Genomic DNA, 56,420 nt, shown 5'->3' on the forward strand with positions numbered 1-56,420 from the left:
GGTTTGTACCCTCATGCTGAGTCCGGCCTGGGCGCTGGCCAGTGAGGTCGCGGCCGCGGCGCCGGTGCCGGCCGCAGGGGACGGGGACTGGTGGAAATGGCCGATTATCCTGGTTGTCGTCACCTTTGTGATGGGCATCATCGCCGTTTTAGGCGGCGTCGGCGGCGGGGTGCTCTTCGTGCCCATCATCAGCGGCTTTTTCCCGTTTCATCTGGACTTTGTCCGCGGCACCGGCCTGCTGGTCGCCCTGTGCGGCGCCCTGGCCGCCGGCCCCGGCCTGCTGAAGGCGAACCTGGCCAGCCTGCGTCTGGCCCTGCCCGTGGCGCTGATCGCCTCGACCATGGCCATAGTCGGCGCCATGGTGGGCCTGGCGCTGCCCACCCATATCGTGCAGCTCGCCCTGGGCGGCACCATCCTCGGCATCGTGGCCATCATGCTGACCGCCAAAAAGGCGGACGTGCCCGATGTGCCGCAGGCAGATGCCCTCTCTTCGGCCCTGCGCATCACCGGCGTTTATTTCGAGCCGACCTCCAAGCAGGAGATCAACTGGAAGATCCACCGCACCATCCCCGGCCTGCTCACCTTCATCATCATCGGCTTCATGGCCGGCATGTTCGGGCTCGGCGCCGGTTGGGCCAACGTGCCCGTGCTGAACCTGATGATGGGCGCCCCGCTCAAGATCAGCGTCGCCACCTCCAAGTTCCTGCTCTCCATCACCGATACCTCCGCGGCCTGGATCTATGTGAACAAGGGCTGTGTTATCCCCATGATGGTTGTGCCTTCGCTCATCGGCATCATGCTGGGCTCCTTCGTCGGCGTCCGCCTGCTCAAGGTCGCCAAGCCGACCTTCATCCGCTGGATGGTCATCGGCATTCTGCTCTTCGCCGGACTGAAAGCGGTGACCAAGGGTCTGAGTTCCATGGGCGTCAATCTTTTCTAGTCATCACGCAAGGAGAATAACACCATGTCAAATAAAAATACCCAAGCAACCGAGGAGCAGATCCTCTACGCCAATATCCTGGAAAAGGGGATGTATCTGGGCCTCTTCATGATGGTCGTAACCTTTGCCCTCTATGTGCTGCGGATTTTGCCGCCGGTGGTGCCGCGCGCCGCTGTTTCCACATACTGGGCCATGCCGGTGCATGACTACCTGGTGGCGATCAATACCAACTTCCTGCAATGGGAACACCTGCCCACCGGCTGGTCCTGGCTGAAGCTCATCGGCTACGGCGATTTTCTCAACTTCGTGCCGGTGGCCATTCTCTCCGGAGTTACCATCGTCTGCTATCTGGCCATTGTCCCCGGGCTTTTTGCCCGGAACGACAAGGCCATGGGTCTCATGACCCTGGCCACCGCCATCATTCTGGCCCTGGCTGCCAGCGGGCTGCTCGCCGTCGGCCATTAGGATTTTCCATTATTTTTCGCTGTGAAAAGCCACCCCGCTTTTGTCGCGGGGTGGCTTTTCTTTTTCAGGCTTGCGGGGAAATGCTTTCGCGGTAGGCAATGTCTATTTTTTCGATGAGGGTTTCCAGGTCGATGGGTTTCAGGCAGTAGTCGGCGGCGCCGTGCTGCATGCTGTGCAGTCCCGCCTGCATGGAGGCGTGCCCGGTCAGAAGGATGACCGGGACGGCCGGCCAATTCTTCTTGATCTCCTTGAGGCACTCTATGCCGTCCCGATCCGGTAGCATGACATCGAGGACGACGACATCGGGCCAGCCGGTGTGTATGACCTTCAGGCCCTCTTCGCAGTTGAGCCCGAGCCGGCAGTCGTATCCCCGGCGGGCAAGCCTCTTGCTTGTCGTGGATACGAAATCGAACTCATCGTCGATGAGCAGAATCCTGATCCCGCTATCCATGCTCCCCCTCCTTTTCCGGCTTGCGAAGAAGACCGCTCAAGTCGGCCATGATTTTTTCCCGGTACCGGGCGACCATATCCTCGTCGCCCATCACCATGTCGATCTGGCGGGTATGGATGAGCAGGTAGCCGAGGATTTTCAGCCGTCCAACAAGATAGGGCGCGGGTTTTTTTTCCATGCGGGCGCTCATGGCGTCGACTTTTTGCTCGATCCTGAAGCCGAATGCACTCAGAATTTCGGTGAGCAGCCGGACCCGGCTGCGCCGCCGGGTTTCATCGGCTGCCCCGCCCTTGAACTGGAAGCTCACATAATTTTCCAGGAGATACTCCCCGAGGTTTGCCTCCACAAGGGCGAAATGATAGCCCAGCCGCACGTTCAGGTTGCAGAAGTTCTTTGAAACAAGAAAATAGTTGCGGGTGTTCATGGTGGAGCGGACGGCCGGATCGATGTCCGGATTCATGGTGGAGTGAAAAAGGATGGAGCCGAAACCCTTGAGGCTCAACGGCGGCGGCCCGGCCCAGGGAACCGCGGTCATTCCTTCCCAGATCGCCAGCATGGGTACGGAGACGATGTCATCGATGCTGATGAATTTCTCCCTTGGCGAAAAGGTCGGGCGGAAGCCGTCCTCAAGGTTGATGACCCACCAGGTGTAGGGAGTTTCGCCAATGAGCTGCTTGGCGCTTTTGTCGATCATCCCGTGCTTTTCGCCGAAACTGAACATCTCGACAACCGCCTTTTCGTGGCAGAAGCGGGTAAGGTCGTGCAGGCTCCGGCAGGATGAGGCCTTGAAGTATGGAGAAGCGGGGTTGGTGAGGTGCAGGGGGGTGACCAGCTGCATGACCTCCCGGAGCAGTTTGTATACCGGGCTGTCCAGCATGAGGTTCGGTCGCGTCGTCGCGGCCTGCTGCAGGATTTCTTCGCGGCGTCCCTCGTGGACGCGGCAGGCGGTGGCGTCCACGGTGATCATCTGGCCGTCCCGCAGGGAGGCGGTGGCTCCGCGCAGTCCGAAAATAGCCGGAATCCCGAATTCGCGGGCCACCGTGGCCAGATGGGCGGCAGCCTGGCCGGTGTCGCTGACCACGGCGGCGGCCCGAGGCAGAACCGTGGCCCATTCCGGGAGGGGATGCGGCGTCACCAATACAGCGCCAGGCGGAAAACGGAGCAGGTCGACGCTGGAGCGGACAAGATGGACCGGACCGGCGGCGGCCCCCCGGCTCGCCGTTGTGCCGCCGGAGATCATCTCCCCTTCCCGGCGCCTGCCGCCGGCAGGCGCCGGACTCTTTTCTTCGGCCTGCCGGGCCAGCGGTCTGCTCTGCAAAATCACGATCCGGCCATTCCGATCGATGGACCATTCAATATCCTGCGGGGTGCCGAAGTGTGTTTCGAGGCGAACGGCAACCCTTGCCAGTTCGGCGCATTGCCCATCGGAGAGCACCTCGGCCCGCTCGTGGGCGGCAGCCGTTTCGAGAAATTCCTCCTCGTGCGCCAGAACGGCGTGTGGCTCCTGCCTCTCCACCCGGTAATAAACGGTCGGCGCGGTGCCGTTCACCACCTGGCTGGCAAGACCCGCTGCGGCATTGATTTCGAGCCAGGAGCTGCGGCAGTCGGCCGGCGAGCGGCTATAGGTGACGCCGCTGACAACGGCATCCACCATGGCAAGGCAGCCGACGCACATGACCACGTCCTGGTGCCGGAATCCTCTCTGCATGCGATAGACAATGGCCTGGCTCCTGAACTTGCTTGCGACGATTTCTTTATAGGTTTGCGCCAGGAATTCTTCGCTCACATTGAGCTGGGTGCGGTACTGGCCGGCAAAGGAGACATTGCCGTGATCCTCACCGATGGCGCTGGAGCGCATGGCGACAAGTGCCCCGGCCAGGGTCTTGTAATGGGCAGTGATTTGCCCGGCGATCTCTTCGGGCAGCGGCGAGTTGATGATGAGCTGCTGGATGGCGGCACTGGTCTTGTAGAGTTCTTCGAGATCTTCGGGCGGCAGGGTTTTCAGGCGGCGGTTGATTTCATCCCGCAGGTTGCTTGCCGCCATGAAATGATGGGTGGCGGCCGCGGTGATGACAAAGCCCGCCGGGACAGGCAGGCCGACCTTATTCCGGATCTCGCCGAGGTTAGCCATTTTTTCCCCGACCAGATCGGCGGAATGCTTGTCAACCCTGGCAAGGGGCAGGATGAAGTCGCCATGGGGCACCGCCGGTTGCCGGGCGAGAATTGCCTCTATGTTTTTAGTGATTGCCATAAAGGCGGGATGCAGGTTCCCGTACTTGCCGTCGGCAATCGCCTGCAGATTGGTGATCATCTTATAGACATTGACGGTCAGCGCCGTGCAATGGCCGCGGAGAAAAGCGACCCCGAAGGGCCGATCCGCAGCGGCCGTCTCCTCAAGTTCGGCCATAAGTTCCAGGGCGGTGTTGTTTGCCGTGAGCAAAGCGCGGAAGTCCCTAAGGCAATCGCTGAAAGATCGGGCCGGGGTCGCCGGTTTCCCGGCGGGGGAGAGAAAGAGGTCTGCGATCTTTGCAAAAAATGCGGTCATGGCGCTCATGGGGAACAAGGGCAAGCAAGGTGCCGTTTTTGATATCCTTTCCGTGGGTCAGCAGGTGACCCGGGATGCTTTTCCAGAGCATACCAGATATGGGCATGCCTCCGGAAAGAGAAAAATGATGACCGGAAGCGTCCGGCTGGGCCGACTTTTTGGGGACCGACCCGGCCGGACGGAGGGTTGAGGAGACAACAACCACGGCCGCCGGGGAGAGAGGCGGGCCGCCATCCTTGTCAGTGCTCGAGTTTGAGTCCCCAGCCCTCGAAGAGGAAGAGGATGGAGAAACCGAACCACATGGTGTAGAGCACATAGCCGGCCAGGGAGAGCACCACGATGACCAGTTTGTCCTTGATGGATTGCGCTTCGATGCCGAAGTAGTTGTAGGCGGTTTCCACGGCCTTGGTCTTGGCCTGGTACATGGTTTTGGCCTCGCTGAACTTCTTCTGCTTGGTGAAACCTTTCTCCATCGCGGAGAGAGTGTTCCACCAGTCGAACATCACCTGTCTGGCCGGGGCGCCATGCCTGCTTTGCACGGTATCGCCGTCGTTGTTGTAGGCCAGTTCGGTGTCCTGCATGGCGGCGGCAAGCACCATGCCCAGATCGCCGCTCAGCCTGAGCTCATCGCCTTTTTCCTCCACCTTGGCGCCGGCCGACTTGAGCAGGGCAGCGACCCTCGGGGCGGAATCCTTGTCCTCCGCCTTGATGTTCAGGGCAAAGGGGGTTCCCTTCAGTTCCTCGGCCTTGCTCACCATGGTGGGGATGTAGTAGGCCGAGTTTTTGGAGATTGAATTGTAGAGGCCGTCCATGTAGTCGAGCAGGTTCTTGCCCCCGAAGATCGGGGAAAGCAGGATGGCGAAAACCACCCAGAAGCCGGTCATGAGGATAAGTCCACCGCCGAATTTCTTTTTGTTGGCGATCATGCGGTCACCTCCTCGGCCTGCATGGCCGTCTCGTGCTCTTCGCCCTTCAGGGTGCGGATGTTGCTGAAGAAGATATAAAAGACCCAGATCGCGAATGCGCCCAGCACCGCGAAAAAGATGACGTTGCCCATCAGGTCCAGGATCTTGCCGGTTTCCTTGGCCATGGAGATGTAGCCCATCTTCGCCAGTTTGGGGGGCAGGGCGAAGGCCCGGTTGATGAACCCGGCGGAAGTGGCGATGGCGTAAAGGGCGCAGATGGTCTGGCCGCTTACAACTTTGGTCACCAGCGAGCCGACCTGGATGCCGATGAGGGAGCCCAGCAGCATGCCCATGGCCAGGGTGTAGAAGATGAAGCCGTAGATGGCGTACTGGCCCAAGCCTGCGTAGCCTGCCGTGAAAATGATCTGGAAGATGTCGGTGCCCACGGTGGTGGCTGAGGAGACGCCCAGCACATAGACAAAGATCGGGAAGGTGAGAAAACCGCCGCCCACGCCCATGATGGCTGCGGCGAGGCCGACCAGGGCGCCGCTCAGCGCCAGGAAGAGCCAGGAGATCTTGCGGCCGCCCGGGATGACGCCCTCGTCGAAGGTGATCATCGGTGGCAGATTGATGGCTTGCAGCCTTTGGGCCAGGCCGGTCATGGTGCCGGCTTTCCGGGCCTTGCCAGAGGTTTTCGCAATCTGCGCGGCCTTGCGGGAGCGGAAAAAATCATACAGGGCATAGGAGCAGAGAAAGCCGAGCATGATCACGTAGATGGTGGTGATGAAAGCGTCGGAGAGAACCGGATTCGCCTCGTACAGCGTGCGGTTGATGTAGCCGCCCAGGGTGGCGCCGCCAATGGAGCCGACCAGAAACATGACGGCCAGGGAAACCGAGACATTGCCCAGTTTGCGGTGCAGAACGCTGCCCATGATCGCCTTGGCAAAGATGTGGAACAGATCGGTGCCCACGGCGAGGATGCCCTTGACGCCAACGCTCATCAGGGCCGGGGCGATGATGAAGCCGCCTCCCGCGCCGATGCAGCCGGTGATGAGGCCGGCGACCAGGCCGACGGCGATGGAGGCGAAAAAGATGGTGCTGGTATAGAATGCCGGGGTGTAGGCGGTCTTGCCGCCAAGCATGCCTGGCAAGGCGCCGGCGACCTCATCGGCGAAGGCGACGCCGCCGATGAGGATGGGAATGAGAAGCAGGCCGAGCAGGGCCAGCCTCTTGCGATCCCGCAGTATCGTGTGCGAAGTGTCCAGCTCCCACTTCGCATGAGCGCGGGCGCCCATCATCATGAATTGGCCAAACTGCCTGAAAAAATTCATTTCTTCCTCCTTCTGGTTAAAACGGTTGTTAAGTGGTTGTTACAGCGGTGGTGTTTTTATCCTTTGCCGACAGGGCGAAGGGGGTATTTGCTATTGCCGCGGAAAGTTTTTCGAGCAGGGTCTCAAACTCGGCTGGCTTGATCAGGTAGTCGAAGGCCCCCTGGCGCAGGCCTTCCTCGCCGTCCCGGATCGAGGCGTGGCCGGTGAGGATGATCACCTGGGTTTGGGGCCACTGTTTTTTTATCTCCCGAAGCACCGCGCAGCCATCAAGGTCGGGCAGCCGCATGTCGAGCAGGACCACGGCGAAGGTGCGCTGGCCCAGGGCGGTAAGGGCGGCAGTGCCGTCCAGTGTGCCCGTGCAGTCGAGCCCCCTTTTCCGCAGTCTCCTGACCAGGGTCGAGACAAATTCAGGCTCATCATCGACAACAAGAATGGAAAATCCGTGCATGGCAGTCATCTCCTTCACCGGGGCCGGATTGGCAGGTTGACGCTGAAGACGCAGCCGCCCGCCCTGCCGTTGCGGGCTTCGATGGTGCCGGCCAGCCGCTCCACGATGCTGTAGGAAATGGAGAGACCTATGCCTGTGCCGCTGCCGGCCTGCTTGGTGGTAAAGAACGGCTCGAAGACCTTTTCCAGGGCCTCGGACGGCAGGCCCGGGCCGCTGTCGGCGATTTCCACCCGGATCTGCTCCGCGGTGTGGCTGGTGCTGATGGTGACCGCGCCGTCCTTGCCGATGGCGTCAAAGGCATTGTTCAGGATATTGAGGAAAACCTGTTGCAGCTGGGTGCTGTCCGTGACGATGGCGGGCAGGGCGGGGTCAAGGTTTCTGCGGATGGTGATCCGGTGCTTGCGCGCCTCATTTTCAAGAAAGGAAACCGTGTCCTCGAGAAGGGCGTTGATGCCGGTCGCGGTTTTCAGCCCTTCGGTGCTGCGGGAAAAGCCGAGCAACCGGTGGGTTATGGTGCTGGCCCGTTTGACCTGGCTGCGGATCTTCTGCAGGGAGGCCAGGTATTCTTCCTTATTCTTGAGTTCGGTCTGATTTTCCTCGGCGAGGAGTTCGTCGAGCCAGCCCGCCTGGTCGCCGATAATCTGGAGGGGATTGTTGATTTCATGGGCAACGCTGGCCGCCATCCTGCCGATGAGCGCCATCTTCTCCGAATGCCGGATGCGGTCATAGAGCTGCATCCGCTGCCGGTCGGCTCCTTCGACCCTGTTCAGCAGCGAGCGGGCCAGGGTGGTTGCCACGGCCAGGATGAGGATGGCGGCGGCACCGATAATGAGGTTGTCGCGGTTTCTGGCCCGGTAAAAATCGGCAAGCGAGGAATTGATGTCTGTTTTCAGCACCAGCAGCCAGTCGTTGTTCTGCATGCCGGCAACTGCGTAAAGATAGCCGGGGGCGTGATGGATGGTCGGGCCGCCTCCTGCCGAGAGGAGCGGTTTTTCTTCGGCGGGCAGGTGGGTTATGCCCAGGCGGCTCGGGGTTTGCAACTCCCCTTTTCGGTTGAGGATGAAGGCGTCGCCGCCGGGGCCTACTTCGGCGCTCGCCAGCAGGGCATTGAAGAGTTCCGAGTTGATGGTCGCCCGCAGGATCCAGGAACGGCTGGGGTCGGTTACGGCGACGATGAAATGCGGCACCCCGCGATAGCCGCTGAACACGTCACTCACATACCTGCCGCTCTGCATCACTTCGGCAAACCAGGGGGCCTCGGCATAGTTTTTGTTCTTCAGGTCTGCTGCATAGGGGCCCGTGTAGTTGAGGTGGGTTCCGTCTTTGCCGATGAGGCCCAGATCGATGATGACGCTGTTATGGTTCATGGCCTTGAAAATTTTTCCCAGATTATCCGGGGAGCTGAGCCAGGCCAGGTCGTAGAGCTCCACAAGGCCGGCAAGGAGATTTTCCTGGCTGGCGAGAAAAAGATCGACGATTTCCCTTCGGCTGGCGGCCAGGCTCTTCAGCTCGGCGCTGGTTTTGTCCTGCCAGGAGTTCTGATAAAAACGGGAGGCGGTCCAGCTGATGAAAACAAGGGGAATGATGGCCACCAGAATGACGGCCACGGCAAAAAGCTGTTTCTGCCCGGCATAATATGCCTCCCGGGAACGCACCTTCAGGGCGGCGCCGGGTATGGTGGCGGAGTAGATCTTCATGGGATGAGCGTCGTTGTTCGAGAGGGCATGTCCTGTGCGGGCTGGCTATCCGGGATGGTTGCGGCGAATTTCTTGAGTTTTCGCCACAGTGAAACCCGGTTGATGCCGAGCATTTCCGCGGCTTTGGCTCGGTTGCCGTCCACGTGGGCCAGGACCTTCTGCACGTATGTGCGTTCCAGTTCGAGCAGGGTGGGAAAAGCGTGCCGGTGGTCAGGGAAGTCCTCGGGCATGATCTTGTCGGCCAGGGGTTGGATCCGGATTTTTTCGCCGCTGACGATGAAGTAGCCGTTGGCGAGCACCGTCTGCGCTTCCCGACAGCCTGCATTCTTTGCGAAGATGGTTTTCTTTTTCATTTCCGGATCAGATCTCGTGCGGTTTCATATTCGCCGGCCTCGGCGAATGCGGCGGCGGTCGCCGTTGCCGCCAGGCCGGTTTTTTTCGCCTGGTGGGCCGCTTTGATGGTTGCCACGAGAACCTCTATCTCCACCGGTTTTTTCAGGTAGTCAAAGATGCCGAGCCTTCTCGCCTCGGCCTCGTCGAGGTCGTTGCCGTGCCCGGTCTGAATAATGACCTGGATGTTGGGATACATTTGCCGCACCAGGCGCAGAACCTCCATGCCGTCAATACCCGGCATCTTCAGGTCGAGAACCATGACATCCGGCTCCTTTTCGCCGACATAACCCAGGGCCTGCTCGCCATTGAGGGCGGTTTTGCTGCTCAGGTCACGCAGGTCAAGTCGTTCAGAGAGCGTCCGGACAAAATCTTCCTCGTCGTCTACCAGCAGTATTCTGATGTTATCCATGATCTGTTTCCTCGTTGGCATTTTTTCCTGCGGCGGCTGGGCCACGTGCTTCTTCCGGCTCCTCCAGGAGGGCAACCGCGGTGGCAAACTCGCCGGCCTGGGCAAAAGTTGCGGCGGCCATGGCGTCTCCGAAGCGTTGCAGGAGGGAGCGTTTCTTTTTCCGCCGCCTGTCCAGGGCGGCAAGGATCGTGCATTTCAGGGTTTCCGTGTCAAAGGGGGCGATGATCTCATCCGCGGCCCCGGCTTTCATGCCGGCAATGGCTGGCTGAATATTGTCGGGTCGGTTGATGAGAATCGCCTCGACTCCGGGCCATCTGCCCTTGACCGCATACAGAAAGGTCAAGGGTTTGCCTGTCTGTCCGCGGATATCGAGGAGAACGACCGCCATGCCTTCGCCGGCCTGGACCGTTGGGTTCTGGCAGTGGGCGGCGTGCATGCCCCATCGCTGCAGGATTGTTTTCATTGTTTCCGCAAAGGAGGCATCGTCTGAAACAATGAGGGCGCGGGCAGGCATGGCGGCTTGTTTCGCCATGGGTTTTTCGCTCCGTACCGATGGTTAGCGGGCCGATTCCACGGCGAAAACGCCATAGGTCATGCGCACTCTGGACAGCCCCAGGGCGGCCAGATAATCGTTGGCGCTTGCCGAGGCGGCGTTCACTCCATGCACCAGATTTGCCGCGAAGTCGTGCTGGCCGGCCTCGGCAAAGACGGCTGCCATGAAGAGGTTTTCCACCGGGCTGATTTCCCGGTTGCAGAGAATGGCCGGGATCATCTCGAGGGCGGTGTCGGCCTGGTTTGCCTCGGCGTAGGCTGCCGCCATGAAGGTCTTGCTGATCCAGCCTGTCTCCATGTTGGCGGGTTCATTGGGCGCCATTCTTTTTGCCGTCTCCCATTCTCCCGCCTCGGCGAAGGTGATGGCTGTCATCCATTTCTGAAAGGTGCTGGCTGATTTGTTCATGGCAACCTCCGACGTCTCGTGATGATTCCGTGTTGTTGAAACAGTTGGTCTTTGGGTAATCAATTTTCGTGCCAGATAAAAAAATACAATAATAACAATATGATGATGTTTTTCTCCGGCTTGGGTGGTCGGGGTGACGGCGATGTTTGGAACATGATGAAACATAATGAATCATTATGGCCGCCGCGGGCGGGCAGCCATGCGCGGGAATCCATTGGGTGGTTGCCGTGTCGTTCCCCAGTCAGGTCATTTTCCCCATGTTTCCGGCCGGAAATAAAAGAGATTGACTTTTGTTCCCGAGATCCGGTACATGAAACATATCGGGACATGATGGAACATTGGGCCCCCGGATACAGGACGGCTCCGCAGGGAAAAGGTGGATATGGCCTCTCAGGGAAATTTTCTGGGCATATTGAATGCGGTGCCGCATGGTATGGCCCTGCTCGACAGCGGCCTGCGCATTGTCGAAATCAACCGCTTTCTCGAGGCCCTGGCCGGCTGCGCAGGCGAGGAGGTGCGCGGCATACACTGGGATTATGTCGTCCGCAGCAATTTCGGGAAAAACAGCGCGGTATTGAAAAACGTTTTGGCCAGCGGCATTCCCTGCTGCGTCGAGGGGGACATTCTGGGCTTGAACCGCAGGAAGACCCCTGTGCGCTTCACTGCCACGCCGCTTGCTGGCAAGGAGGGGACCGGGGCGGCCCTGGTTCTTGTTCTGGAGGACATGACCGCCTTCCGGGCTATTGAGCGAAAAAAAGAGCTGGGTCCGGCCAGAGGGATTCTCGGCCACAGCCCGAAGATGCAGGAGATTTTGGCGCTGTTTCCCGTGCTGGCTCACACGGATTCCTCCCTGCTGATCACCGGCGAAACCGGGACCGGAAAGGATGTGCTGGCCGAGGCCATCCATCACGCCTCAAAGCGCGGCAATTGTCCGTTTATCAAGGTGAACTGCGGCGCGCTTCCCGAGAGCCTGCTGGAATCGGAATTGTTCGGCCATGTGCGCGGGGCCTTCACCGGGGCGCATGCCGACAAACATGGCATGTTCCAGCTTGCCCAGGGCGGTACCATCTTTCTTACCGAAATCGGCGATCTCCCCCTGCCGCTGCAGGTGAAGCTGCTCACCGTGCTGGATGACCGGGAATTCTTTCCGCTGGGCAGCCAGAAAAAGGTCAAAGTCGATGTGCGGCTCATCACCGGCACCCATCGCGATCTGGGCCAACTTGTCCAGGAGGGTAAATTCCGGGAAGACCTTTTTTTTAGGCTGAATGTCCTGCGGGTGCATATGCCGCCCCTGCGTGAACGGGACGGCGACGTGCGACTTTTGCTCGACCATTTTCTGCAGTTGATTTCTTCGTCAATCAACAAGGGGCCGGGCAAGATCTCCGCCAAGGCCTTGCAGATCCTCTGTCGTTACCATTATCCCGGCAATATCCGCGAACTGAGGAATATCATCGAATACGCGGTCAATATCAGCCGCGGCGGGGTTATTGGCCCGGAACATTTGCCTCCCCAGGTGGTGGTTGCGGGAAAAAGCATTGCGCCATCCGTGGGGGCGGAAAGAAAGGAGAGCGGGGAGCAAGGGGCATATCCGCATTTCCGTTCCCAGGTGCCCGGGAATGCTACGAGCTGGCGCGAGATCGAAAAGCAGAAGATTCTTTCCGCTCTATTGCAGGCAGGAGGCAGTCGCGGCGGGGCGGCAAAGGCGTTGGGCTGGGGCCGGACAACTTTGTGGAGAAAGATAAAGGAATACGGGCTTGAGTAATAACAGCGGCAGAGCCTGAGGTGTTTCCCTGGCCAAATCAGGGGGGGCGACCCGGGAGAGCGGACATGAAAATACTTGTGACCTTGCGGAACAGCGACGTTGCCCCGCGGTTTGATCTGAGCACGGAAGTCCTCATCGCCACGGCCAGTCACGGCGAGCTTGCGGGCGAACCACGGACCGTGCTGCTGCCTGGGCCCTCCAGTGACGAACTGTGCAGCCTGATCATCAAGGAGAACATTTCCCTGGTGATATGCGGCGGCATCGAGGAGGCGCATTTTCAATACCTTGGCTGGAAGAAGATCGAGGTGATTGATCGGGTCATAGGGCCTGCGGACAAAGCCTTGTTGCATGCCGTGACCGGCAAGTTGAGGCCGGGGGCCGTTATCCGTCCGGAAACCGGGGGGAGGGAAAAGGGATGAAGAGAAAGTATTCCCTGCCGGCGGGATTTCCGGTTTTTTGCGCGCACAAGGATAAAAACATCTCCAGCGAGATCCGCTACCGGTGCATGCGGCGCAGCCTGCTCATCATCATGATGGCAATTACCCTCACCCCCCTGGCCATAGCCTCCGGTCTCAATTTCGTGCAGTATCAGCAGCTGCTGCGGGAGGATTCCTATGCCAACGCCCGCTGGAGCGCGGAAAGCGCCCGGGCGACCATTGATGCCTTTCTTGAAAAGCTTGAGGCCGCGATCATTGTCGTGATCGACACATACAGCTTTGAGGAGCTGAGCGATTACCGGAAGCTCGATCAGGTTTTCAAGCAGCTTAAAAAGGAGCATCAGGGTCTGGTTGACCTCAGCGTCATCGGCTCGGACGGGATACAGCGGGCATATGTCGGGCCGTATCGGCTGACGGGCAAGGATTACAGCGACAGCGACTGGTTTCACACGGCGTTGACCAGGAAAATTTATGTCAGCGAGGTGTTCATGGGGTTCCGCAATGTGCCCCACTTCGTGGTCGCCGCCAGCAAGAAAGCCCCCAGCTCAAACGAGTTCTGGATCTTCCGGGCCAGCATCGACACCGAAACCCTTGACCGTTTCCTTGCCACGGTGAACACCGAAATGGTGGAAGATGTTTTTCTGGTTAATGAAAAAGGGCTGCTGCAGAGCGCTTCCCGCTATCAGGGCGGGGTGCTCTCCCGGTACCAACTCACCGACAAACCGAAGCAGAGCGGTATTCTGCTCAGCGAGGAGTTGCGCGGAGACGGCGTATTTTACCGGGCGGTCAGCCGGATCAAAAACACGCCCTGGCTGCTGGTTCTGGACCAGCAAAGCTACGCAAAGCGCAAGATTTGGCATTTTTTCAAGGGGCGTCTGCTCTTTACCCTGGGTCTCTGTTCCGTGCTCGCAGGCTGCGTCGTGATCTGGCTTTCCGGTTTTCTGGCCGGAAAGCTCAAGGAGGCGGATGAGGCGCGGGATGTGATCCTTTCGGAAACGGAGCACACCAACAAGCTGGCCTCCATCGGGAGACTGGCCGCCGGTGTTGCCCATGAGATCAACAACCCCCTGGCCATTATCGGGGAAAAAGCTGGTCTGATGGAAGACCTGCTCGGCCTTGACGAGAGCTTCAGGCACCGGGAAAAATTTCTCGCCCAGCTGCAATCCCTGCAGGGTGCGGTGGGGCGGGCCAGGGCCATAACCCACCGGCTTCTTGGTTTTGCCCGCCGGATGGAGGCCTCGCTGACCCTGGTCCCTCTGAACGAGGTGATTCACGAGGTCTTGAGTTTTCTCGAAAAAGAGGCATCCTATCGCAATATCCACATCATTCTGCAACTGGCTGAGAACCTGCCGGCCATCCGCGGAGACCACGGGCAGCTGCAGCAGGTTTTTCTCAACATCATCAACAACGCCATTGATGCAATCGGCAACCACGGAGAAATTCATATCACCTCGGGCCTCAATGACAGAAAAAAAGTTATGGTGGCGGTTTCCGACACCGGTCCCGGGATGGCGCCGGAAATAGAGAAGAAGATATTCGAGCCTTTTTTTACGACCAAGATGAACCAGGAACAAAAAGGGACAGGTCTTGGCTTATCGATCACCTATGGGATTGTGAAAAAAATGGGCGGCGAGATCGAGGTGAGCAGCGAGGTCGGAGTGGGGACCACCTTTATTCTGACCTTTCCGGTTTATGTTGAAGGCGGTGAGGTGGAAGCAAATGGCCAAGGGTAACATTCTGGTGATCGACGACGAGGTGGAGTTCGGCGCAACCCTGGCGGAGCGCCTTGAGCTGCGTGGATTTGCGGCAAGGGCGGTGCGCGGGGCGGAGGAGGCCATGGCGCTGCTTGCCTCCGGTTGGCTGCCGGAAGTGGTATTGCTCGATCTGATGATGCCGGGGATCGACGGCCTGGGCACCCTGGCCTTGATCAAAAAGCATAATCCGAAGATACAGGTGATCATCCTGACCGGGCACGGCTCAACGGAAAGCGCCATCCTCGGCATGCAACGCGGGTTGTTCGATTATCTCATGAAGCCGGTTGATATCGGTGAGCTGATCGAGAAGATCAGCCAGGCCAGCGAAGGGGAAGGCTCGGTGCGCGCGGGTTAGGCCGCAGTTTTCCGGACAATTCCATTTGACGGAAAGGGGTTTCGTAATATACATTTAGAAAAATTTGTAAAAATGTTGCCTCCTTGTCCCCCAAAAGGATTCTGAGAAAAATAGATGTTTACCTTCGCAACCTTTGTCGTCCTTGCCGGGGCCTGGCTCCTGCTCTCGGGAAAATTCGACGCCTTTCATCTTGCCCTGGGCGGCATCTCCTGCCTGCTCGTGGCCCTTATCTCCCAGGATCTTCTCTTTCAGGAACGCAAAAAGGGGTTTGTCGCGAGGTTCGGCGAGGCGCTGCGCTTTGTTCCTTACTGCTTCTGGCTTCTCTGGCAGATACTGATCGCCAATTTCCATGTCATTCTGCTGGCCATCTCCCCCCGTCTCTGCAAGCGGGAGCTTGATCCGCACATCTTCACCTTCCGGACCAGGCTGAAAACCGATTTCGGCAAATTCGTGCTGGCCAACTCCATCACCCTGACCCCTGGCACGGTGACCATCCGCATCGACGGCGATGAGTTCTACGTCCATGCCATCAGCCGGAAGGCGGCCGGCGACCTGCTGGCAAGCGAGACGATGAGTGAAATGGAGCGCCGGGTGGCCCGGGTTTTCGAGGGAGGACGATGATGCACGGAAACATTGCCGACAGCACCATGGAATTTTTCTTTATTCTCTCCGGGATCCTTTTGCTGCTATTCATGTTCATGCCGCTCTACCGCGCCATCTGGGGACCCACCGTCATCGACCGCCTGGTGGGGGTCAATGTGATCGGCACCAAGACGACCATCCTGATCATCATCATCGGCACCCTGTATAACCGGGTGGATATGTTTGTCGATATCGCCCTTACCTATGCTCTGCTCAACTTCATCGCCTCCCTGGCCGCGGCCCGTTTTTTCCAGCGGCACAGGGACGTGGGCCTGGAAGAGGACCGGGCCGGAGGGCAATCATGCTGAACGCGCTTATCATGGCCTCCATGCTCCTGGGCCTCTTTTTCTTCTTCGGCACCTCCGTGGGCCTCATCCGTTTTCCCGATTTTTACTCGCGCATGCATGCGGCCGGCAAGGGAGACACCCTCTCCTCCATCCTGCTCCTGGCCGGGCTCGCCCTCTACAACCTGCACCATCTTTCCGTGGATACCGTCCTGGTGAGCGTGAAGATTCTCTTCATCGTGGTTTTCATCTTCATCGCCAGCCCCACGGCCACCCATGCCATCATGGACGCGGGCTTCGAAGCCAAGGTCAAGCACTGGACCAAGCGCCGGGAGCAGCGTGGCCCCTGGCAGGGCGAAGAGCGCCGCAAACAGGAAAGACACCCCTAGGAGACCTGATGAGCTGGGATGCGAGCCTTCTCTGGCAGTTTGACGTGCTGATCATACCCATGGTGATTCTCTGCGCTTTGGCCGCCCTGACCATCAGGGATCTGGTGAGCTGCGCCATCATCGGCGGCGCCTACAGCTTTCTCATGTGTCTGCTCTGGACGGAGATGCTCGCCGTGGACGTTGCCTTTACCGAGGCGGCGGTGGGCGCCGGGGTAAGCACCGTGCTTCTGCTCGGCACCGCCTTGCACATCAAGAGAAAGTCCAAGGACTGAGAAAGGGCTGAAAGTGAAAAAAATTGCACTGCTCATAACCCTCGCCGTAGGCCTGCTCATGGTCGCGGCAGCCGATGATTTCCCCAACTGGGGCGAGGCCCATACCCCGGCCAACGACTACCTTTCCCCCTACTACATTGAAAATTCCCTGGCAGAGACCGCGGTTCCCAATATCGTCACCTCGGTGCTCGCCGATTACCGCGGTTATGACACGATGTTTGAGACCACGGTCATCTTCTGCGCCGGCATCACCGTGCTCGCGCTCCTGCGCAGGACCCGGCGGAAAAGGCCCAAGGTGGTCCGGCCGCGGCCGGACCGGCTCGGCGCCGATGTCATTCTCCAGTCCGCCTGCCGGCTTCTCGTCCCGGTCATGCAGATCTTTGCCTTGTACGTGCTCGCCCTTGGCCATCACAGCCCTGGCGGCGGTTTTCAGGCCGGCGTCATCCTGGGCGCGAGCTTCATCCTTCTGGCCCTTGCCTACGATCTCAAGAGCGTGCTCAAGCGGCTCAAGGAAAACACGGTGCTGAAGATGAGCGCCATCGGCGTCATCATCTATGCCGGCATCGGCTTCCTGTGCCTGCTCCTGGGCGAGAATTTTCTCGCCTATGCGGCCCTGAAGGTTTTCGGCTTCAGCGAGGTCATGTCCCACTCGCATGGCATCCTCGGGGTGGAAGTGGGAGTGGCTGTCACCGTCATGGCCATCATGTTTTCCCTCTATGTGGATCTCGCCTCGGGCGGCGACCTGGACGAAGGGTTGTGATGACAAGGCAGAATGGGAAATGCCGAATGAAAAATGGTGGAGTTCCGGGGCTGAACAACCGGCGCGGCCTCCTGCCGGGGTATTCTGAATTTTTAAATGCATGATGAACCTATGACCGAACTCTTACCATACATAGTCGCGAAATATAACTACTGGGCCGCCCTGATCCTGCTGCTCATCGGTCTCTATGGCATGATCGCCAAGAACAACCTCCTGAAAAAGGTTATTGCCATGTCGATCTTCCAGTCGGCCATCATCCTCTTTTATGTTTCCATCGGCGACAAGAGAGGCTCCACCATCCCCATCCTCCTCCACGGCCAGGGGGAGCATGGCGCCGCCATCGATCCCAGCCTCTATGCCAATCCCCTGCCCCATGTCCTGATGCTCACCGCCATCGTGGTCGGCGTTTCCACCCTCGGTGTGGCCCTGGCCGTCCTGCAGAAGATTCATCGGGTGCACGGGACCATTGAAGAAGATGAAATTTTAGAGAGCATAGAAGAATGATGGCAGCGCAGTATCCCGTTCTCATCCTGATCATTCCCCTGTTGACCGCGTTTGCCATCTCGCTTTTCGGGAGCAGGCGCGACAGGCTGGCCTACGGCCTGCTTCTGGCCGCCATGGCCGGCTCTTTTTACGCGGCCCTGCAGACCCTGCTCCTGGTGCTGGACACCAACATGCCCGTTCATTACCGACTTGGAGGGTGGGCCCCGCCCTACGGCATCGAACTGGTCATCGACCATCTTAACGCCATGGTGCTCTGCATGATCAGCGGCTGCGCGCTGCTCACCGCGATCTATTCCCTGCCCACGGTGCGGGAGGAGATCCCGGATCGCATCCATCATTACTACACCCTCTACTGCCTGCTGGTCACCGGGCTGGCCGGCATGGTCGCCACCGGCGATGCATTCAATCTCTATGTGCTCCTGGAGATCTCGGCGCTCTCCAGCTACGCCATGCTGGCCCGCGGTCGCGGCAATGCCTATTACGCCACCTTCAAATACATCATCATGGGCACCATCGGCGCCTGCTTCTATCTGCTGGGCGTGGGCTACCTCTATATCAAGACCGGCACCCTGAACATGGCGGACCTTTTCCGCCTCCTCTCCACCGACGAGATGCAGCATTCCATCACCATCCGCATCGGCTTCATCCTCATCATCCTCGGCATCTGGATCAAGATGGCTTTTTTTCCGCTGCACGGCTGGCTGCCCAACGCCTATACCCGGGCCGCCACCACCACCAGCTGCCTCATCGCCCCGCTGATGACCAAGGTCTCGGTCTACATCATGCTCCGGCTCATGTTTTCGGTCTTTTCCGTGGATTTCGTCTACGGGGTCATTCCCTGGCATGAACAGGTGGTCTGGCTGGCCAGCCTGGCCATTGTCGCGGGCTCCATCTCCGCTCTGGCCCAGCGCAATCTCAAGAAGATGCTCACCTATATCATCGTCGCCGAGGTGGGCTACATGGTGGGCGGCGCCTGGCTGGCCAACGAAAGCGGGCTCACCGGCACGGTCTACCATATTTTGAGCGACGCCCTCATGACCCTCTGTCTCTTCATGGCCGTTGGCGCCATCATCCATAAAACCGGGAAAAGCTCATTCGCCGCCATGGAGGGCGTTTTTCACAAGATGCCGGTTACCTCGGCGGTTTTCATCCTCGGCGCTTTCTCCATCATCGGCATCCCGCCCACCTGCGGTTTTTTCAGCAAATGGTATCTGTTGAAAGGCGGCATCGAGACCGGGCAATGGCTCTTTGTCGGGGCCCTTCTTTTTTCGAGCCTCATCAATGCCATCATTTTTTTCAGGCTCATCGAGCTCGCCTATTTCGGAGATTTCTCAGGGCACGGCCAGCATGCCCGGCCGGAGCGGGACGAAGCGCCGGCCGTCATGCTGGTGCCCATGGTGCTGACCGCGGCCTCGCTCATCATTATCGGCCTCTATACCAATGAAATAGTCAGCGGCATTGTCCAGTGGACAATTCCGGCCGGACTCTAATCAAGCGCAAAGGCAAAGAACCGACACGCCATGGATCAACTCCCCTTTCTCCCCGCCACCCCGGCCCTGGCCATCCTTGTTTCCCTCGCGGTGGTGCCGTTTATCTACTTAAACGATACCAGGCCGAACATGCGGGAGGCATGGACCTTTATCGCGGCCTTCATCAAGTTTTACCTGATCCTCTCCATGGCGGGCTGGATCCTGGCGGGCAACACCCATACCTACGAGATCTGCCGCATCCTGCCCGGCCTTTCCCTTACCCTGACCGTGGACGGTTTCGGCATGCTCTTCGCCCTGGTGGCCTCCTCCCTCTGGATCGTGACCTCCATCTACTCCATCGGCTACATGCGGGGCTTAAAAGAACATGCCCAGACCCGCTATTTCATCTGCTTTGCGGTGGCGCTTTCCGCCACCATCGGCGTGGCCTTTGCCGGCAACCTCCTTACCCTCTATCTCTTCTATGAGATCCTTTCCCTTTCCACCTTTCCCCTGGTCACCCACCACCAGGATGAGGAGGCGCGCTCCGGCGGCCGCAAGTATCTGACCTATCTGCTCTCGACCTCCATCGGCCTGGCTCTGCCCGCCATGCTGATTACCTACACCCTGACCGGCTCCCTCGATTTCAACAGCATGGGCGTTTTCCCTTCCGATACGGCCAAGCCCCTGCTCACCATATTGCTTTTGATGTTCATGTTCGGCTTTGCCAAGGCCGGGATGATGCCGCTGCATTCCTGGCTGCCCGGCGCCATGGTGGCGCCGACCCCGGTTTCCGCCCTGCTTCATGCCGTGGCCGTGGTCAAGGTCGGGGTTTTCAGCATCGTCCGGGTGATCACCGGCATCTTCGGCATCAACCTGCTGGCCGCGACCAACCTCAATACCCTGATCTGCGTGATCGCCGCCTGCACGGTGCTGACCTCCTCCCTCATCGCGCTTTCCCAGGACAATCTCAAGCGGCGGCTGGCCTTTTCCACCATCGGCCAGCTCTCCTACATCATCCTCGGCGCCGGGCTGGCCTCGGCCCTGGGGGTGAAGGGGAGCATGCTGCACATCGCCATGCACGCCTTCGGCAAGATCACCCTCTTCTTCTGCGCCGGCGCCATCTTCGTCGCCACCGGCAAGAAGTACATCAGCGAGATGGTGGGCATCGGCAGGCGGATGCCGGTAACCATGTTCGCCTTTTTCGTCGGCGCCTTGAGCGTTATCGGGCTGCCGCCGGCCGGCGGGCTGATCAGCAAGCTCCTCATGGTGCGCGGGGCCTTGCAGGCGGAGATGTTCTGGGTGCTGGTCGTTTATCTGCTCAGCTCGCTGCTCAATGCCGCCTACTTTTTGCCCATTGTCTACAAGGCCTTCTTCTGCACCCCGGAGGAATCGCAGTTTGACAACCGCATCGGCGAAGCGCCCCTCGGCTGCATGTTGCCGCCGGTGCTCACCGCGATCATGAGCGTGGTGCTGTTCTTCTGCCCATGGCTCTTTTTTGATTTTGCCAATCTGATGTATTGAAGAAGGCGGATTGGCGGCCACTTCGCGAAGGCGCTGTTGCCATGGCCTCTCTGCTTTTATGTTGCGGACCTGTTGCTGTTTGAGGTCGTTACGAGTTTATCTTGGGTCAGGACCAGGACATGAAGATGAAAAAGGATATCCCCATCGACGGCGGCTATTTCGACCGGCCGGAAATCAAGAAGAAGCTCTGGCTCCTCCTCTGGGGGATCTGCATCCTCTCGCTGGTGCTGGAGCTGTTTGTCCACCGGCATCCCCATTTTGAACAGGAGAATTTTTTCGGCTTTTACGCGCTGCTGGGTTTTGTGGCCTGTTCGCTCTGTATCCTGGCGGCCAAGGGGCTCGGTTTATTTTTAAAGGCAGAGGTGGGCTATTATGACGACGATGACGCTCAGTAACCTGCCTCCGGGCCTGATCCTGATTTTCGGCGCCCTGCTGGTGCCGCTTCTCAAGGGCCGGCTCAAAAATCTCTATGTCATCCTCCTGGCCGCCCTGGCTTTTTTCCAGGTGCATCAGCTTCCCGAGACGGCGCGCCTTTCCTTCTCTCTCATTGACTTTCAGTTGGAGCTCCTGCGGGTTGACAAGTGGAGCCGCGCCTTCGGCTATATCTTCACCCTGAATGCCTTTGCCGCCTTTCTTTACGGCTATTACGAAAAGAGCGCCAGCCAGTTTTTCAGTGCCCTGCTCTATATCGGCAGCTCCCTGATGGTGGTTTTCGCCGCGGACCTCATCACCCTCTACTTCTTCTGGGAGGCCATGGCCATCACCTCGGTCTATCTGATCCTGGCCAGGAAAACGAAAAAATCCTACCAGGCCGCCTTCCGTTATGTGCTGGTGCACGTGTTCGGCGGCCTGGTGCTGCTGGCCGGCATCATACTCACCATTCACGAGACCGGCTCCATCGCGTTCTCCGCCTTTGACCCCAGGCACGCCAGCCTGGGGTCCTGGCTGATCATCGCCGGCTTTCTGGTCAACGCCGCCTCGCTGCCCTTTTCCTCCTGGCTGCCCGATGCCTATCCGGAATCGACGGTGCTGGGCGGGGTGATTCTCAGCGCCTACACGTCGAAAACCGCGGTCTATACCCTGATCCGCGGTTTTCCAGGCTGGGAGATCCTCATTGTTCTCGGCTGCGTCATGACCATCTACGGGATCATCTATGCCCTGCTTGAAAACGACATGCGCCGCATCCTGGCCTATTCCATCATCAATCAGGTCGGCTTCATGGTCTGCGCGGTGGGCATCGGCACGCCTCTGGCCTTAAACGGCGCGGTGGCGCATGCCTTCTGCCACATCATCTACAAGGCGCTGCTCTGGATGAGCGCCGGCGCCGTGCTCCATCGCACCGGCAAAAGCAAGTGCACGGAACTGGGCGGCCTCTACAACACCATGCCCTGGACCCTGACCTTCGGCGCCATCGGCGCCATGGCCATCTCGGCCGTTCCCCTCACTTCCGGCTTTACCAGCAAGACCATCATCCTCGCCGCCGCCGCCAACCAGCATCTCTTCTGGGCCTGGCTGATCCTCGAAGTGGCTTCGGCCGGCGTATTTCTCCACGCCGGCATCAAGTTTCCCTACTTTGTCTTTTTTGCCAAGGATAAGGGGCTCAGGCCGGCGGAGGCGCCGAAATGCATGCTGGCCGGCATGGGGCTTCTCTCCTTCCTCTGCATCTATCTTGGCATGTTTCCGGAACGGCTCTACAATATCCTGCCCGACACCGAGCTGGTGAAGTCGGTGATGCCCCATACCTTTACCGACATCTATCTCGGCCATTTCGCCCACGTGGTTACGCAGACCCAGATGCTCATCTTTTCGGGCCTGGTCTTTTTCCTCTTTTTGCCCATGCTGAAGCGGACCGATACCATTGCCATCGATCTTGACTGGTTCTATCGCCGGGGCTGCGCCCTGGTCTATGCCATGCTCGATGAATGGCTGAACGGCCTCAACGCCTGGGCCAACCGCACCCTGGCCTCGGGGCTGACGAAAAAGCTCGCCTGCTTCTACAAGGATGGCCCGGCCCGGCTGGTCATGGCCGTGGCCAAGCCGACCTGGGAGCTGACCGGTATCGGCGCCGAAGAGGCCGCCCTTGCCGAGGCGCGGTTTCTTGCCCGCTTCCGCGCCGGTTTTTTCAGCGTCGGCAGCAGCGCGGTCTTCGTGCTGATCCTTTTTCTGTTTTTCTTCATCCTTTTGGCCTAACAGCGCTCCGCTGAAGGGAAATAGGCTTCTTTTGCCGCTTGTCTCGCGGATTTAACGGGCTTTTAGCTTGACAGGGCTGTTTCTGCCATTGTAAGCATATGAAATATCTATGTGAATTTCTGTCCATTGGGGAAGAAAAAGCAAACATCAACTCGTGATTAGGAATATGGACAAGCAGACAAAGCAAAAAAAGCAGGGCGGCTTCTCCCTGATGGAGTTGCTGATCGTCATGGTCATTCTCGGTCTCATTGCTTCCCTGGTCGGGCCGAAACTTTTCGGCAAACTTGGCAAGGCTCAGCAAAAGGCGGCGAAAACCCAGATCGAAATGCTGATGACCGCTCTCGATGCCTTCCGGCTTGATGTGGGCCGCTACCCGAATCAGCAGGAGGGACTCGCCGCCCTGGTGACCAATCCCGGCATAGAGAAGTGGGAGGGCCCCTATCTGAAAAAGGCCGTTCCCAACGATCCGTGGGGCAATCCATACAGCTATCGGATTCCCGGGGAGCATGGCGAGTTGGACATCTACACCTACGGACAGGACAACCAGCCTGGCGGCGAAAAAGAAAACGCGGATGTGGGAAGCTGGGAATAACCCCGGCACTCCCGAAAGAGCCGCGAGATGACCGCTTAGGCCTTGGCGCGCATTCGGGCTGGCGCATACTATGCTGAATGCCTTTTTTCATAAGAAAGAAAAAATCGGCACCCTGCTGGTTCAGCAGGGCAAGCTGCAGCCCAACCAGCTGGAGCGGGCCCTGGCCCATCAGGAAACCGTTCAGCACCGTCTCGGAGAAATCCTCATCTCCCTGGGGTACATCGGCGAAGATGATCTGACTGCCGCCCTGGCCGAGCAGATCGGGGGCAGCCTCTACACCCCCCTTGAAGACGATCAGGTGATCACCGCCAATATCTCCACCAACTTCCTGCGCATCAATCCCTTCCTCATGGTCCAGCGCGGCGACCCGCCCAGCCTGCTGCTGGTGGCCAGCGATCCTTTCAGCAACGATATCCTTTCCGCCTGCGAAACCCTGAGTGCCGGGGCCTCCTTTACCCTTGAGCTCATGGCTGAACCGAAGCTCAAAAAAAGCCTGGAAAAACATTTTGCCATCGCCGAGCAGCCCGAAGGCGCGATCGTCATGGACGAGGCCGACATCGACAAACTCAAGGACATGGCCACCGAGGCGCCGGTCATCAAGTACGTGAACAACCTCATCGGCGCCGCCCTTACCCGGCGCGCCAGCGATATTCATGCGGAGCCCTTTGAGGACGGGCTCAAGATCCGGTTTCGGATCGACGGCATACTCCATGATTTCGAAATCCCTCCCCATGCCATCCAACCGGCCATCATCTCCCGGATCAAGCTCCTGGCCGGTCTTGATATCGCCGAGCGCCGCCTGCCCCAGGACGGCAAGATTTCCATGCGGGTTTCCGGCAAGGAGATCGATCTGCGTGTTTCCTCGCTGCCCACGGTCTTCGGGGAAGGGATTGTCATCCGTATCCTGGAGAAGGCCGCCATCATTCTCGATATGTCCTCCCTGGGCATGCCGGAGAAGATCGACGAGCAGTTCCGCAAGGCCATCTCGCAGCCGGATGGGATTCTTCTGGTCACCGGCCCAACGGGCAGCGGCAAGACCACCACTCTGTACTGCGCGCTTAACCACATCAACACCGGCAACAATAAGATCATCACCGTGGAAGACCCGGTGGAGTATCAGTTGCACGGGATCAATCAGATCCAGGTCCGCCCGGACATCGGCCTCACCTTTGCCCAGGGGCTGCGCTCCATCGTGCGGCAGGATCCGGACGTGATCATGATCGGCGAGATCCGCGATCTGGAAACCGCGGAAATCGCCGTGCAGTCCTCTCTCACCGGTCATATGGTCCTGAGCACCCTGCATACCAACGATGCCGTTTCCGCGGTGATGCGGATGATCGATCTCGGGGTGGAGCGGTTTCTCATCGCCTCCTCCCTGCGGGGCGTCCTGGCCCAGCGGCTGGTGCGGCGGATCTGCCCGCACTGCAAGGTGGAGGACGGCAGGCTCAGCGATACCGGCTTTAAGTCCCCGGATGGCGAGGATTTTCCCATCTATAAGGGGAGCGGCTGTGATTCCTGTTCCGAGACCGGCTATACCGGCCGGATCGGCCTCTACGAGTTTCTCGTCAGCAATGACGCCATGGCCCGCGGCATCACCAAGGGGCTGGATCTGGTTGAGCTGAGAAAGGTCGCCGAGGCGAGCGGCTTTACCCCCATGTTCAGAGACGGTTTAGCCAAGGTGCGGCAGGGGCTCACCACCTTCAGCGAGGTGGTGCGGGTCTGCAGGGGAACGGAAAATGAGGAGCTTTAAATACGCGGCCCTTGATGGTGACAACCGGTTGCAGGAAGGGGTCCTCGATGCGCTCGACCAGAGCGAGGCGGCAGCCCGCCTGAAAAAACAGGGGTATCGCCCCCTCTCCATCCGGGAGCAGCGGGGCAGCGCCTTCTCCTTCGATATTTTCAGGCATCGCTTCCGGCAGGAGAAACTCACCAGGGCGGACATTGATTTTTTCACCAATCAGATCGGCCTGCTTTTGCAGAGCGGGCTTGCCCTGGACCATGCCCTGCGGGTCATGAAGCGGCACAGCAACAAGCCCGCCTTCCAGAGGTTTGTCGGTGAGCTGGAGCAAAAAATCAAGGAAGGCAAATCCTTTTCCCAGGCCCTTTCCGATTACCCCCACTTCTCGTCCATGTATATCAACATCGTCCGGGCCGGTGAGGAGGGCGGCATCCTGCCGGCCATGCTCATGCGAATCGCCAGCTATCAGGTTGCCTTCCAGGAGTTGAAGCAGTATGTCATCTCCGCCTCTATTTATCCGCTTTTTCTCCTGGTGGTCGGCTTTGGCGCCATCATCATCCTGCTCACCACCATCCTGCCCCGGTTCGAGATTCTCTTTGAGGGCATGGGACAAGAGCTGCCGGGGCATGTCGCCATGCTGATGGCAACGGCAAAGCTGATCAGCAGTCACCCCTTCCTCACGGCGCTGGTGCTGGCAGGACCCCCGCTCGGCGCGGTGAGCTATCTGAAAAGCCCGGCCGGCAAAGCCCGCTTTGACCGGTGGTCCTTGAAGATCCCGGTATTGTCCGGTTTTGTCCGGAATCTGGAGACAACCCGCATCTTCCGGACCATCGAGGTCCTGGTCAACAACGGGGTGCATCTGGCCTCGGCGCTCAAGATCGGCAGCGGGGTGGCGATGAATGCCGAATACCGCCGCCTGCTCAACAATGCCACCAGGGCACTGAAGGAAGGGCGTCGCATTGGCCAGCGCCTGGGCGACGAGAAGCTCTTTCCCGAATTGGCCACCGAATTGCTGGCCATCGGCGAGGAATCGGGAAGGGTGGGGGAGATGTGCGGCCAGATCGCCGACCATTTTGAAAAGGAGCTGAAAACCAGAATCAAACGGTTGACCGCCATGGTGGAGCCGATCTTTATCCTCCTCATCGCCGTCATTGCCGGATATGTGGTGGTCTCCATGCTTTCGGTCATCCTGAGCATCAACGATATTGCCGGCTGAGGATGGATATTTCCGGAAATGGCAGCCGGCATCTCGGCCGGCGAGGGTTTTCGCTCATCGAGCTGCTCCTCGTCCTGATGCTGCTGGGGATCATCGCCGGGGTGGCCGCCCCCGCCACCGGCCGCTTTCTTGACAGTTTGCGCTTCCGGGAGCAAACCGCGGAACTCCTGGCCGCGATCCGCTATGCGCGTCTCATGGCGGTGGGAAGGGGCAGGCCGGTGCATCTCCATTTTGTCCCGGAGGAGAAGGCGCTCTTTTTCAACGGGGCGGTGACGGAACGCAAACCACTCACCCTGGCGGAGAACGGGGAAGTTGTTTTCACCCCGGAGATCCTGACTTTTTACCCGGACGGGCTGGCGACTCCTGCCCGCCTGGTGGCGCGAAGCGGCCGCCGCTCCGCGGAGTTTGTCGTGGACCCGTTGACCGGGATCCCGGCGCGGGAGGAGTAGTTTCATGGGCAGGATGCCGGCGAGGATAACAGGCCAGCAGGGTATCACCCTTTTTGAGCTGTTGGTTGCGGTGCTGCTCTTGGGCATGGTCAGCACCATGATCTATTCGGTGCTCAATGTGGGGATCGGTTTCAGCAGCAAGGGCGAAGAACGGATCGCAAGCATGGCAAGGGAACAGAGCCTGCTCAATCTTCTGCGCCGACAGGTGAGCTGTGCCTGGTACGACATGCGCCAGAACAGGATACGGATTTCAGGGGAAGAGAACCTGCTTCGCGTCGTCACCCGGCAGCCGTTTCTGAACCGGGGGGCCGGCACGGTTCTCGCCGTCTACCGGTATGACGAGGTGTCGCAGACCCTCTACTATCTGGAAAAGAAGGATTATTACAATATCGATTACGGCGAGGAGTATCGGCCGGATTTGAGCGAGATGGAGCCGATATATTCCGGGGGCGGGCCGCTTTTCCTTGCCTGGAACGAAGAGGTTGGCGCCGTGACCGCCAGGGTGGGCGAGCGGGAATATCTTTTTTCCCCTAAATGCCTGCCGCAACTGAAAAATATTACTTTAAGTATGAGACGGTAACAGCCGACATGGTGAAAAAAGGCGGAACAGTGCGCCGGCAGTGCGGCGGTCGGCAGGGATTCACCCTTTTTGAGGTGCTTGTTGCCGTGCTCATCCTCAGCATGGCCTACGTGGCGGTATTGCAGAATTTTTCGCAGTCCATGGCCAATATTTTTCATCTGGACAACCGCAGGGCCGCCGATCTGGAGGAATCCATCGCCTTTTCCGCACTGCTGCGGGAAAGAGGCGACGTCAGCCGTTCCGCACCGGCGGGCGAGATTCTTGTGGAAGGACAGAAATTTGTCCTCCGGAAAATTTTTAGTGACGGCGGTGGATTGGAAACCGTCACCCTTGAAAAGCGTTGAGGCTATGGTGGCAATGACCCGAGAAGAAAGGAGGCCGGCTGCCGGCATAACCCGCAACAGCCAGGGCTTTGCCCTGCTGGTTGTCATCGTGGTTCTGCTGCTCACCAGTTTTCTTGCCTCTCAGCTCATCCTGGCCGTGCGCACGGAACAGCGTATCACCTTCAATGCCCGGGTGCGTAATCAGGCCGCCATGCTCTCGGAGGCCGGGGTCAATATCGCCCTCTTCCGGCTCATGGACAAGCCCCTTGCCCTGGAGGCGGAAGAAGAATACGGCGCTCTGCGGGCCGGAGAGGAGTACGAGGCCTTTCTTGAGCAGGGCAGGGTGAGCTATCATGCCGCCAATGAATCCGGCAAGATAGATCTCAACACGGCGCCCTCCGGACTTGTCGAGCTGTTTTTGCAGTACCATGGACTCTCCCCCGACGAGAGCGCCATCGTCATGGACTCCCTCCTTGATTGGCGTGACACCGACACCCTGCATCGGGTTAACGGCGCGGAGCAGGATTATTACCAGACCTTGCCGGGGCCCTATATTCCCCGCAACGGCAGAATCGAAGACCCGGCGGAGTTTTTCCTGATTCGCGGCACCGCCCGTCTTGCCGGCAGATTTGACCCCCTGGAGGTCTTCACCGTCAGCAATACCGAGAAAAAGATCAACCTCAACAGCCTCACGCCGGCCATGCTGGATTTTGTGGTGGCAGGCGATGTGGACCGGCGCAAGGCCTATTTTGATGCGAAGGAGGTCTACGCCACGCTCAATCCGGCCATGGCCATGCAGATCATCGGTGAAGAGCGCTTTCGCGAATTGGAGCCTTTCCTCGGCTACAGCGAAGGCGCGGCCAGCCGTATCTTCAGCATAACCGCCACCGGCCAGCCCGGCGTTACGCCGGACACGGAAGATCCGCAAGCCGCCATGGGCGTTACCGTCCAGGCCGTGGTGCGTCTGCTGGCCAACGGCTATCAGATACTCGCCTGGAAGGAGCGATATTCATGAGAGGGGTGGAAATGCTGGTCACGAGCCAGGGCATGATCCGTATCGGGGGAGGCGAGCAGAGCGCGGCCGGGCAGCGCTTGCCCGCCGGCCGATTGGCAGGCCTTCTCGGCAAGGTGGGCCTGAGCCCTGACAGCGAAGCGGCCGCGGTGACCGTCTATGTCGCTGAGGAGCTGCTTTTCTGCAAGAGTTTCACGCTGCCGGCCAAGACCCCGGCGGTCAAGGAAGCCATCCGGTACCAGCTCGACCAGCTTTTGCCTTTTCCTGAAGAAGCCTATTTTTACAGCTACAGCGCCGAGCGGGAGGAGAAGGGTACCCGGGTGACGCTCTACGCCGTGCCCAGGGAGGTGATCGAAGTCCATCTGCGGGAACTGAGCGACGGCGGCCAGACCATAGCCGGCCTCTTCCCCTTGAGCCAGCGCTACCTCGGCCGCGGCCGGCGCAAGGAGCAATGGAGCCTGCTCCTGCCCGGGGCTATCGCCAAGATGTATACCTTCCGCAAGGGGCGTCTCCGTGAACGTCTTCTCTGTCCTTCCCCGCCGACTTTTGCGGAAGCCGTGGCCCTCGGCGGCAGTGATGTCGTTTATTGCCCGAACCCTGCGCCGGAGAGCGGCTTCGCCGACGCGGATGTCCTGCTGGTCGAGGCGCCCCTTGGCAAGGATTTTAATCTGTTGCCCCTGGGCTATCGGAGGCCGGATTATTTCAAGATTTTTGTCAGCGCCCTGGCCCTGCTCAATGTTCTCGCCCTCTTCCTCCTGCTCGGCCTCAAGGAGTACCGCTTTCATCAGACCAGCGCCCGGGTGGATGCGGAGATAATGAAACTGCAGCCGGAGATAAAGAAGATTTCCGCCCTGAACAGCCAGGAAAATGAACTGGAGAAAGGGATTTCCCGGTTTGAGGAATTGGGCGGGAATCCGGACCTCATCGCCATGTTCTCCCATCTGACCGCAAAGCTGCCGGCCTCCGCGTATCTGGATCAGATCCGGATGGAGAAAAGGGATGGTCCCATCATTATCGACGGCTACGCCGATGACATGACCGATCTTTCCCAGCGTCTGCAAGGGTTCGGCGAGGTCCGGCTGCGCTCGACAAGCCGGCGCAACAATAAAAACTATTTTCAGCTGGAGCTTACCCTGCCGTGAAGCTGCTCGTTGATTTTTTCAACCGGTTTGAGCGTCGCCATCTGTTGGTTGGCGTGGCCGCCGTGCTTCTCCTTCTGAACCTGGGCCGCTGGGGAGTGGATTATGTGAACGCCCGCCAGGAGGAGTTGGCCGGCCGCATGGATTTGCTGGCGCAATACCAGGAGGCGGTCCGGCGGTTGCCGGAGATCGAGCGCAGGGTCAGCCTGAAGTCGAGGCGGCAGCAGCAGCTGGAAGCCTTGCTATTTGCCGGCGACAGCGAAGAAAAGATCGCCTCCTCCATGCAGATTTCACTGCAGTCGCAGATCAGCAAGGCGGGGCTTGAGCCGGAATTTATTCAGCCGGTTCGTTCTGGCGGCGGCCAGGCCATCGACCGGCAGGGGCATGGTGACCTTGCCATCAAGATCCGGATGTCCGGCTCTTTGAACGACTTCGCCAAGTTCCTGCAGATTCTTTATGCAAGCAATCAGCTGTTTTTGATAGAGAATTATACCATCAAGCCATTCAGCCAGGGTGAATTGAAAATTTTCATGGAGGTACGGGGCTATTATAAAATCAGCAAGACAGGGGACAAACCGGCATGAGAATCAGATTGGCCATTACCGTTCTCTTGCTGTTCGTCCTGCTGGCCCAGGTCCGCGCCATGGTGGTGGCGCTGGGGCCTGTCTCGCTGCCGGCCCCTGCCCCGCCGGAAACCAAAGCACCGCTGGAAGCCAGGGCGCTGCCGGCCGACCGATCCATCAGTTTGCAGCCCGCGCCGCCAAGCCGGATGCCTGATTTCAACGAGGGTTACATCTTCAATGCCGAACGCAGTCTCAAGGGCGGCGGCAAGAACGGCCAGGCTCAAACCGTGGAGAATATCGATATAGCCAGGATTCAGTACAGCGGTTCGATTATCACGGCGGCAAGCACAAAGGCCCTGCTCAGTTACGGGGGGGGCATCCCCCAACAGCAGGGCCTGGTCCGCGGCAGGATGCCTGCTCCTCAGGCGCAGAAACAGGGATTTCTCCAGGTTGTGGTCGGAGATACGGTCGGCGGATATAAGGTTGCGGAAATTTTACCGGAAAAGATCGTCTTCAGCCGCGGCGGCGAAAAGATCGAAAAATTTCTCTATGACCGCAACAAGGAACGAGCAGTTGCGCCTCCCCTTGCCACTCCGGCGCGGGGCAGCGGCAAAGAGCAGGTCGCCGCGCCTGCGTCTGAGACTCCGGATGGCCATGATGGCGGAGGACGGCAAGGTGCTCCGCCCGAGGAAGGGCAGGCCATGACGCCTGCAACCACCCCGTTGCCCGATGAGCAACGGCCGGCGTCCACTGCGGCGAATCCGGCGGTTCAGCAGGCGCCCAATGCGGTGAAGCCGGCGGTCAGGCCGGCACCGTACCCTCTGCCGACGACGCGGCCCATGATTATCCCGGGAAAGCTGCCGTCGCCGGTGAAGAAAAATGGCAGCCCGTAAGGATTGCCTTGTATAACATATTGAAAATTTGTAAAAAAATAGCGTATCATGAAAGAGCGACGCAGAAAAGCAAAGGAAATCCTTCAATGAAGCGCCTTCATATCCAGATAATGATCAGCCTCCTGCTCCTTGTCTTCGCCTTTGGCTGCAGCCCGCAGCCAAAGACCCGCCCTTGGGTAGACCTCCAGGAAGTCGGAGCCGAGGTTGAAAAAAGCAGAAAGGAAAACCCGGTTCTCGAAGCGGAAGAAAAGAAAGGGCCTGGCAAGCCCCGGGTTACCGAGATGACGGATAACCGGGACAGCGGCAACGAGTATCTGCAAAACGTTGGCGCCGCCGGCAGGCAGGAGAAAAAAGAAGTGGTTGAGGGCGGCGTCGTCCTCAATTTTGACAATGCCGACATCTACGAGTTCATTCAGGTCATCACCGAGACGCTCAACATCAACTACATTGTCGACCCCAAGGTCAAGGGGACCGTCAATATCCGTTCCGGGCAGACAATCGGCACCGAGCAGCTCTTCGGGGTATTCCAGAAAATACTCCATATCAACGGCCTGGATGTGAGGAATGAAGGCGACTATTATTACATCTATCCGAGCAAGGGCGGGAGTCCGGAAAGGATTTACGGGCCTGGGGAGGCTGGGTCGCTTTCGGAATCCTCCCGCATGGTCATGCAGATCATTCCGGTGGTGCATCTTTCCTCCGCCGAGGCGCAGAAGCTCATCGAACCCTACCGCTCCGAAGCCGGCACCCTCTACAACCTGACCAGCCAGAATACCCTGATCGCCTACGATTTCGAGAGCAAGGTGCTCGACATGGTGAGCGTCCTTGCCCGCCTGGACATCTCGCCGCTTTCGGCGATGAAGGTGCGGTTGATCCGGGTGGAAAACGCGCCGCTCTTCACCCTGCGCGATGAGCTGCAGGAAATCCTCGCCGCCCTGGCCATCAATCCCAAGGAGCATGAAGGCGTAACCCTCATTCCCCTGGAGCGGGTGAACTCCATGCTGCTGGTCAGCAAGAGCGAACAGCTGCTGGACAATACCGACCGCTGGATCCGGGAGCTCGACGTGGTGCCGGTGGAGGGGCGGGACAATATCTATTTTTATAATGTCCGTAATTCCGTAGCCTCGGAGTTGGCGGAACTGGTTACCTCCCTGATCGAGGGGGACACCACCGCGAAAACCGGGGATTCGGCCTTTGCGAAGAACATTTCCGGAGAAGCGGGGGCCTCCGGGCTGAACAAGACCGCGGACAGCGATCCTTCCCGGCCGGAAGCCGCCGGGGCCGCCGCCTCCCTGGCCAGACCGGCCGCCAGAAAGGCCGCGGGCACGGGGGATAAAAGCGCCAGCCTCCGTTTTGCTGGCGAGCCTCTGCTTCTGGCTGATGACAGCCGCAACATCATCCTGATCCGTGCCCTCACCCCTGACTACACCCGGTTGGTCAAACTGCTGGAGCGGTTGGACAATCTGCCCCGCCAGGTGCTCATCGAGGTGCTGGTGGCCGAGGTCCGTCTGAGCGACTCCTGGGAGTTCGGCATTGAGTGGGCCTTGAAAAACAACAAGCTGAAGATAAACGACTCGCAATATCGCCAGGAAATCAACACCAATTTTGCCAATGTCGCCGCGGCTGGGGAGAAGGTATACGGGGTTGCCTATTCAATCTTCAACAGCAGCGACCAGATTGTCGGTCTTCTCAATGCCCTGGCCTCGGAAACCGATGTCTCCCTTCTCTCCTCTCCCCAAGTTCTGGTGCTGAACAACGAGGAGGCCACCGTGAACGTGGGCGATCAGGTGCCCATTGTCACCACCGAAACCGAGCGGGTGGGGGTGGATACCCCGACCTATGACAAGACCGTGCAGTATAAGGATACCGGCACCATTCTCAAGGTCACCCCCCGCATCAACTATGACGGCGTCATTATCCTCGATATCAATCAGCAGGTGAGTCAGGCCACCACCAATGAGACTTCGGGCATCAATTCGCCGGTCATCTCCACCCGTGAACTCAAGACAAAGCTTGCGGTCAAGGACGGTCAGTCCATCATGATGGGCGGGCTCATTTCCAAGGATAACAATAATACCGAGAGCAAGGTACCGATTCTGGGCGATATTCCGCTGCTGGGCTGGATGTTCAAATATCAGAAAGAGTCGGCGGCCAAGACGGAACTGCTGGTGATGATCACCCCTTACGTCATCGAATCCGATGACGTTCTGGACCAGTATGTCAAAAAGTTTCAGGAAAAGATGGCCGGCTTGCGCAAGGAAATTACCGAAAAGCCCAAGGTGAAGAGTAATTCCGAGGAATAGCGGTGGGGAGAATGGGCATAAAAAAAGCCGGCGGGAAGCCGGCTTTTTTTATGCAGACTTTGGCGCGGCTTTTCAGCATGAACCTTCGGCAATGGCTTTCACCGAGATGGCAATGTTTTCGGCCCCTTCCAGCTTGTAGCGGACCTCAAAGGCGTTTCCTTTCTTAATGGCCTTTGCCGAGTCAAGGCCATCGAACTTCGTGTCCGCAGTTAACCTGACGGTCACCGCATCCCCCTTGGGCGGTTTGATGGTCACCAGATCATTGGCAATCGCTTTCACCTTGCCCTTGGTGATCATGGTGCCGTCCGCCAATGCGGATGGGCCGGATTGCGAGGCTGCGCAGCCGGCCATGGTCAAGCTTATGGCGAGCAGAAGCATGAAGAAAAGAGCATGCCAGGACTTTTGGACTTGAGGAATCATAAAAAATCTCCTTCTTATTATGGGGAAATTCCCCTCCTGTTCAGGGTTGCCGCCGGCAAATCCCAGCGGCAACGAATAAATTGAAACCCGAAGACTATAAAAAGGAGACCGGCAAAGCGCCAATAGATAAAAATCTGGTTTTTGAGAGGGTTGTATCGGACTGTTCGATGGGTGCGGCGATCTCTATTACCCGGAGGGTGTTTCCGGCAATGGTCGCTTGCCGGAGTGCTGGAAGGAAGCGCTGCCGCCGGTGTCAAGGTTGATGCCGGCAAGAAAGTAATCTTCAAGAACCGGCCACCATTCGAGGTCATCCTGAAACTGGATGCCCATACCGTCGGGGGCATGCCGGCTGATGATGCCCTTGGCCCGGATTCTGAGATTGCTGCTTTTTCCGCTCACGGTGATTTCTATCCCGCAGACAGCGCCCACGGGAATCCGCTCCTCGGAAAGGATAAAGAGGCCATTCATGCTGATATCCTTGCTCATGGCCCGGAGAACTTTCTGATTGCCGGTGCCGACCGTTACCTCGGTATGCAGGGCCAGACGCGATCGTTTTCTCTTGTTGGGTTTCATGGGCTCAAGCTGTCCGGTGGTGGCTGGCTCAACATAAAAAGATGATACGTATGTAATGCATCGGCTGATCCCTTTCAATACCGAAAGAATACCGGGTGTTGCGAGGGAGGAAATCGGCAGGAAAACCGCGAGGGGAAATTCCTGCGTTCTCCGGTGCGGCGGAAAGCAATCCCCACGGGATGGACTGGCCGAATCCTCCTCCTTACGGAGCACCCCCCGTTGGCGTCTCATCCTTCTTTTCTTCGGTGCCCAGGAGGCCATCGGCCCTGGCGGCGAGGATGCCGGTCAGGGCCGTATTGCTGGCCCGCACATAAAAGGGAGAGGCCGAGGATTTCAGCACCGAGGTGCTGCCGGCCGCGTCCTTGGCCCCGATCAGCAGAGTGGTTTCTCCGGATTTGCCGACCAGGGTGACGCTGGCCGCAGGAGGGTTCAGCCCGTATTCATTCCTGTTTTCGCGGCCGAGATATTCGCTGAGCGTGATCCGGCGCGCGCCGTCAACCAGGGCCTGGGTCTTGGCCGGGTCAATGGCTTCCGGCGGCAGGCCTTGCAGCCGCCAGGCGCCGTTGCCGTCTTTTTTGAGAATCAGAATACCCTGCGCATTGGTGATCCGTACCTCGGCAAGGCCATCGTCCGGCAGGTCCACATAGTCGGCGAGCCACCAGGCCGAGGCCTCCGGCGGCAGATCCCAGGCCGAAAAGTCGTTGACCAGATAGACACGGTCGTCTCCCGCGGCCCGAAGGTGGGTCGATTTGTAGGAGGGGGCGGTGCCGAGATAGATGCTCTGCTCCTGCCCGTCGGCAAGGGTAAGGGTTATGCGCTGAAGATATTTTTTTTCCCCGACCAGGAAACGGTTGTGGCTTTCCCGGGTGCGGGTGACCAGCCGTTGGGCCTTGAGGGCGGTGAGGGTTTTGAGCGCCGTGTCGATTTTCGCCGGATCCGCCGGCAGATCGCCCTCTGAGCTGATCAGCCAGCCAGAGTCGGTTTTCCGCAGAACCGTACTTCGCTCTTCTTCGCCGGTAATGCTGAGGCCCGTGATCCGGGAGGGCTCAAGCCCGGCAAAAAAAACGACCTGCGGTGGCTGGTCGTTGCGGCCGACCAGGGAGAAAATGGCGATAACTCCCAGCTGCAGGAGCAGCAAGGCCAAAAGGATAGAATTGCGCTTTGTCATTTTCGGTTCCTCTCAGCTGACAACATCGTCAAGAATCATCGGCTGCTCGCGATGGCGGCGGCGATATCCATACCAGCTCACCAGCAGCAGGGCGAGCAGGGCCAAACCATAGTTGAGCCATTCCCAGAAGGCCTGCTCCCGGGGAGACAGGGGCGGAAGCACCCTGGCATGGGTGCCCCGGGATCGGATGCTGAGCAGCCCTTCCTCCTCCAGGGACCAGTCGATGATGTTCTGCAAGAATTCCAAGCTGTTGAGAATACGATCCTGGCCCATGGACTGGGCGATGGAGATCACAGTGTCGCTGATGAACTCCGAGCTCCCCACCACGACCAGCCTGGAGGAATCCGGAGACCTCTGGAGGAGCGGCGTAAGGAGGGCGGCCGGCTTTTCCGGCGTCCCGGCCAGGCGGGGATCGGCTTTGTCCTTGAAGAAGCTGACGAACGAACCTTTCAGGGAGACAGCCAGGGCATGGCTGGCTTTGCTTTCACCCTCGGCAAAACCGAAGCGGGGGAACCTCTCGAAGTCAGGCTGAATATCGGTATCGGCATAAAGCCAGGAATCGGGGCTGGAGGAGAGCAGGGTCACCTCGGCAAAGGCCTTGCCCTTGTCGGCGGTCACCGAAAGCGGAGAGACCCAGTTCATGGTCACGGTGGCCAGGTTGGCGACGGCCGGATTGTTTTTGGCCATGCCCGAAGCGCGGACATCGACAAAGAAGGGATAATCGATCTGTTTGATCTCCTGGATGACGATGCCGCCCAGATCCCGGGCCACGGGCACCGGAAAGGGTTCGTTCTGGCTGTCCATGACCAGGGCCTTGCCAACCGTGATCCCGTAATGGGCAAGCTGATCGACAAGCCCCCCCTTGATCTCCTTGAGGTTGATGGCCTGCTGGCCCGGCTCCAGATCGAGCACATAGTTGCCGGCCAGGGCGACCACGCTGCCGCCGCGCATCAGGTACTGGTCAATGGCCAACCGTTCAACCCCGGAGAGATCCCGGGGCGCCACCACCAGCAGCACGTCAACCTCGCCGGGAACATGCCCGGATTTGAGATCAATGGAGGTGAGGTTATAATTTTCCCGGAGCACCTGCTGGAAAAATCGGTATTGCTGGCCCCCTTCCTGCATCATGGCGGCGGCCTGTGGCGGGATCCAGACGCCGACGGTTTTCAGGAAGCCGGAGGAGGTGCGTTTGATGGCGGCCTCGATCTCCTGGCGGATTTCCGCCGGACCCATCCCGCTGTCCAGAAAGATCCTTTCGTGCTGTCCGCCCACGGTGAGGAGCAAGTGCAGGTAAAAATCGCCATCGGAAAACATGGAGAGGGTGAGGGGCTTGATTCCGAAGCGTTCATTCACCGCTTCCCGCGAAAGGGCCGCCCCGGGCAGATCCGGATCCATTGTTATGAACTCGACCTTGCCGCCCGTTTCCTCGGCAAGGGTTTTGCCCACCTCGGTGATCACCGGCGGCAGCTCCTTGAACTGGGCGGGCAGCGAGGCGGGAGTGATCACCGCCGTGAGCTGCATGGGCTTCTCCAGCCCGGCAAGGATCATCTCGAGGCTCTGGAAGCCGTACACCGCCTTTTTGATCGATCTGGTCAGGTCGTACTCCAGGTTCCGCAGGCCAACCTCCAGCTCGCCGTCCGGTCGGGTCCGCACCTCGATGAGATCGTTGAAGCCCAGGGTCACATACTGGTCGCCATACTTGACGAGAATATTGAAATAGGAGTTGACCACCGCGGCCTCATAGCGGCCTGCCACCTGGAAAGGGACCGGTTTGATGCCGTATTGCTGGTTGGCCTCGGCCTCGGCCGTCTCGTCAAACTTGGGATCGAGGAAGGAGACCGTCACCTTGCCGCCGGAGGCGATTTCATACTCCTGCATGAAGTCGCGGATGCGCGGCACCAGCGGGGCAAGCAGGGGATGGGTTTTTTCGCTGAAATAGCCGCGGAGCAACAGGGGCTCGGGCAGGTTTTCGATGAGATCGCGGCTGGAGGCGGAAAGGGAAAATTCCTTATGTCCGGTGAGATCGAGGCGCAGCCAGTGCAGCGAGGCAAGCCAGACATTGCAGGCCAGAAGGTTTGCCGCCAGCAGGAGGACGCCCATTCTGGCGTTGCGGCGATGGCTGGCCGTGCGTTTGCCGCGGCTCCAGCGCTTGGAGTCCAGGGAGACCGTGTTCAGGGCCAGGAAAAGCACGGTGAGGGAGAGATAATAGACCACGTCCCTGAGATCGATCACCCCGCGCTCGATGCTCAAAAAGCGGCTGCCGGTGCCGAGGTTGCGCAAAAGCTCGCTGGCGGTGGTGCCCATGAAGTCGGTGACGCCACCGGAGCCGAGCAGATAGAAGAAACCGCTGATCAGGACGGTGACGATCAGGGCGATGATCTGGTTGTCCGTGCGGGAGGAGACGAAGAGGCCGATGGCGATATAGGCGGCGGCAAGGAGCATGGCGCCGAGATAGCCGCCGGCCACCGGCCCCCAGTCGAGGTTGCCCAGGACCGACACCGAAAAGGGCAGACCGAAGGTCAGGGCCAGGGAAAGACCGACCAGGGCCCAGACCGCCAGGAATTTGCCCAGGACCAGATGGCGCAGGCGGACAGGCAGGGTCAGGAGCACCTCCAGGGTGCCCATCTTCTGTTCTTCGCTCCACTGGCGCATGGTGAGAGCCGCGGTGAGAAAGATCAGCAACACGGGCATCCAGCGGAAGAGCGGACGGATATCGGCGATGTTGCGGCTGAAGAAGGTCTCCAGCCAGAAAAAGGAAAAAAGCACGGAAACAAGAAAGGCGCCGATGAAGATGGCGGCCATGGGGGAACCGAAACAGGCTTTCAGCTCCTTCTTGGCCAAGGCGTATGTCTGATTCACTGAACACCTCCTTGGCCGCCGGCCAGTTCGTTGAAAACAGCCTCCAGGGTTCGCACTTCCTTTCTGAGCTCGCAGAGAATCCAGTCGTTTTTGCGGGCCAGGTTGTAGATCTCCGGGCAGAGGTCGCGGTCGCTTGCGCCATGCACCCGGAAACGGCTGCGGCCGTTTTCCTGGCCGACAAGCTCCACATGCTGCACATCCGGCAGCGAGGCCAGGGCGGCCAGGGCGTCCTCGCTGCCGGCGCCGAGCACGCTGAGCAGGGCGTCGGTGCTGACGGCCAGCTCAGCAAGGCGGGCATCGCTCTTTACCTCGCCGCCGATGATGATAATGGCGCGGTCGCAGGTCGCCTCCACCTCGGAAAGGATATGGGTGGAAAGAAGCACGGTGCTGCTTTGGGCGAGTTTCTTGATCAGGTGCCGCACCTCCACGATCTGGGTGGGATCCAGGCCGTTGGTGGGCTCATCGAGAATCAAAAGCTCGGGCTTGTGCAAAATGGCCTGGGCCAGGCCGACCCGCTGGCGGTAGCCCTTGCTCAGGGCGCCGATGGGACGGACCAGGCGTTCTTCCAGCCCCACGGCATGAATGGCCTCCGAAAGCCGCGCCCGCTGCTCGGCCTTGGGAATGGCGCGCAGGTCGGCAATCATCTTCAGATAGGACTGCACGGTGAGTTCCGGATATAAAGGAGCATTTTCCGGAAGATAGCCGATCTTTCCCTGGACGGCGGCAGGGTTGTCCAGCACTTCGAGGCCGGCGACCCTGGCGCTGCCGGAACTTGGCTGCAGATAGCCGGTGAGGATCTTCATAATGGTGGTTTTCCCCGCGCCGTTCGGCCCGAGCAGGCCGATGATCTCGCCCGGTTCCACATGAAAGGAAACCCCGCGCAGGGCCTCCACCTCGTCATAGGATTTGCACAACTCCTCGACGTCAATCATGGTTGTTCCCTTGTCTTCAGTGTGTTGAGCAGCAGAGGGCCGCCGTGGCGGCCGTGGGGAAAATCTGTCAGGGTGGAACACCCTTTGTCGCGTGCTCCACCCTCTGAGGTATACCGCGTTCCGGCCTTGCTTTTCAACCGGGATTTTCCACCAGTCTTTCCAGAATCCGGTAGGTTCTCGCCACCATGTTTCGCGGCTCCACCAGAAGGCCGGCCTGGATCATGGCATTGTCGAGGATCTGCTCGGCCACGCTTCTGGCAAGCTCGGCATCCTTGTTTTTCAGGGCCGGCAGCCCCTTGATCAGGGGGTGACCGGTGTTGATCTCCAGGTTTTTGCCGCCGAACTGCTGCAACCCCTGCTGGCCGGAGGCGCGCATGATCCGCTCCATGCTGCTGGTGACAAAGCCGTCGGGGTTGACGATCATGGCCGGGCTGTCGGTGAGGCGTTTCGAGGCGACCACTTCCTTGACCCTTTCGCCCAGCGCTTCCTTAAGCCATTTGACCAGCGCCTCGCTCTCCTCGCCAGCCATGGCCTCCTTCTTCTCCTCGGCCTTTTCCCCCTCCTTGGCAGCCTCGGTTTCAGGCAGTTCCAGATCGCCGCGGTCCGCGGAAACAAGCTTCTTTTCGAGGAAGGATCCCAGGTGGCTCATGGCGAAATCATCGATGGGCTCCAGGGTGTAGATGACTTCAATGTTGCGGCGCTTGAAGGCCTCCACATAGGGGCCGTTCTCGATGGCCTCCCGGCTGGGGCCGTTGATGTAAAAGATTTCCTTCTGTGCCTCGGGCATCCGCTCGACGTACTCGGCAAGCGAGGTGAGCTTGCCGGGCTCGGTTTTGGACGATTCAAAGCGCAGGAGCTTGCCCAGTTCCTCCCGGTAGGCATAGTCGGAAATCACCCCTTCCTTCATGAACATGCCGAAGTCCTTCCAGAACTCCGCATACTTCTCAGGCTCGCTTTTGCTCAGTTCCTCAAGGTGCTTGAGGAAGCGCTTGGTGACCACCTTGTTGATCTTGGCGACCAGGGCGTTGTCCTGCAGGGCCTGGCGGGAGATGTTCAAGGGCAGGTCCTCGCTGTCGATGACGCCTTTAAGAAAGCGCAGCCATTCCGGGAGAATGGTCTTGCTGTGCTGTTCGATGAGGACCCGCTGGCAGTAAAGGTTGACCCCGGCCTCCATGCGGCCGAAGCCCATGGCCTCGAAATTTTCCTTGGGGACAAAGAGCAGGGTCTTGATGGCCAGGGGGGCGTCCGCGGAAAAATGCAGCCTGGTCAGGGGTTCGTCAAAGGCATTGGCGATGAATTTGTAGAATTCGCCGTACTCTTCGTCCTTGATCTCGTTTTTCGGCCGGGTCCAGATGGCCTGCACCGTGTTCACCGCCTCGCCCTTAACCTTGATGGGGAAGGGGACAAAGCTGGAGTATTGCTTGATGATGCGGCGGATGGCGTGTTCGCTGGCAAACTCCTTGGCCTCTTCCTTCAGCTCCAGGGTGATGCTGGTGCCGCGGCGGATGCCCGGGCACATGGCGATGGTGAAGGTACCCTCGCCGTCGGAAACCCATTCATGGCCCATGTCGTCCATGCGATAGGAGCGGGATTTCACCGTGACCTTTTTCGCCACCATGAAGGCGGCGTAGAAACCGACGCCGAACTGGCCGATGAGGTTCACCCCCTTGCGTTCGCTTTCCGCAAGCTGGGAAAAGAAGGTTTTTGAGCCGGAGTGGGCAATGGTGCCGAGATTGGCCTCCAGTTCGCCCCGGTCCATGCCGATGCCGGTATCGGTGATGGTGATGGTGTGGTTCTGGTCGTCGACATCGATGGTGATCTCAAGGGGCACATGGCTGTCGAAAACCTCCTGTTCCACCACGCTTTGGTGCCGGAATTTTTCCAGGGCGTCGGCGGCATTGGAAACCAGTTCACGCAGGAAAATATCTTTTTCCGTGTAAAGCGAATGGATCACGATATCGAGCATCTTCCTGACTTCGGCCTGGAACTCCTTGGTCTCTGTTTGAGTGGTTTTTGCGTCGGAACTCATTTTCTCCCTCACTGTCTGGTGGTGGTCTGGTAAAATGGGGCCATGGCGCATCGGCGCCAGAAGGTCATGTGCCGCCGTTCCGCTAAACCCGGAGTTTGTCCCGCTCGCTGGACCGGTGCCGCTTGTTTTTCACGGGGTTCCGCCGGCGGAAGGCGATTTGCGCCAAAAAATAATCATCCCGGCCGCTCTGTCAAGAAGGCGGACGCAGCCTGTTATTTACAACAGGCCCCCGGTGTGCAATAATTGCTCTGGCGGCCTGGTCAACCAATGAATCAGCTTGCCGCCTTCACCATGAAATTTGGTTGAGAAACGGGAAAAGAAACCATGGATGTAGCCCAGGAATATATCAAGGATGTCGAAAAGATCGCCCCCTGTCCGGAGGTGGCCCTGGATGTCCTTTCCATTGCCCATGAGGCGGATTGTTCCATTGCCAAGCTTTCGGAGAAGATCGAGCAGGATCCGGGGCTTACCGCCAACATGCTGCAGATGGCCAATTCGGCCTACTTCGGCCACATGAAAAAAATCACCTCGGTCAAGGACATCATCGTCCGCCTGGGCCTGGAGACCGTCAAGATCATTGCCATCACCAGCGCCTCCATAGGCCTGCTGAAATCGCCGCAGGAAGCCTATGCCCTGGGCCGGGGAGATCTGTGGCGCCATTCCTTTGCCGTTGCCACCCTGGCCAACATCATCGCCCGCTACGCCAAGGCCCGTGATGTATCCGCCATCTACACCGCCGCCCTGCTCCACGACGTGGGCAAGGTGATACTCGACCGGCCCCTGCAGCTGGAGCGCTATAATCGCACCGGCAGCGGCGAACCGGAAGCGATGTTTTCCGTGGAACGCAGGCTGCTCCATACGGATCACGCGGAGGTGGGCATGGCCCTGCTTGAGAAATGGGGCCTGCCCGAGGCGATTTCCGTGCCGGTGGGCCTGCACCATGATCCGGCCCAGCCCCGGGCGAAACGCCTGGGCGTCAAGGTGGTGCATCTGGCCAACGAGCTTGTTCATCTCACCGAATACGATACGGAAAATCCCAAGGATTTCTTTTTTGACGTTCTGGCCTATGAGGACAGGAAAGCGGATTTTCCCGAGGTGCCGCACTTTGAAAGCAACATGCGTCTGATCATCGAAGAGTTTGTCGACAAGTATCACGACACGGTTGCGGTTTTCGAGCTGTAGGAAGCCGCCGACTCGCCGCGATGTTTTTTTATCTGACCTCCGGGGCGATTTTCGGGCTGGCCGCCGGTTTTTCCCCCGGTCCCCTCCTGGCCCTGGTCATCGGCGAAACCCTGCGGCATGGCAGAGCGGCCGGGATCAGGATTGCCCTGGCGCCGCTTGCCACCGATCTGCCCATCGTCTGTTTCGTGCTGTTCGGCCTCGGCCGGCTTGCCGAAAATTCTGTGCTGCCTGGGATTTTAGCTCTTTTCGGTTCCTGTCTGCTCTTCGCCATGGGGGTAGCCGACCTGCGCCGGACCGGGTTTGCGCTTGCCCCCGCCGCGCAGCCCGACCCGCACCCATTCCGGCGCGGGGCTCTGGCCAACGCCCTCAGCCCGCACCCGTATCTCTTCTGGCTCAGTGTCGGCGGGCCCGTCCTTTTTCGGGCCTCTCAGGAGGAGGGCGGCCCTGCCGCCTTTGTTTTTGTCGGCAGTTTTTATCTGCTCCTGATCGGAAGCAAAATCTTCCTCGCATTCCTGGTGGGCCGTGCCCGGACTTTCCTTTCCGGTCGCCTCTTTGCCGATGTTTTGCGCGGGATTGGCGTCCTGCTCTGTTTTTTCGCCCTTTTGCTTTTCCATGAGGGTCTCATCCTGCTCGACTTGCTGCCCTGAGTCTTTCCGGCGCTCCCCGCCGGCGGGGCAGGCTTTTCGACAAGAAAAATAATGAAAATGCTATGGGGGCAGGGCGCGGATATGCTATAGTCGGGGCTATGGTTCCCTCAGTCAATGGAGCTGGCCAGAATGCGCCGGCGGTGTAGGCATATGGCAGCCCTGCTGCTGGGGCTGGTCTTGCTCGTTTGTGCGCCGCTTAACGCGGGGAGCGCGACCCAGTCCGCCCACTTCCTTTATTTCAATCCCGATTCCATTCACAACAACCTTTCCGGCCTCAAGGAGGGTATGGACGCCTTTTTGTCCACCCAAGGCTTTGCCTGTTCCTTTCAGCCTTTTGCCCGGTTCCACGATTTTGACCGCGAGGCGCGGAACGATGGCCCGGCGTTTCTTTTCCTCCCGGAATGGTACCTTCGCCAGGACGGCAACGAGAAACGCTTCAAGCCGTTCCTCATTCCGGTCCGCCAGGGGGCAAGCACCTACCGCAAGGTGCTGCTGGTCGCCGCGGATTCGGCTCTGACCGCGGAAAAGCTGACCAGCACCACCATCGCCATGACGCCGGCGGGACAGGCCGGGCTTGCCCTGTTGGACGAGGCCCTCTTCAAGCGCATCGGCCTCCGGGGCAAAGAGCTCAATTTCATCACCACGGCCAAGGATTCCGACGCCCTCTTCGCCCTGGCCCTGCGGCAGGTGAAGGCGGCGCTTGTTTCCCAGGACAATCTTGAACATGTAGGAAAGATCAACCCCCGGCTTCTCAAGACGGTTAAAGCCCTTGCCGTTTCCGATCCCATCCCGCTGCCGGTACTCTGTTATGTCGAGGGGGCGGTTCCGGCCGCAGAGGTCGACCGGTTGCGGGAGATGCTGCTGGCTGGCAAAGAGGGCGGCAAAGCGGCAGAGATCATGGAGATGCTGCAAATCGATGCCTGGCGGATTCCCGATGCTGAATAATATACTCCACACGAAAGTGTTCCTTCTGCTCCTGGCGCTCGGCCTCTGGCTCGGCACACCGGTGTCGGCCGCCGCCTCCGGCGGCCCGGTCGTCATTCTGCTTTCGGACAGCGAAGCGGCCTATGAACAGCAGGCTGCTCTTTTCAGCGAGGAGCTGGAGATGCCGGTGCAGGTTTTTAACCTGCACGGCGATCTTGGCCGTGATCCGGGCTTGAAGGGAAAGATTTTCGCCGTGCGGCCGGCCCTGATTTTCGCCCTGGGCGCCAAGGCCGCCTATGCGGCAAAAATCTGGACCCAGGATCGGCAGGACATTCCGGTTCTGTTCGCCATGGTCCTGAACTGGCAGCGTTATAAGCTCCTGGACGGCAGCCGCAATATCGCCGGGGTCGCCGCCGAGATCTCGCCCGGCGCCCAGTTCGTCAATATGACCATGTTTCTGCCGACCATGCGGCGGATCGGCCTCCTCTACGGCCCGCAGTCGGAAACGATTCTCATCCGGGCCAGGGAGGCGGCTGCCCTGCTTGGCCTGGAGCTGGTGGCCGAGCGGATTGACCGTGCAGGGGATTTCCAGCGGTCCTTCAAACGACTGGCCGGCAAGGTGGATGCCTTCTGGTTGCTGAACGACCCGGTCGTCTATACCCTGGCGAACATGGATTGGCTTGAGGAGCGCTGTCTGAAGGAGAAGCTCCTCTGTGTCGGACAGAGCCAGAATCTGGCCAGGATGGGATTGGCGCTTACCGTCAACCCGGATCTCGGCCAGATCGGCGGCCAGGTCGCGGCCATGGCCCGCAATATCCTGCTGAACGGGCAGGATCCCGGTGAGATCGGGGTGATGGAGCCCATCGGCACCCAGCTCTTCGTCAACATCAAAACCGCCGAACATCTCGAGCTGTCGGTCTCGCCCCAGGTGCTGGATATGGCCACCGCGATTATCCGCTGAGCGGCGCGTGCGAAGGAGGCGGGGGTTTTATCCTAACTAACCATATGAACTCAAAGCATTTTTTCCTTTTCTTGCGACAAATGTTCACTTGATTTTTCCCCGTCTCTTCTCCTAAGCTGGAAAGAAGCAGCAGGGATTTCTCGGAGGGAAAATTCCCTGCGCGCCCCTGTTTCAAGAGCGGAAGGGAGAGGCGGATGCGAAAAAAACTGGTTATGACGGCTGCTGCTTGCTGGTTCTTGCCCTGCGCCACCGCGGCCATGGCAACGGACCCCCCGGCCGCGGCTCCCGGCAGGGACGAGGTCGAGGCTTTTGCGAAGATGTTCGGCCAGGGACCGCAGGAGGAGGATGTCTACCGCACCGACCGGCTGCTCCTCACCGCCACCGGCTCCCTCAAGCCGGTGCATCTGGCCCCCTCGGTTGCCTCGGTGATCACCGCCGAGGACATCAAGGGAGTGGGCGCCACCACCCTGGACGAGGTGCTGGAAACGGTGCCCGGGCTGCACGTCGAGCCGTCCGGCACCGGCTATTTCAGTTCCATCTGGTCCATCCGCGGCATCCATACCAGCCTTAACCCCCAGGTGCTGCTGCTCATCAACGGCGTGCCCTTCACCTCCAACTACCAGGGCAGCCGTTTCATGGGTTTTCAGATGCCGGTGGCCATGATCTCCAGGGTGGAGGTGGTGCGGGGGCCGGGCTCGGCCCTGCACGGCGCCGATGCCTTTGCCGGCACGGTCAACGTCATCACCAAGGACAACTTCGAGATCAATGGCACCCAGGCCGGAGCCCGTTACGGCTCCTTTGACACCTCCGACCTCTGGGCCCAGCACGGCGGCCAATACGGAGGCTGGGACGTGGCCTTTGGCGTTGAATCCCGTAAAACCAGCGGCGACAAGGACCGGGTCATCGAAAAAGATTATCTCCATGCCATCGGCGCCGGAGCGCTCTCCAATGCGCCTTCTCATATCGACACCTGGAATGAACAACTGGACAGTCACCTTAATCTGCGTAAGGAAAACTGGGCGCTCCACCTCTACGGGACGCTGCAGGATTCCAGCCTTGGCCCGGGAGGTTCCCAGGCCATCACCCATGACAATGAATTGGACAGCAAGTCATTGCTTGCCGATCTCACCCATCGCAACGACAAGCTTATCGAGAATTGGGAGCTGGAGAGCCGGGTTTATTTTTCCTATATCCATCAGGATTCCTTCCTGCAGTTTTACCCCTCCGGCTTTCTCAACATGCAGGGCGAGCCCATCCAGACAAGCCAGGATGGCGGGGTGGAGGCCAGCGGGGTCTACAAGGGCTTCAACGATCACCAGTTGCGCCTGGGCCTGGGCTGGAAAAATTATGATTTCGAAGCGGATCAGTATAAAAATTACGGTCCCGCGGCCGGGCTCAATCAGTTCGGAGATCTGGTGCATGTAACCGATCCGGCCCATATTTACATATCCGATGGGAGCCGGACCCTGGGGTACGGTCTGGCGCAGGACGAATGGCAGTTTGCCAAGACCTGGACCCTGACGGCCGGAGTGCGCTACGACGAGTATTCCGACTTCGGCTCCACCACCAACATGCGGGCGGCCCTGGTCTGGGAGACTCGCTACGACCTCACCACCAAGCTCATGTATGGACAGGCGTTTCGCGGGCCCTCCTTTGCCGAACAGAACATCAAGAACAACCCGGTATCCGTCGGAAATCCCAACCTTACCCCGGAAGAGATCGAGACCGTGGAATTGGCCTTCGACTATCAACCCACCAGGGATCTCCGCCTGATTCTGAGCCTCTTTAATTATGAGGCAAAGGACCTCATCGAGCTGGTAGGTCCCGGCCTGCCCCAGGCGTTTACCAACTACGGCGAGCAGGAGGGGAACGGCCTTGAAATGGAGATGGACTGGCGGCCACTGCAGGATTTCCGGCTGCGCGGCAATGTCGCCCATCAGCGGTCGGAAAACAAAAAACTGGATGCCGTGGTGCCGGATGCGCCCGAACTGCAATTTTATCTGAACCCGAGCTGGGCCTTTCTGCCTCACTGGACCCTGGAGGGACAATATTTTTGGATCGGCGAGCGCCATCGGTCCCAGGGCGACCCCCGCGGGGACATCGATGATTACAGCCTGGTCAATCTCACCCTTCGGCGCAAGCGCATAGCCAACCATTGGGAGGCTGCCGTTTCGGTGCGGAATCTTTTCGACGAGGAGGGGCGGATTCCCAGCCCTTATGCCGCGGCCGCCCCGGAAGGCGCCTATATCCCTTATGATTATCCCATTGAGGGTCGCGCAATTTATGCGGAAATAAGTTGCCGTTTTTAAACCCTCTTGAACAATCCATTGCAAGAGGAAGGTCGCGCCAGGGAAGTATGGGCGGAGCCTTCCTCTTTGAGTTTCGCAGGGAGCAAAAGGACATGCCAGGCAAAGCGCAAAGAGTGAGGAAGCGGGATGTGGATTTTTGTCACCGAACCGTGACCAGGATCTGGCAGGAGGTTCCTTCGGCGGAAAATCCATACCTGGCGGAACAGTGCCGTTGCCATGGCTACGATGTACTGGAGCTGGCGCAAAAAAGGAGCTTTGTTGAAGTCGTTTTTCTTCTCTTTCTTGGCGAGTTGCCCACCCCGCAGCAGGCCAGGCTGCTTTCGATCCTCTTCATCGCCATGATCAACCCCGGGCCGCGCCATCCGGCCACGCGGGCGGTCATGAACGCTGCGGTGAGCAAGACCAATCCCCAACATCTGCTGCCCATCGGTCTTTCCGTGTTGGGGGGGGCGCATCTGGGAGGCGCCGAGGTGCTGGCCTCCATGCGCTTTATAGATGCCAACCTGAAATATTTGCCCGCGGAAGTGGCGGAGAAACGTCTTGCCGCGCCACGTCCTCACCAGGGAGACTTTCATCCCGCCCCCGGGTTTGGCAGCCGTTTTGGCGGCATCGAGCCAATGCCCGGACAGACGGCGGATTTACTTGGCAGTGGCGAGGCCATGACCTGGGGGGCGGCGTTTGTGGAGGCGTTGCTTCCCCATGGGCTGGGCTGGTTGTGGCCAGGGGTTGCCGCCGCCTGCTTGCATGACTTGGGCTTTTCTCCGTGGGCCGGGGCCGGACTGTTTCAATTGGCCTGCGCGCCGGGTCTTCTGGCCCATGGGCTGGAACTTGCCGACAAGCCCATCACCGCCATGCCGTTCCTTGATGAGGAGCACTATGTCCTTGCGGCAAAAACGAAATAAGATCGATACTTCCTTCTGGGATGAGCGTCGTGGCGTAATCCGAAGCAGAATCGGCGGCATGGTCATTGGAGAGGCGGTCTACAGTCACGGCTATGACATCATGGAGGAACTGGTCGGCAAGGTCAGTTATTTTCAGATGCTGGTTCTCAATGTAACCGGGCGGTTACCGGAAAGGCGTCTGGCCGACTGGCTGGAAGCCCTTTTTATCTGTCTCAGTTATCCTGATTCCCGCATCTGGTGCAATCAGGTGGGCAGTTTGGCCGGCACGGTTCAGGCTTCTCCCGTGGCTGCCGCCAGCGGAGGAATCTTGGCTTCAGATTCACGTTTGTATGGGCCAGGCGCGATCCTGGCCGCGTTTTCTTTTATGAGTGAAGCATTGAAGAAGAAACAACAGGGCGTTGCGGTTGAAGAGATTGTCAAATCCCATCCTAAACGGCGAAGCGACGGTGTTCCTGTCATCCCGGGCTATGCGAGGCCGGTTGCCCGGGGCGACGAGCGAATTCCCGGCATGGCATCGGTTGGCGAGCATCTCGGTCTTTCCGGAGGCGAACACCTCGCCCTGGCCTCTGAGATCGACGCCGTGCTTACCTCGGAATATGGGGAGACCATGAACTTGCTCGGTTATGCAACGGCGTTTTTGCTGGATCAGGGAATTACGGATCTGGAGGCAAACCGTCTGCTTGGTTGCTGGGTCAGCTCGGGGGTCCAGGCGTGTTACGCCGAGGCGGCTGATCAGCCGCCGGAATCGTTTTTCCCGCTGCGATGCCAGGACATAGACTACCAGGGTAAAGCGGCCCGCCCAGTTCCAGGAGAGGAGTAGGATATTCCTGGGAGTCTTCCACCCATGGTTGAGCGTAAAAAAATCGGGAAATTCGTGAGGACAAGATTGCTCACCCCTCCATCCTCTTTCGACGCCGTCAAAAGTGATGACGGTGTCTCCTGCGCCGATGGTGTCTGTGATCTGCAAATCCACGGTGTCGTCACCTGCCAGGGCCATCTCGATCATGCTCTGTTGAACCGGGCAATGCGGCTGAGCTTTGATGCCGAGCCTGTTCTCGGGTCGCGTTTCGTTGCCGGCGGGTGGCGCCAATTCTGGCAACGCCGCGAAGATCTTGACCATCTGGAGTTTTGCTCTCTGGCGCACACCGACAATCCGGAAGAGGATATCGCCAGCTATCTCGCAATGCCTTTGGATCTGAGGAACGCCCCCCTGATCCAGGTCAGGATATTTCGTTCGCAAAATGATACCTTGTGCCTCAAGGCAAATCATATTGTCACCGATGCCGGGGGGGTAAAGGAATACCTCAGACTTCTCAGCGATATTTATCGAGCGCTCATGCTGAATCCCGAATACAGGCCGTCGGTAAACCTGTCGGGGAGGCGCTCCCATGCACAGATTTTCGAACGTCTGTCAATGCCGGATTACCTGCGCGTTTTCCTGCGCAGCGTGCAGATCTGGCGAGATGAAGTTTATCCGCCCCGGAGCTGGTCATTTCCCTGCCAGGGCAGAGATCTCTCCCGGCGGATATTTTTATTCCACCGGCTACCGCCGGAAGTGTATGAGAGGATCAAAGCCTATTCCGGCGAGCGCCACTGCACGGTCAATGACATCATGACCGCCGCATTTTTTCGCGCTTTTTACCAACTGCTCCGGCCCCCCCGGCACAAAGCGCTTCGTCTCGGGATAACGGTGGATCTTCGCCGTTATCTCCCGGAAAAGCGCGCCGAGGCCATTGCCAATTTTGCCTCCCTTTTTTTACTGAACATCGGCGGGGAGATCGGCGACACTTTTGAGGAAACCGTGCTGTTGGTGCAAAACAGGATGGACCGGCATAAAAAGAATTGCATCGGTCTTGAGCTCACCAAAACATCGCTTTTCGCCCTCCGCTGGTTTCCTTTTTCCTGGCGGCGCCGGCTGGTCGGGTTGATGGGGCGGCTGAGCCATCTGCTGGGACCGAAAGTGCCGCCGCCCTGGCTGACAAACATGGGGGTTCTCAGAAAAGAAGACCTGTTGTTCGGCCATGTTGACGTGATGGATGCGATCCTGACGGCACCGCTTGCCTTTCCTCCTTTTTTTGCTGTCGGATTGAGCGGATTTCAGAACACCATCACCATGAGCGCGGGCGTTTGTCCCAATTCGGTGGACCCTGGCGAGGTAAAAAAACTCTTTGCCCTTGTCGAGGAATATCTGCGCGGGCTGCGCGTTGCCGTGGACAGCTGCGGGAGCAAGGCCGACCATGCGCCAAACAGGAGGGCATAGGCGAGGGAAATGCAAAAAAACGTTCTCATCACCGGCGGAAACTCTGGGATCGGTTTTGCCGCGGCAAAATTGTTCAAAGACAAAGGGTATGCCGTTACGATTACGGGGCGTGACTCTGAACGGCTAAAAAGGGCTGCAAGCCGCTTGGGCGCCGATGCTCTCATTGCGGACCTGGGCAAGCCGGGGGACCTGGCGAGGGCCGCGGAAATCTTTTTGGCGGAAGGTCTGGATGTGCTGGTCAACAATGGCGCCATCGCCAAATTCCAGGCCCTCGACGCGTTCAGCGCGGCCGACTTCGACGAAATGTTTCACGTCAATGTCCGGGGCCCGCTCCTGCTGATGCAGGCCCTGTTGCCGGCCCTGGAAAAAAGAGGGGGGGGAGTTGTCAATGTCTCTTCGGTCATTGTCGAAAAGGCGGCGCCCAATACCTTCCTGTACGCGGCGAGCAAGGGGGCGGTGGACGCTTTTACCCGCAGCCTTGCCAAAGAACTTGCGCCCCGGAAAATCCGGGTGAATGGTGTGGCGCCAGGCGCCATCGACACGCCGATCTTCAGCAAGACAGGCCTGGGCGCGGAGGCCTTGCAGGCCATGAGAAAGAAGCAGGAAAACCACATTCCCCTGGGCCGTTACGGGCAGCCAGAGGAAGTGGCCCGAGTCATTGTGGCCATGGCGGAGGCCACCTATGTGACCGGGGCCATCTGGCGGGTTGACGGCGGGGTGACGATCTGACTACTCCGCTTTCTTTTCCATGCCGTACCGCGCAAAGACAAAGGCAAATTCCCGGGAGATGCGTTCCCGGCTCAGGCCGAACTCCGCCAGCGCCTTCACCTTGTGCTTGCGCTGGTAGGCCCCCTGTTTTTCGGCCCGCTCCCGTATCGCCCGCCGCAATCCTTCGCTCTCAGGGAGGGCCGTGAATTCCATGATCCGGGCGAAGGCGGCGTTCAGGTCGTCGCGCAGGAGGTCGTAGGGCAGGAGCATGACCCGGTCCGACGGCAGTTGGCCATGGGTATCCAGCTCGTAAAAATAGCGATAGAGGTCCACCATGCCCTGGAAGCGGTGTTCGTTGTAACGTTGCAGCAGCTCCGGCCGGATCCGTTCGATGCCCCAACGGAATTCGATGCTGTTGTGCAGCAGGGAGAGAAAGGACGGCACCACATGGTGGGGGTTGCGCATGATGAAGATGAATCGGGCGTCCGGGTAGAACTCCAGCATGGTCTTGAGGCGGAAGGTGGAGAAGTGGGTCTGGGCGATGATCCGGCTTTTCCCGGTATGGTAAAGGTGGCGCCGGAAACAGCCGTCCAGGAAGCGCATGGAGCTGAGCCGCGCCTCTCTCGGCTGGCGGTCGTGGTATTGCAGCTCCGGGTATGTCCGCTCGCCAAAGGAGAGCATGCCGATGCTGATGAAGTTGGTATCGTAGTTGTGCAGGAAGAGCATCTCCTCTTCCTCGGTCTTGTCCAGCGCCATGCGGTGGCCGGTCCATTCCGGCATCACCTCGGTTTTGCCTTTTTTGATCAGCGCCCTTACCAGGGGCCGGAACAGGGCGCGGGCGGTGAGGGCCGGGAAGAAGAGGTGCCAGGTGTGGAAGGGAGCGGCCTCTTCGTGCCGGCTCAGCAGATGGTGGAGAAAGGTGGTGCCGCTCCTGGGGTGGCCGATGATGAAGATGGGGTTTTGCACCTTGACCTTGCGAAAACCCGGGAAGAAAAGGTGGTCCAGGGCCAGGGTCAGGGCCGTGAGGATTTTCAGCAGGGGCTCGACCAGCAGCCAGTTGAGAAAAACAGGGCCGAATCCGTATACACGCCAGGTGATAAGGAGGATTCGCAGATAGGTTTTCAGCATGAACATGAAGCGCATTTGTCATTCCTCAAGACAAGAGTGGACAGCTCTTTTATTACGGTCCGTTACCGCATGGTATTTCCATACTGGAAGATATAGGGAAGCCGCAAGAGGTATTGCGGCTTTTGTTTCGCGCGTTGAGGCGGCGAGCTGGCCGCGCAAATCCATCCTGGGGGGAGAAGTATGAACACCGCAGAGTTGATGATCGATCTGTTGGGGCAGATCGGGGTTGAGTATATTTTTGGCGTGCCGGGAGGGGCCATTGAGGATCTGAATACCGCGATCCATCATAACCGGAAGGGAGTCAAGCCCATCGTCACCAAGCACGAGGCAGGCGCCGCCTTCATGGCGGACGGATATGCCCGGGTTTCCCGGCGGCTCGGCGTCTGCTGTTCCACGGCCGGGCCGGGAGCCTCGAACCTGATCACCGGTTTGGCTTCTTCCCATGCCGATCATATTCCGGTTCTGGCGCTCACCGGCCAGGTGGCCACCTCGGTGTTCGGCAAGGGCGCCATCCAGGAGTCGGGTTCCGAGGGGGTGAACATAACCAATATTTTTCGGAATTTCACTAAGTACAGCGGCATGCTGATCACGGAAAACCGTGCGCAGTACATGCTGCAGAAGGCGGTGCGGCTCGCCATGAGCGGCCCCTCCGGCCCGACCCATCTCAATCTGCCCACCGACCTGATGAAACGTGAGGTGGGCAAGCAGCAGCTCTGTTCGCTCAAGGTGGAGGTCCGGCTCTTTGATGAGGAAAGCGTCAAGCGGGCGGCCGAGTATCTGGTGGCGGCGCATCGGCCGGTGGTGATCGCCGGTTGGGGAGTGGTGCTCTCCCGGGCCGCCAATGAGTTGCTTGAGCTTGCCCAGCTCCTGCAGGTGCCGGTGGCCACTTCCCCCAAGGCCAAGGGGGTCTTTCCGGAATCGCATCCGCTGTCGCTTGGGGTTCTGGGCTTTGCCGGCAATCCCCTGGCCAAGGAGTACATCATCGATGAGGAGGTGGACGTGGTGCTCGGGGTGGGCACCAGTTTTTCCGAGATGATGACCAGTGGCTGGGATGACCGCATCCACCCCACCGAGCATCTGATCCATATCGATATCAATCCGGAGAAGATCGGCAGGAACTACTGCGCATCGGTGGGGCTGGTGGGAGATGCCAGGATGAACCTCAAGGAGCTGTGCAAGGCGATCGTGGAAGAACGTTCGCGGCAGTATTCCTCCATCCATGGCAACGCGGTGATGGATGGCCTCGCGGCCCTGCGGCGGAAGCATCGGGACGTTGCCGAAACCAGCTTTGTGAGCCGGGAACATCTGTATCATCCGCAGAAGCTGGTGCTCGATATCGAGCGCGCCTTCCCGGCGGACACCGTCTATTTTGCCGACATCGGCACCTCCATGGCCTGGGCAATCCGGCATATGACCATCGACAGGCCATACAGTTTTTATGTTTCTCTGGGCTTCGGCTCCATGGGCTATGCGGTGGCGGCGCCGGTGGGCGCCAAGCTGGCGGTGCCGGAGCGACCGGTGGTGGCCATGGTCGGGGACGGCTCTTTCCTGATGAACGGCTTTGAGGTTGCCACCGCGGTGGATCATGATATTCCCGTGATCTGGGTGGTCTTTAACAATGCCATGCTGGGCATGGTCCACCATGGCCGGCGGCTTTTTAAAACCCCGATCCCGGACGGTCTGCCGCCCCGGTTCAAGCGGGTGGATTTCGTCCGGGTAGCCGAGGGCCTGGGTGCCCGGGGTGTCCGTCTGGACGGGAGCAATCCGCTCACCCCCGAGCTGGCCCGCGATATTCTCGCGGAGAAACGGCCCACCGTACTGGATGTCTGGATCGACGAGGAGGTTGTTCCGCCGATCCATAGCCGGATCGCCACCGTGGACAAGCATTTCGGCTGAAATATCATATGGCCGCCTGGCTGTTTTTCGTCACTTTCCGCTTGCCCTTTCATTTCCGGCGCGGCTAAGCTGGGAGGGTCGGATTGAGAAATAGATGTTTTTGGCCGCCTGGCCGACACGCGGAGGGGGCGGGGACCCGGAGGGTAATTTTCCCTGGCGGTTGAGCCTTGCCCGGCAAAACGATTTTTTGAATTCAGGCAACGGAACCATGCGGAAGCGACCGACAATCAGCGTGTATCTGCTGGGCATGAACATGATCCTGCTTTGCGTGCTCTTTCCGGCCTTCAGCTATTTCATCCTCCGGGAAACCGTTCAGCTTCGCGACATTCAACTCGAGCGCAATATCAATATGATCCGGCAGGGCCTGGTCATCCGCAGCGCCTCCCTGGTCCGGAGTACGGCCATGAGCGCGCGGGAGGCCGTGGCCGGTTTTGATTTCACCTTTTTGCAGAATCTGGTTGCCGAGGTGGTCCGGGATGATCCGGAAATCCTTTACTGTCTGATCATGGACCGGTCGCGAACCGTTGTCGCGCACAACGACGCCAATCAGGTCGGCAGCCGCCTCGCCGGCAAACGGGACGCCCGGGCCGCCCTGCTGATGGAAAAAGCCTTCCCCGTCCAGAGGCCGGACGGGAAAATTCCGGTGGAATATTTATGGCCGGAGATGGAAGAGGCCGGCAACCACTCCATCATGGAGGCGGTTTTTCCCGTTTACAGCGGAGAAACGCTCTGGGGGATGATCCGTTGCGGCTACTCGCTGGCGCCTCTGGAAAAGGAAATCGTCAGCGCCAGGACGGAATGGGCCGCGCAGATGCGGCAGACGACCAGATATTTCGGGTATATCCTCTCTTTTTTCCTCCTTGCCGGTCTGGGCGGGGGCATCCTTCTGAGCCGTTCCTTCGTGCGGGCGACGAGAGCGCTTCATGCCGGGGTGCGGCAGGTCGCCGCCGGGGAGCTTGACCGGGAAATAGCCTTGCAGGGCATGGTATGCGAGGAATTCTCCGGTCTGGCTTTCTCGTTTAACAGCATGACCGAAAAATTGCGCCTCATGCGGCAGCAGCTCGACGGCTACGCCAAGTCCCTGGAGGTAAAGGTGGCGGAGAGAACCAGGGAGCTTGAGGTGGCGCAGGATATCATGGTGCGGCAGGCGCATGAGGCGGGCATGGCCGAAATGGCCGTCGGCGTCCTGCATAACATCGGCAACGCCATCACCCCCGCCCAGGTGGGGGCCGCGACGCTGTGCAGTCATCTGGCCCAAAGCCCCCTGCGTTTCAGGTTGGCGGAATCCCTGGCGCCGCTGCGCGATCTCCTTGAGGGAACGCGGGTGCTCAGCGAGGAGGAAAGGGAGCACTGCCTCAACATCATCCGCTACCTGCCCGCCGGGGTTGCCGAGGAACTCGACCGCATCGTGGGCGAGCTGCGGTCGATCATGGGGAAACATCGGCACATAGAAAACATTATCCGGCTGCAGATGCGCTATGCGCGGCTCATGGACAACCCTGATCTGCTGGACATCAACAGGCTCGTGAAGGACGCCTTGAAAATCCTGGCCGACGACATCGGCAAGCGGCATGTCACCGTGGTGATGCGTCTGGGGGAGGTGCCGCCGGTGAGGGCGGAGGAGGCGAAACTGCTCCAGGTCCTGGTGAATCTGATCAAAAACGGGTATGAAGCCATGGACGGCTGCGTCGGGAAAGCGCGGGAGCTTGCCATCACCACAACGGTCCGGGACGCCGACGGAAAGCGGCAGGTTCTTTTTTCCGTCAAGGATACCGGCTGCGGATTTTCCGAGGAGGAAAAGAAGCGGTTTTCCACCTTTGGCTATTCCACCAA

The 56,420-nt window shown here is 59.3% G+C and carries 55 protein-coding genes (2 of these 55 only partly in view); 38 read left to right on the forward strand and 17 right to left on the reverse strand.

Translation table 11 applies throughout. The features are described 5' to 3' along the window. A protein-coding gene (locus ACUUL3_RS14900) for a sulfite exporter TauE/SafE family protein (protein ID WP_448552661.1) crosses the window boundary here: on the forward strand, positions 1-940 show its 3' portion. 47 nt of this gene lie to the left of the window's left edge; the window shows 940 of its 987 coding nt (coding positions 48-987); its start codon lies beyond the left edge, outside the window; the stop codon is at positions 938-940. 24 nt (positions 941-964) lie between these two features. Then, entirely contained in the window at positions 965-1,405 is a 441-nt protein-coding gene (locus ACUUL3_RS14905) for a hypothetical protein (protein ID WP_448552663.1), read from the forward strand. Positions 1,406-1,469: 64 nt separating this feature from the next. On the opposite strand, the gene ACUUL3_RS14910 is transcribed toward ACUUL3_RS14905, so the two are convergent. The 10 genes from ACUUL3_RS14910 to ACUUL3_RS14955 all read right to left on the reverse strand — a co-directional run bounded on the left by ACUUL3_RS14910 (position 1,470) and on the right by ACUUL3_RS14955 (position 10,542). After that, complete coding sequence (locus ACUUL3_RS14910) at positions 1,470-1,856, reverse strand: response regulator (RefSeq protein ID WP_448552665.1); 387 nt, start codon at positions 1,854-1,856, stop codon at positions 1,470-1,472. After that, complete coding sequence (locus ACUUL3_RS14915) at positions 1,849-4,401, reverse strand: PEP/pyruvate-binding domain-containing protein (protein WP_448552667.1); 2,553 nt, start codon at positions 4,399-4,401, stop codon at positions 1,849-1,851. The genes ACUUL3_RS14910 and ACUUL3_RS14915 overlap by 8 nt, the downstream gene beginning before the upstream one ends. Before the next feature lie 239 nt (positions 4,402-4,640). Beyond that, positions 4,641-5,327 (reverse strand): hypothetical protein, encoded by a 687-nt coding sequence (locus tag ACUUL3_RS14920; RefSeq protein ID WP_448552669.1) that lies wholly within the window; start codon positions 5,325-5,327, stop codon positions 4,641-4,643. After that, entirely contained in the window at positions 5,324-6,637 is a 1,314-nt protein-coding gene (locus ACUUL3_RS14925) for a sulfite exporter TauE/SafE family protein (protein ID WP_448552670.1), read from the reverse strand. The genes ACUUL3_RS14920 and ACUUL3_RS14925 overlap by 4 nt, the downstream gene beginning before the upstream one ends. Before the next feature lie 28 nt (positions 6,638-6,665). Continuing rightward, positions 6,666-7,085: a response regulator gene (locus ACUUL3_RS14930; RefSeq protein WP_448552672.1), complete on the reverse strand. Its 420-nt coding sequence runs from the start codon at positions 7,083-7,085 to the stop codon at positions 6,666-6,668. A gap of 14 nt (positions 7,086-7,099) precedes the next feature. Next, the gene (locus ACUUL3_RS14935; protein WP_448552674.1) at positions 7,100-8,782 is read right to left on the reverse strand and encodes a sensor histidine kinase; all 1,683 of its coding nucleotides are present in this window, start codon (positions 8,780-8,782) and stop codon (positions 7,100-7,102) included. Next, positions 8,779-9,135 carry a helix-turn-helix domain-containing protein gene (locus ACUUL3_RS14940; RefSeq protein WP_448552676.1) on the reverse strand — a complete coding sequence of 119 codons (357 nt, stop codon included), beginning with the start codon at positions 9,133-9,135 and terminating at the stop codon, positions 8,779-8,781. Before ACUUL3_RS14940 ends, ACUUL3_RS14935 begins: the two co-directional genes overlap by 4 nt. Further along, positions 9,132-9,584, reverse strand: coding sequence for a response regulator (locus ACUUL3_RS14945; protein WP_448552678.1), 453 nt, complete (start codon positions 9,582-9,584; stop codon positions 9,132-9,134). The genes ACUUL3_RS14940 and ACUUL3_RS14945 overlap by 4 nt, the downstream gene beginning before the upstream one ends. Next, positions 9,577-10,116 (reverse strand): hypothetical protein, encoded by a 540-nt coding sequence (locus ACUUL3_RS14950; protein ID WP_448552679.1) that lies wholly within the window; start codon positions 10,114-10,116, stop codon positions 9,577-9,579. The genes ACUUL3_RS14945 and ACUUL3_RS14950 overlap by 8 nt, the downstream gene beginning before the upstream one ends. Positions 10,117-10,140: 24 nt before the next feature. After that, positions 10,141-10,542 (reverse strand): hypothetical protein, encoded by a 402-nt coding sequence (locus tag ACUUL3_RS14955; RefSeq protein WP_448552681.1) that lies wholly within the window; start codon positions 10,540-10,542, stop codon positions 10,141-10,143. Between the two features lie 382 nt (positions 10,543-10,924). Here ACUUL3_RS14955 and ACUUL3_RS14960 point away from each other — a divergent pair, with 382 nt between their 5' ends. The 25 genes from ACUUL3_RS14960 (at position 10,925) to gspD (ending at position 33,689) form a co-directional block, all read left to right on the forward strand. Next, positions 10,925-12,304 (forward strand): sigma-54 interaction domain-containing protein, encoded by a 1,380-nt coding sequence (locus ACUUL3_RS14960; protein WP_448552683.1) that lies wholly within the window; start codon positions 10,925-10,927, stop codon positions 12,302-12,304. A gap of 65 nt (positions 12,305-12,369) precedes the next feature. Beyond that, positions 12,370-12,723 (forward strand): NifB/NifX family molybdenum-iron cluster-binding protein, encoded by a 354-nt coding sequence (locus ACUUL3_RS14965; RefSeq protein WP_448552684.1) that lies wholly within the window; start codon positions 12,370-12,372, stop codon positions 12,721-12,723. Then, on the forward strand, positions 12,720-14,474 hold the full coding sequence (locus ACUUL3_RS14970; protein WP_448552686.1) for a sensor histidine kinase: 1,755 nt from the start codon (positions 12,720-12,722) through the stop codon (positions 14,472-14,474). The genes ACUUL3_RS14965 and ACUUL3_RS14970 overlap by 4 nt, the downstream gene beginning before the upstream one ends. Next, the gene (locus tag ACUUL3_RS14975) at positions 14,461-14,850 is read left to right on the forward strand and encodes a response regulator (RefSeq protein WP_448552688.1); all 390 of its coding nucleotides are present in this window, start codon (positions 14,461-14,463) and stop codon (positions 14,848-14,850) included. Before ACUUL3_RS14970 ends, ACUUL3_RS14975 begins: the two co-directional genes overlap by 14 nt. A gap of 114 nt (positions 14,851-14,964) precedes the next feature. After that, positions 14,965-15,471 carry a Na+/H+ antiporter subunit E gene (locus ACUUL3_RS14980; RefSeq protein ID WP_448552690.1) on the forward strand — a complete coding sequence of 169 codons (507 nt, stop codon included), beginning with the start codon at positions 14,965-14,967 and terminating at the stop codon, positions 15,469-15,471. After that, positions 15,468-15,800, forward strand: coding sequence for a monovalent cation/H+ antiporter complex subunit F (locus tag ACUUL3_RS14985; protein ID WP_448552692.1), 333 nt, complete (start codon positions 15,468-15,470; stop codon positions 15,798-15,800). Before ACUUL3_RS14980 ends, ACUUL3_RS14985 begins: the two co-directional genes overlap by 4 nt. Further along, on the forward strand, positions 15,794-16,165 hold the full coding sequence (gene mnhG / locus ACUUL3_RS14990; RefSeq protein ID WP_448552694.1) for a monovalent cation/H(+) antiporter subunit G: 372 nt from the start codon (positions 15,794-15,796) through the stop codon (positions 16,163-16,165). The genes ACUUL3_RS14985 and mnhG overlap by 7 nt, the downstream gene beginning before the upstream one ends. A gap of 8 nt (positions 16,166-16,173) precedes the next feature. After that, a complete protein-coding gene (locus tag ACUUL3_RS14995) occupies positions 16,174-16,437 on the forward strand; it encodes a hydrogenase subunit MbhD domain-containing protein (protein WP_448552696.1) in 264 nt (87 codons plus the stop codon). 13 nt (positions 16,438-16,450) lie between these two features. Continuing rightward, positions 16,451-17,197, forward strand: a complete 747-nt coding sequence (gene mbhE, locus ACUUL3_RS15000) for a hydrogen gas-evolving membrane-bound hydrogenase subunit E (RefSeq protein WP_448552698.1) — start codon at positions 16,451-16,453, stop codon at positions 17,195-17,197. Between the two features lie 111 nt (positions 17,198-17,308). Further along, positions 17,309-17,701 carry a cation:proton antiporter subunit C gene (locus ACUUL3_RS15005; protein ID WP_448552700.1) on the forward strand — a complete coding sequence of 131 codons (393 nt, stop codon included), beginning with the start codon at positions 17,309-17,311 and terminating at the stop codon, positions 17,699-17,701. After that, positions 17,698-19,191 carry a monovalent cation/H+ antiporter subunit D family protein gene (locus tag ACUUL3_RS15010; protein WP_448552702.1) on the forward strand — a complete coding sequence of 498 codons (1,494 nt, stop codon included), beginning with the start codon at positions 17,698-17,700 and terminating at the stop codon, positions 19,189-19,191. Before ACUUL3_RS15005 ends, ACUUL3_RS15010 begins: the two co-directional genes overlap by 4 nt. A 30-nt stretch (positions 19,192-19,221) precedes the next feature. After that, positions 19,222-20,691, forward strand: a complete 1,470-nt coding sequence (locus ACUUL3_RS15015) for a monovalent cation/H+ antiporter subunit D family protein (protein WP_448552704.1) — start codon at positions 19,222-19,224, stop codon at positions 20,689-20,691. A 119-nt stretch (positions 20,692-20,810) separates the two neighbouring features. After that, the gene (locus tag ACUUL3_RS15020; RefSeq protein WP_448552706.1) at positions 20,811-21,086 is read left to right on the forward strand and encodes a hypothetical protein; all 276 of its coding nucleotides are present in this window, start codon (positions 20,811-20,813) and stop codon (positions 21,084-21,086) included. After that, on the forward strand, positions 21,064-22,881 hold the full coding sequence (locus ACUUL3_RS15025; protein WP_448552708.1) for a Na(+)/H(+) antiporter subunit D: 1,818 nt from the start codon (positions 21,064-21,066) through the stop codon (positions 22,879-22,881). Before ACUUL3_RS15020 ends, ACUUL3_RS15025 begins: the two co-directional genes overlap by 23 nt. A gap of 166 nt (positions 22,882-23,047) precedes the next feature. Further along, positions 23,048-23,473: a type II secretion system major pseudopilin GspG gene (gene gspG, locus ACUUL3_RS15030; RefSeq protein ID WP_448552710.1), complete on the forward strand. Its 426-nt coding sequence runs from the start codon at positions 23,048-23,050 to the stop codon at positions 23,471-23,473. A 70-nt stretch (positions 23,474-23,543) separates the two neighbouring features. Further along, complete coding sequence (locus tag ACUUL3_RS15035; protein WP_448552712.1) at positions 23,544-25,223, forward strand: GspE/PulE family protein; 1,680 nt, start codon at positions 23,544-23,546, stop codon at positions 25,221-25,223. After that, positions 25,210-26,427 (forward strand): type II secretion system F family protein, encoded by a 1,218-nt coding sequence (locus ACUUL3_RS15040; protein WP_448552714.1) that lies wholly within the window; start codon positions 25,210-25,212, stop codon positions 26,425-26,427. Before ACUUL3_RS15035 ends, ACUUL3_RS15040 begins: the two co-directional genes overlap by 14 nt. Positions 26,428-26,429: 2 nt before the next feature. Further along, a complete protein-coding gene (locus ACUUL3_RS15045; RefSeq protein WP_448552716.1) occupies positions 26,430-26,876 on the forward strand; it encodes a pilus assembly FimT family protein in 447 nt (148 codons plus the stop codon). A 4-nt stretch (positions 26,877-26,880) separates the two neighbouring features. Next, positions 26,881-27,456 carry a PulJ/GspJ family protein gene (locus ACUUL3_RS15050; RefSeq protein ID WP_448552718.1) on the forward strand — a complete coding sequence of 192 codons (576 nt, stop codon included), beginning with the start codon at positions 26,881-26,883 and terminating at the stop codon, positions 27,454-27,456. An 8-nt stretch (positions 27,457-27,464) separates the two neighbouring features. Next, complete coding sequence (locus ACUUL3_RS15055; RefSeq protein ID WP_448552720.1) at positions 27,465-27,800, forward strand: type IV pilus modification PilV family protein; 336 nt, start codon at positions 27,465-27,467, stop codon at positions 27,798-27,800. 13 nt (positions 27,801-27,813) lie between these two features. Continuing rightward, positions 27,814-28,794 carry a general secretion pathway protein GspK gene (locus tag ACUUL3_RS15060; protein WP_448552721.1) on the forward strand — a complete coding sequence of 327 codons (981 nt, stop codon included), beginning with the start codon at positions 27,814-27,816 and terminating at the stop codon, positions 28,792-28,794. Then, complete coding sequence (locus tag ACUUL3_RS15065; RefSeq protein ID WP_448552723.1) at positions 28,791-29,933, forward strand: hypothetical protein; 1,143 nt, start codon at positions 28,791-28,793, stop codon at positions 29,931-29,933. The genes ACUUL3_RS15060 and ACUUL3_RS15065 overlap by 4 nt, the downstream gene beginning before the upstream one ends. Further along, entirely contained in the window at positions 29,930-30,514 is a 585-nt protein-coding gene (gene gspM, locus ACUUL3_RS15070) for a type II secretion system protein GspM (RefSeq protein ID WP_448552725.1), read from the forward strand. The genes ACUUL3_RS15065 and gspM overlap by 4 nt, the downstream gene beginning before the upstream one ends. Beyond that, complete coding sequence (locus ACUUL3_RS15075) at positions 30,511-31,386, forward strand: hypothetical protein (protein WP_448552727.1); 876 nt, start codon at positions 30,511-30,513, stop codon at positions 31,384-31,386. The genes gspM and ACUUL3_RS15075 overlap by 4 nt, the downstream gene beginning before the upstream one ends. 86 nt (positions 31,387-31,472) lie before the next feature. Beyond that, on the forward strand, positions 31,473-33,689 hold the full coding sequence (gspD, locus tag ACUUL3_RS15080) for a type II secretion system secretin GspD (RefSeq protein WP_448552729.1): 2,217 nt from the start codon (positions 31,473-31,475) through the stop codon (positions 33,687-33,689). A gap of 72 nt (positions 33,690-33,761) precedes the next feature. Here gspD and ACUUL3_RS15085 read toward each other — a convergent pair whose 3' ends face one another. From ACUUL3_RS15085 to htpG, 6 genes are all read right to left on the reverse strand, one after another. Beyond that, positions 33,762-34,109: a hypothetical protein gene (locus ACUUL3_RS15085; RefSeq protein WP_448552731.1), complete on the reverse strand. Its 348-nt coding sequence runs from the start codon at positions 34,107-34,109 to the stop codon at positions 33,762-33,764. A gap of 186 nt (positions 34,110-34,295) precedes the next feature. After that, complete coding sequence (locus ACUUL3_RS15090) at positions 34,296-34,682, reverse strand: PilZ domain-containing protein (protein WP_448552734.1); 387 nt, start codon at positions 34,680-34,682, stop codon at positions 34,296-34,298. 202 nt (positions 34,683-34,884) lie between these two features. Then, positions 34,885-35,850: a DUF4340 domain-containing protein gene (locus tag ACUUL3_RS15095; protein ID WP_448552736.1), complete on the reverse strand. Its 966-nt coding sequence runs from the start codon at positions 35,848-35,850 to the stop codon at positions 34,885-34,887. Between the two features lie 12 nt (positions 35,851-35,862). Beyond that, complete coding sequence (locus tag ACUUL3_RS15100; RefSeq protein ID WP_448552738.1) at positions 35,863-38,709, reverse strand: Gldg family protein; 2,847 nt, start codon at positions 38,707-38,709, stop codon at positions 35,863-35,865. Then, positions 38,706-39,641, reverse strand: coding sequence for an ABC transporter ATP-binding protein (locus ACUUL3_RS15105; protein WP_448552740.1), 936 nt, complete (start codon positions 39,639-39,641; stop codon positions 38,706-38,708). The genes ACUUL3_RS15100 and ACUUL3_RS15105 overlap by 4 nt, the downstream gene beginning before the upstream one ends. Positions 39,642-39,774: 133 nt before the next feature. Then, the gene (htpG, locus tag ACUUL3_RS15110) at positions 39,775-41,670 is read right to left on the reverse strand and encodes a molecular chaperone HtpG (protein WP_448552742.1); all 1,896 of its coding nucleotides are present in this window, start codon (positions 41,668-41,670) and stop codon (positions 39,775-39,777) included. 324 nt (positions 41,671-41,994) lie between these two features. Between htpG and ACUUL3_RS15115 the strand changes: the two genes are divergently transcribed. The 9 genes from ACUUL3_RS15115 to ACUUL3_RS15155 all read left to right on the forward strand — a co-directional run bounded on the left by ACUUL3_RS15115 (position 41,995) and on the right by ACUUL3_RS15155 (position 51,584). Next, entirely contained in the window at positions 41,995-42,852 is an 858-nt protein-coding gene (locus ACUUL3_RS15115) for an HDOD domain-containing protein (protein WP_448552744.1), read from the forward strand. Between the two features lie 20 nt (positions 42,853-42,872). After that, a complete protein-coding gene (locus ACUUL3_RS15120) occupies positions 42,873-43,499 on the forward strand; it encodes a LysE family translocator (protein WP_448552746.1) in 627 nt (208 codons plus the stop codon). Between the two features lie 150 nt (positions 43,500-43,649). Continuing rightward, positions 43,650-44,444 (forward strand): PhnD/SsuA/transferrin family substrate-binding protein, encoded by a 795-nt coding sequence (locus ACUUL3_RS15125; RefSeq protein ID WP_448552748.1) that lies wholly within the window; start codon positions 43,650-43,652, stop codon positions 44,442-44,444. After that, a complete protein-coding gene (locus ACUUL3_RS15130) occupies positions 44,434-45,384 on the forward strand; it encodes an ABC transporter substrate-binding protein (protein WP_448552750.1) in 951 nt (316 codons plus the stop codon). The genes ACUUL3_RS15125 and ACUUL3_RS15130 overlap by 11 nt, the downstream gene beginning before the upstream one ends. A 194-nt stretch (positions 45,385-45,578) precedes the next feature. Next, the gene (locus tag ACUUL3_RS15135; protein WP_448552752.1) at positions 45,579-47,693 is read left to right on the forward strand and encodes a TonB-dependent receptor plug domain-containing protein; all 2,115 of its coding nucleotides are present in this window, start codon (positions 45,579-45,581) and stop codon (positions 47,691-47,693) included. A gap of 128 nt (positions 47,694-47,821) precedes the next feature. Continuing rightward, positions 47,822-48,595, forward strand: coding sequence for a citrate synthase (locus tag ACUUL3_RS15140; RefSeq protein WP_448552754.1), 774 nt, complete (start codon positions 47,822-47,824; stop codon positions 48,593-48,595). Beyond that, entirely contained in the window at positions 48,576-49,415 is an 840-nt protein-coding gene (locus ACUUL3_RS15145) for a hypothetical protein (protein WP_448552755.1), read from the forward strand. The genes ACUUL3_RS15140 and ACUUL3_RS15145 overlap by 20 nt, the downstream gene beginning before the upstream one ends. 24 nt (positions 49,416-49,439) lie before the next feature. Continuing rightward, entirely contained in the window at positions 49,440-50,855 is a 1,416-nt protein-coding gene (locus ACUUL3_RS15150) for a condensation domain-containing protein (protein WP_448552757.1), read from the forward strand. Between the two features lie 9 nt (positions 50,856-50,864). Further along, positions 50,865-51,584: an SDR family NAD(P)-dependent oxidoreductase gene (locus tag ACUUL3_RS15155; RefSeq protein WP_448552759.1), complete on the forward strand. Its 720-nt coding sequence runs from the start codon at positions 50,865-50,867 to the stop codon at positions 51,582-51,584. On the opposite strand, the gene ACUUL3_RS15160 is transcribed toward ACUUL3_RS15155, so the two are convergent. Then, a complete protein-coding gene (locus ACUUL3_RS15160; RefSeq protein ID WP_448552761.1) occupies positions 51,585-52,706 on the reverse strand; it encodes a sulfotransferase family protein in 1,122 nt (373 codons plus the stop codon). It abuts the gene before it with no gap. A gap of 165 nt (positions 52,707-52,871) precedes the next feature. Between ACUUL3_RS15160 and ACUUL3_RS15165 the strand changes: the two genes are divergently transcribed. Together ACUUL3_RS15165 and ACUUL3_RS15170 are read left to right on the forward strand one after the other, a co-directional pair. Beyond that, positions 52,872-54,587, forward strand: coding sequence for a thiamine pyrophosphate-binding protein (locus ACUUL3_RS15165; protein ID WP_448552763.1), 1,716 nt, complete (start codon positions 52,872-52,874; stop codon positions 54,585-54,587). A gap of 208 nt (positions 54,588-54,795) precedes the next feature. Next, on the forward strand, positions 54,796-56,420 hold the 5' portion of the coding sequence (locus ACUUL3_RS15170; protein ID WP_448552765.1) for an ATP-binding protein. The gene runs 148 nt beyond the window's last position; the window shows 1,625 of its 1,773 coding nt (coding positions 1-1,625); it begins with the start codon at positions 54,796-54,798; its stop codon lies off the right edge, out of view.

The organism is Thiovibrio sp. JS02, from assembly GCF_053485635.1.

Excerpts from the sequence above, each read along its gene's own strand:
- ACUUL3_RS14905 (WP_448552663.1), top strand. The coding sequence starts at position 965 with ATGTCAAATAAAAATACCCAAGCAACCGAGGAGCAGATCCTCTACGCC.
- ACUUL3_RS14910 (WP_448552665.1), bottom strand. The coding sequence starts at position 1,856 with ATGGATAGCGGGATCAGGATTCTGCTCATCGACGATGAGTTCGATTTC.
- ACUUL3_RS14915 (WP_448552667.1), bottom strand. The coding sequence starts at position 4,401 with ATGACCGCATTTTTTGCAAAGATCGCAGACCTCTTTCTCTCCCCCGCC.
- ACUUL3_RS14920 (WP_448552669.1), bottom strand. The coding sequence starts at position 5,327 with ATGATCGCCAACAAAAAGAAATTCGGCGGTGGACTTATCCTCATGACC.
- ACUUL3_RS14925 (WP_448552670.1), bottom strand. The coding sequence starts at position 6,637 with ATGAATTTTTTCAGGCAGTTTGGCCAATTCATGATGATGGGCGCCCGC.
- ACUUL3_RS14930 (WP_448552672.1), bottom strand. The coding sequence starts at position 7,085 with ATGCACGGATTTTCCATTCTTGTTGTCGATGATGAGCCTGAATTTGTC.
- ACUUL3_RS14935 (WP_448552674.1), bottom strand. The coding sequence starts at position 8,782 with ATGAAGATCTACTCCGCCACCATACCCGGCGCCGCCCTGAAGGTGCGT.
- ACUUL3_RS14940 (WP_448552676.1), bottom strand. The coding sequence starts at position 9,135 with ATGAAAAAGAAAACCATCTTCGCAAAGAATGCAGGCTGTCGGGAAGCG.
- ACUUL3_RS14945 (WP_448552678.1), bottom strand. The coding sequence starts at position 9,584 with ATGGATAACATCAGAATACTGCTGGTAGACGACGAGGAAGATTTTGTC.
- ACUUL3_RS14950 (WP_448552679.1), bottom strand. The coding sequence starts at position 10,116 with ATGGCGAAACAAGCCGCCATGCCTGCCCGCGCCCTCATTGTTTCAGAC.
- ACUUL3_RS14955 (WP_448552681.1), bottom strand. The coding sequence starts at position 10,542 with ATGAACAAATCAGCCAGCACCTTTCAGAAATGGATGACAGCCATCACC.
- ACUUL3_RS14960 (WP_448552683.1), top strand. The coding sequence starts at position 10,925 with ATGGCCTCTCAGGGAAATTTTCTGGGCATATTGAATGCGGTGCCGCAT.
- ACUUL3_RS14965 (WP_448552684.1), top strand. The coding sequence starts at position 12,370 with ATGAAAATACTTGTGACCTTGCGGAACAGCGACGTTGCCCCGCGGTTT.
- ACUUL3_RS14970 (WP_448552686.1), top strand. The coding sequence starts at position 12,720 with ATGAAGAGAAAGTATTCCCTGCCGGCGGGATTTCCGGTTTTTTGCGCG.
- ACUUL3_RS14975 (WP_448552688.1), top strand. The coding sequence starts at position 14,461 with ATGGCCAAGGGTAACATTCTGGTGATCGACGACGAGGTGGAGTTCGGC.
- ACUUL3_RS14980 (WP_448552690.1), top strand. The coding sequence starts at position 14,965 with ATGTTTACCTTCGCAACCTTTGTCGTCCTTGCCGGGGCCTGGCTCCTG.
- ACUUL3_RS14985 (WP_448552692.1), top strand. The coding sequence starts at position 15,468 with ATGATGCACGGAAACATTGCCGACAGCACCATGGAATTTTTCTTTATT.
- mnhG (WP_448552694.1), top strand. The coding sequence starts at position 15,794 with ATGCTGAACGCGCTTATCATGGCCTCCATGCTCCTGGGCCTCTTTTTC.
- ACUUL3_RS14995 (WP_448552696.1), top strand. The coding sequence starts at position 16,174 with ATGAGCTGGGATGCGAGCCTTCTCTGGCAGTTTGACGTGCTGATCATA.
- ACUUL3_RS15005 (WP_448552700.1), top strand. The coding sequence starts at position 17,309 with ATGACCGAACTCTTACCATACATAGTCGCGAAATATAACTACTGGGCC.
- ACUUL3_RS15010 (WP_448552702.1), top strand. The coding sequence starts at position 17,698 with ATGATGGCAGCGCAGTATCCCGTTCTCATCCTGATCATTCCCCTGTTG.
- ACUUL3_RS15015 (WP_448552704.1), top strand. The coding sequence starts at position 19,222 with ATGGATCAACTCCCCTTTCTCCCCGCCACCCCGGCCCTGGCCATCCTT.
- ACUUL3_RS15020 (WP_448552706.1), top strand. The coding sequence starts at position 20,811 with ATGAAGATGAAAAAGGATATCCCCATCGACGGCGGCTATTTCGACCGG.
- ACUUL3_RS15025 (WP_448552708.1), top strand. The coding sequence starts at position 21,064 with ATGACGACGATGACGCTCAGTAACCTGCCTCCGGGCCTGATCCTGATT.
- gspG (WP_448552710.1), top strand. The coding sequence starts at position 23,048 with ATGGACAAGCAGACAAAGCAAAAAAAGCAGGGCGGCTTCTCCCTGATG.
- ACUUL3_RS15035 (WP_448552712.1), top strand. The coding sequence starts at position 23,544 with ATGCTGAATGCCTTTTTTCATAAGAAAGAAAAAATCGGCACCCTGCTG.
- ACUUL3_RS15040 (WP_448552714.1), top strand. The coding sequence starts at position 25,210 with ATGAGGAGCTTTAAATACGCGGCCCTTGATGGTGACAACCGGTTGCAG.
- ACUUL3_RS15045 (WP_448552716.1), top strand. The coding sequence starts at position 26,430 with ATGGATATTTCCGGAAATGGCAGCCGGCATCTCGGCCGGCGAGGGTTT.
- ACUUL3_RS15050 (WP_448552718.1), top strand. The coding sequence starts at position 26,881 with ATGGGCAGGATGCCGGCGAGGATAACAGGCCAGCAGGGTATCACCCTT.
- ACUUL3_RS15055 (WP_448552720.1), top strand. The coding sequence starts at position 27,465 with ATGGTGAAAAAAGGCGGAACAGTGCGCCGGCAGTGCGGCGGTCGGCAG.
- ACUUL3_RS15060 (WP_448552721.1), top strand. The coding sequence starts at position 27,814 with ATGACCCGAGAAGAAAGGAGGCCGGCTGCCGGCATAACCCGCAACAGC.
- ACUUL3_RS15065 (WP_448552723.1), top strand. The coding sequence starts at position 28,791 with ATGAGAGGGGTGGAAATGCTGGTCACGAGCCAGGGCATGATCCGTATC.
- ACUUL3_RS15075 (WP_448552727.1), top strand. The coding sequence starts at position 30,511 with ATGAGAATCAGATTGGCCATTACCGTTCTCTTGCTGTTCGTCCTGCTG.
- gspD (WP_448552729.1), top strand. The coding sequence starts at position 31,473 with ATGAAGCGCCTTCATATCCAGATAATGATCAGCCTCCTGCTCCTTGTC.
- ACUUL3_RS15085 (WP_448552731.1), bottom strand. The coding sequence starts at position 34,109 with ATGATTCCTCAAGTCCAAAAGTCCTGGCATGCTCTTTTCTTCATGCTT.
- ACUUL3_RS15090 (WP_448552734.1), bottom strand. The coding sequence starts at position 34,682 with ATGAAACCCAACAAGAGAAAACGATCGCGTCTGGCCCTGCATACCGAG.
- ACUUL3_RS15095 (WP_448552736.1), bottom strand. The coding sequence starts at position 35,850 with ATGACAAAGCGCAATTCTATCCTTTTGGCCTTGCTGCTCCTGCAGCTG.
- ACUUL3_RS15105 (WP_448552740.1), bottom strand. The coding sequence starts at position 39,641 with ATGATTGACGTCGAGGAGTTGTGCAAATCCTATGACGAGGTGGAGGCC.
- htpG (WP_448552742.1), bottom strand. The coding sequence starts at position 41,670 with ATGAGTTCCGACGCAAAAACCACTCAAACAGAGACCAAGGAGTTCCAG.
- ACUUL3_RS15115 (WP_448552744.1), top strand. The coding sequence starts at position 41,995 with ATGGATGTAGCCCAGGAATATATCAAGGATGTCGAAAAGATCGCCCCC.
- ACUUL3_RS15120 (WP_448552746.1), top strand. The coding sequence starts at position 42,873 with ATGTTTTTTTATCTGACCTCCGGGGCGATTTTCGGGCTGGCCGCCGGT.
- ACUUL3_RS15125 (WP_448552748.1), top strand. The coding sequence starts at position 43,650 with ATGGCAGCCCTGCTGCTGGGGCTGGTCTTGCTCGTTTGTGCGCCGCTT.
- ACUUL3_RS15130 (WP_448552750.1), top strand. The coding sequence starts at position 44,434 with ATGCTGAATAATATACTCCACACGAAAGTGTTCCTTCTGCTCCTGGCG.
- ACUUL3_RS15135 (WP_448552752.1), top strand. The coding sequence starts at position 45,579 with ATGCGAAAAAAACTGGTTATGACGGCTGCTGCTTGCTGGTTCTTGCCC.
- ACUUL3_RS15150 (WP_448552757.1), top strand. The coding sequence starts at position 49,440 with ATGGTTGAGCGTAAAAAAATCGGGAAATTCGTGAGGACAAGATTGCTC.
- ACUUL3_RS15155 (WP_448552759.1), top strand. The coding sequence starts at position 50,865 with ATGCAAAAAAACGTTCTCATCACCGGCGGAAACTCTGGGATCGGTTTT.
- ACUUL3_RS15160 (WP_448552761.1), bottom strand. The coding sequence starts at position 52,706 with ATGCGCTTCATGTTCATGCTGAAAACCTATCTGCGAATCCTCCTTATC.
- ACUUL3_RS15165 (WP_448552763.1), top strand. The coding sequence starts at position 52,872 with ATGAACACCGCAGAGTTGATGATCGATCTGTTGGGGCAGATCGGGGTT.